Source organism: Pedobacter sp. BAL39 (assembly GCF_000170795.1).
Lineage (GTDB): Bacteria > Bacteroidota > Bacteroidia > Sphingobacteriales > Sphingobacteriaceae > Pedobacter.
In genome coordinates this window covers 288,358-346,028 of sequence record NZ_ABCM01000001.1, presented here as the reverse complement: position 1 = coordinate 346,028, position 57,671 = coordinate 288,358, and the positions used below count along the sequence as shown (strand labels likewise).

The window sequence follows — 57,671 nt, the reverse complement described above, 5'->3', positions numbered from 1 at the left end:
AACTTCTACTTTAAAAAATTAAAATAGTTTAATGTTTAAACGATTAAATTAATATTTTAGACGACCAAATGATTTGATATGAACGAACAATCAAGAAAAGAACCAGTAGCCATGGTATGTTATGGCGAAGTATTGTGGGACTGTTGGCCTGATGCCATCAAACCCGGAGGAGCGCCGATGAATGTGGCTTATCACCTGCGTAAGTTGGGCGTGGACGCAGCAATGATTTCGCGTGTTGGAAAAGATGAAGATGGTTTAAGGTTAAAACAGTTGCTGTTAGACTGGGGTTTTCCGGTGGAGCATGTAGGTATAGATGACGAACATCCGACCAGCAGAGTAGATCTGAGTGTTGGAGAAGACAATGAGGTGAGTTATGTCATCCATGAAGATGTAGCCTGGGACCATATCCCGCTGACGATTGCCAATACGGAGATGGTAGAAAATGCTGATGTATTGGTGTTTGGCAGCTTGGCAGCCAGGTCGGAAAAGTCGTGGCAAACACTGATGAGCTTGATTGAGGTGGCGAAGTTCCGCGTGATGGACATCAATATCCGGATGCCATTTTTCGCCATCGATAAATTGGAGGAGCTTCTGCATCAGGTGGATTTACTGAAGTTAAATAAAGCAGAGTTAAATCAGGTGGTAGATGCATTGGACGCGGGTGTTCCGGTAGAAGAGGACCTGCGTGTTCAATACCTTCAGCAGCGGTTTAACATTCCGGAGGTGCTGCTGACGAAGGGTAGCAAAGGCGCGATATATTACCGTGGTGCGGAGCGTTATTTTCAGTCGGCATTTGACATCGAGGTGAAGGATACTGTTGGTAGTGGCGACTCTTTCCTTGCTGGTTTTCTGGTCAGGAGGTTCGACGGACTAGAGCACAATCCTCAGGAGGTGATCCGTTTTGCAGCTGCTGTGGGTGCATTTAATACCACACAGGAAGGCGCCTGTCCGGAGTATACAATGCAGGAATTGGAGGCATTTTTCTCCGCGCGTTAGTGCTGCTTTTTGCTGTCTTTTTTGTGGAAGTGTGACGAGCATCAGGGTCAGTTTTTCAGCAAAAGTTCAGTATACTAAATTAATAATTATATATTTGCACGCTCAAAAGGATATCGATTGCCTGATTTTTTCAAGTAGTTAAAATGCTGGTTATGTTTGTATGATTTACGGGCAGCAAGCATCATTTGATAGAAATTCTTTGAGAAATAATTTTCAACTGGACGAAGCCGGACTTTAAAGAAAGGCTTTCTAATTTAAAGACAACCCAAATGCTAAATTTTGTTCTCTTTGGCCCACCGGGTGCAGGCAAAGGCACCCAATCTGAGAAATTAATTGAGAAATATCAATTGATTCATATTTCAACCGGTGACCTTTTCAGGGCACACATTAAAGATCAGTCAGCGTTAGGTCAGAGGGTAAGCGAGTTAATTGCAAACGGAAAGCTTGTTCCTGATGAGATTACGATAGCCATGCTGGAAGAAGAAGTAGATAAAAACCCGGATGCGAAAGGTTTCATCTTTGACGGTTTTCCTCGTACTGTTCCTCAGGCAGAGGCATTAGACAGCTTCCTGGAACGTAAAGGAACTTCCATTGCCGGTGTGATTGCGTTGGATGTAGACCAGGAGGAACTGACCAAGCGGATTGCACAGCGTCAGCTGGAGACAGGCCGCGTGGATGATCAGGCAGATAAGCTGCAGAAACGTATTGAGGAATATTTCAGCAAGACGATTCATGTATTGCCATACTACGAAGGGCAGCAGAAATTGAGTAAGGTGAATGGTATCGGCAAAATTGACGATATTTTTGCTGAGCTTTCTGCGGTAATAGATCAATATTAATATCAAATGATTATAGCCCTGCTGTAAGCAGCAGGGCAAACAAAAGACCGGCTTACAGTCGGCTTTTTTATTTTAAAAACTAGGTTATGTCACAGGGTTCGAATTTTGTAGATTATGTTAAAATATGCTGCCGTTCTGGTAAAGGGGGGGCAGGTTCTGCACACTTACACCGAGACATACGTACTTCAACAGGAGGTCCTGATGGTGGCGATGGAGGACGTGGCGGGCACATTATCCTACGTGGGAATGCCCAGTTCTGGACATTGTTGCACCTGAAGTATCGTAAACACATCATTGCCAAAGATGGAGAGCCTGGATCCAGCGGTACCTCTACCGGTAAACAGGGAAAGGATGAGATCCTGGATGTTCCTTTGGGAACGATCGCAAAAGACGCCGAAACCGGAGAGGTGATCTTTGAGATTACCGAAGACGGGGAGACCCGGGTGCTTACTCCCGGAGGACGTGGTGGTCTTGGTAACTGGCATTTCAAGACACCTACGCTGCAGACCCCGCGTTTTGCGCAACCCGGAGAGCCGGGGAAGGAAGAATGGATGGTGCTGGAGCTGAAGGTGCTGGCGGATGTCGGCCTTGTGGGTTTTCCAAATGCCGGGAAGTCGACTTTACTTTCTGTTCTTTCTGCAGCAAAGCCTGAAATTGCTGATTACCCTTTTACCACACTTGTTCCTAACCTGGGTATTGTTTCTTACCGTGGAGGGAAGTCGTTCGTGATGGCTGATATTCCGGGGATCATTGAAGGTGCATCTAAGGGAAAAGGACTGGGTTATCGTTTCCTGCGACATATCGAGCGCAACTCTGTGTTGTTGTTTATGGTGCCTGCGGATACGCAGCGCAGCATTAAGGAAGAATATGAGATCCTCAAGTCTGAATTGCAGGATTACAATCCGGAGCTGATGCAGAAACCACATATTCTGGCAGTGACCAAATCGGATATGCTGGACGAAGAGCTGACCGAGGAAATGAAAAAGGATCTTCCTGCTGGTATCCCATCGATCTTTATTTCTTCTGTTGCACAGAAGGGGCTTACTGAGCTCAAGGATATGCTTTGGGCAGCTATTAATGTGGAAGCCTAGGGTTTTTTAAGTTCCGATTAGTGCATGGGTATCATAATGTGCCTGAATTGCCGTTTTGAATAGGAGATTAGTGTAAAAACACTATCTTTCAAAAAAATAAAACGGTAAACGCAAAACACATTCAATGAAAAAATACCTTTTAACACTACTATTTATAGGCTTTTACAGTCTTACTTTTGCACAGGAACAGTACTGGCAGCAGTCGGTCAGCTACGATATAGATGTGGCGTTAAACGACAAGACGAATACGCTGAAAGGTGCCGAAAAGGTAGTTTATAAAAATAATTCTCCTACTACGCTGGATTTTATCTGGTTTCACATCTGGCCAAATGCCTACAAGCAGGAGTCTACTGCTTTATTTCAGCAATTAAAAAACGATACAGCGAGGGTTAAAAAGCTGGAGAAGTATACCTTTGGCAGTATTGACGGGTTGAATTTCAAGGTCAACGGCGTTAAGGCTCAAACTGAAGCACATTCAAATCCGCAGTATATTGACATCATCAAGGTAAAACTGAACACACCACTAAAACCGGGTGAGTCGGTTACGATTACGACCGACTTCAATGTGAAGTTACCTTCCTATTTCTCGAGGTCTGGTTTTGCTGACGGCGAGTTTATGGTGTGTCAATGGTATCCTAAGCCTGCGGTCTTTGATAAATCGGGCTGGCATGAATTTCCGTACCTGGACATGGGTGAGTTTTATGCAGATTACGCAGATTTTAAAGTGAACATTACCCTGCCTTCCGATTATATTGTCGGCGCAACAGGTACGTTGCAGAATACAGATGAGCTGGCCGCCTACAAAAGCCTGGGGGCGAAAAACGTAAAAAACAGGACCGGCAAACCCTCCTTATATACCCCTAAAAAAGGAAAAGCGACCAAGACACTTTCTTACGTGATGAACAATGTACCGGATTTCGCCTGGTTTGCGGATAAGAACTTTGTCATCCAATACGATACTGCAAAATTGGCCAGCAAAACAGTAGACGTATTTACCTACTATCATAATAAGGAAAAGTCACTTTGGGTAAACAGTGTTGACTATGCCAAGGACGCAGTAAAGCGGTACAGCGGGTGGATTGGTGAGTATGAATATCCTGTGGTGCAGGTGGTAGAGGGACCGGCGAACAATGCCAGTGGCGGTATGGAATATCCAACGATCACGCTGATTACAAGTCCCGATGCATCGGTTGAAAGGCTGGATGGCGTCATCACGCATGAGGTAGGACACAACTGGTTCATGAGCATGCTGGGCAGTAATGAAAGGATGCACACCTGGCTTGACGAAGGGCTGAATAGCTATTTTCAGTTTCGTTATGAAGCAGAGAAATACAAGAGCAATTCCATCTTTGGAGATGCGATTCCTGAAAATATAAGGGCTTTGCCTGTGCAACAGTTTCAGAATGCATTGTACAATGCGATGCTGAATATTCCGATGCAATCGCCGATAGAGACACCAGCTGCAGATTTTGCAAGTTCCGATGAATATGGATTGATTTCCTATGTAAAAGCAGCACTTTGGCTGCATATTCTGGAGTCGGAAGTCGGCCGTGAGAAGATGGATAAAGCTTTTCAGGATTATTTCAGCAAATGGAAAAATAAACACCCACAGCCTGAGGATCTGAAAGCCGCATTTGAGGCTTCCCTGGGGCTTAATCTAGATGGTTATTTCAATCTGCTAAATAAGCAGGGAGGCTTTGCGGAGTAGTTATTTTCTATTGATAAAGGCGTCTTTCTTCATTGTTTTTGCGGAGAGCCATGCGCTGAGCAGCATGAGTACCGCACCGGCGAGGAAAGGCGCTCCCGAAAATTGAAAGGGTGCTTTGGGGCCGGTGAACCAGGCGAAGAGGTTGGTCATCAGGAGTGGGCCGACAATGGAGGTGGCGCTCATCAGGCTGGTGAGTGCACCCTGTAGCTCCCCCTGTTCATTCTGAGGCACATTTCCGGAGATGATGGCCTGCAATGCAGGGCCTGCGATCCCACCCAGGCAGTACGGGACGAGGATGGCAAACATCATCCAGCTTTTATCGGCAAAAGCAAAGAGCACCAGTCCAAGTGCATACATGGCGAGTCCGATATAAATACTTTTTTCATTTCCCAGTTTTGGATTGATGTAGCGGATGAGTCCTCCCTGCACGATGGCGATCAGGATCCCTACCGTTGCCAGGGAGAATCCGATGAGTACGGTGCTCCATTGGAACCGCTCAATATTGATGAATGTCCAGGTGCTCTGCAGAGCATGTCCGGCAATATAAATAAAGATCATGGCAACAATCAGTCCACCTACACCCTTATATTTTTTGAGCTGCATTAATGAGCCCAGAGGATTGGCCCTGGACCAGTCGAACTCACGCCGGTGTTCTTTGGAAAGCGATTCCGGAAGAACGAAATAACCATAAATTACATTGATCAGGGTCAATACTGCTGCTGCGATGAAAGGGACTTTTGGCCCCCAATTGCCCAGAATACCCCCTAAAGCAGGGCCGATAACAAATCCCAGTCCGAATGCTGCGCCGATGAGGCCGAAATTCTGCGCGCGGTCTTCTTTTGTGCTGATGTCTGCAATGTAGGCTGTTGCGGTGGTGATGCTGGCACCGAAGATGCCGGCGATGATACGGCCCACAAACAACCACCATATCGTGGGGGCGAAGGCCAGAAAAATATAGTCGATTCCAAAACCGAATAGGGAAAGTAGCAATACTGGGCGGCGTCCATACTTGTCGCTAAGGTTGCCAATAACCGGGGCGAATATAAACTGCATTACAGCATAGGCGAAGGTGAGCAGTCCGCTCCACTGCGAAGCCTGGCTGATGGTACCGTGGATCAGGTTTTCTATCAGCTGAGGGAATACGGGGATGATGATGCCGATTCCAATTACATCCAGTAGCAGCGTGATGAAAATGAAACTGAGTGCAGCCTTTTTTGACGAAACCATAATTTGTTGTTGTTGAAATAATCCCACAAGATAAATGTTTTAATCTATACATTTCAGACATTCACCGATGGATTGGTAATTTCGGTATTTTTCAAATTGCGAGGTTTTGTAATTTTATATTTTCTGTTGGCAAAGGTTACCTGTACATTATAGAATATAGGTACTTTTGCCGCGTCAATAGAAATATAAATAAATGAGAATAGCGGTTAATGGATTTGGCAGGATCGGGCGGGTCTTTTTGCGCGCCGCATTGGAGCAAGGTCTTGATGTGGTGGCGATCAATGATTTGGGGGATCCTTCCACAATGGCACATTTATTCAAATATGATACCGTGCACAGGGGGTTTAAAGGCACGGTTGCTGTAGAGGATGGTGTCTTACTGATTGATGGGAAGCGCATTTTGGTGTTTTCAGAATCTAAACCTGAACTACTACCCTGGGCTGAACTGGGCATCGACGTTGTTGTAGAGTCTACAGGGAAGTTTGTGACCAGGAAAGGTGCTGAACTTCACCTTCAGGCCGGCGCCAAACAGGTGTTGATTTCGGCGCCCGCTGCCGACAAAGATATTCCGATGGTAGTGCTGGGTGTGAATGATGATCAGGTCGACCTGCATGCGGCAGTGCTCTCTAATGCTTCATGCACAACAAATAATGTAGCTCCGATGATCAAAATCCTGGAGGAAAAATGGGGAGTGGTGGAAGGATATATCACCACCGTACACTCCATGACTGGTGATCAGAACCTGCATGATGCTCCACACAAAGACCTGCGGAGGGCGAGAGCTGCGTCTGCATCGATCATTCCGACGAGTACAGGCGCTGCAAAGGCCATTACCCATATTTTTCCTCATTTGGATGGCAAGCTAGGCGGCGCGGGTATCCGGGTACCCGTTTTAAATGGGTCGCTGACAGATTTTACCTGTATCCTTAAAAAGCCGGCAACAATTGAAGAGATCAACGCGGCTTTCAAGGAAGCTGCAGAAAATGAGCTCAGCAGGTTGCTTGAATATACAGAAGACCCGATTGTGTCGGTTGACATCCTTGATAATCCGCATTCCTGTATTTTTGATGCAGGACTGACATCTATTGTAGGCGATCTGGTAAAGGTTGTGGGATGGTACGATAATGAGTCGGGGTATTCCCACCGATTGGTGGATCTGTTAAAGAGAATAGGGAATAGTTGATTAATTTTTCATAAAATGACATAAAGGCATAAAAATTGACGTTAAGGGAGCGAAAAGAACATTACAAAACTAACTGTTGAAATAAAGCTCCCGCATTGCATGGTCAATTATATTTTGCTACAAAATACCCTCGCGCTCAGAAGTACCGTATTGAGAAATGGACAACCCCCGGAGACCTGTATTCTTCCTACAGACAGGGAGGTAGGATGTTTTCATCTTGGTTATTTTGTTGATGAACAACTCGTTTCCATAGCCACTTTTTTTCCTGAAGATCATCCTGATTATGGGCCCGGAGGATACCGGCTCCGTGGAATGGCGTCGGACAGTTCCTTTTCCGGAAAAGGATATGGTGCAAGTGTGATAAAATTTGCAATTGATGAGCTGACATCCGTTAATGCTTCTTATATTTGGTGCAACACACGCAGTACTGCGGTGGGTTTTTATACCAGACTGGGTTTCAGTCTAATCTCAGATGTGTTTGAGGTGCCTGGCATAGGTCCTCATTATAATATGCTGAGAAAGATAAACGGGGGGACGCCGGGGGTAACTTTTGATCATAAGTTTCCTGATCAGGGTTGAACAGTATAATTTAGCAACCAGAATACTAAAATTAAATAGAATGAGAACAATAGATCAATGCAATTTCAAAGACAAGAAAGCTTTAATCCGGGTAGATTTTAACGTTCCTTTAGACAAGGAGTTTAACATTACTGATGATAAAAGGATGCGTGCAGCACTTCCTACCATCACCAAAATATTAAATGATGGTGGAGCGGTGATCCTGATGTCTCACCTGGGGCGGCCTAAAGGTGGTCCTGAGGATAAGTATTCCCTGAAACATATCCTTGGTGATCTTTCAAGAATGCTGGATATCGAGGTGAAGTTTGCGGATGATTGCATTGGTGAATCTGCTGTTGAGAAAGCGAAAAATCTGAGTCCCGGACAGGTATTGCTGTTGGAGAACCTTCGTTTCTATAAAGAGGAAGAAAAAGGAGACCGTGATTTTGCAGAGAAGCTGTCGAAGCTCGGTGATGTTTATGTGAATGATGCTTTTGGTACTGCTCACCGTGCACATGCTTCTACGGCGATTGTTGCTGAGTTCTTTCCTAATGATAAATACTTCGGCTACCTGATGGCTGAAGAGTTGAAAAATGCAGAAAAAGTAAACCATGGTGCTGTGAAGCCTTTCACTGCTATTATGGGTGGTGCGAAGGTTTCTGATAAAATTCTTTTGATTGAGAGTCTTCTTGATAAAGTAGATAATCTTATCATTGGCGGTGGTATGGCTTACACCTTTGCAAAGGCGCAGGGTGGTGAGATCGGTACTTCGCTTTTGGAAGAAGATAGAATGGCGCTTTGCCTGGAGCTGCTGGATAAAGCAAAAGCTAAAGGCGTAAACCTTTATCTACCGGTTGATACCGTGATTGCGGATAAATTTGATAATGATGCTGCTCAAAAATCTGTCGATTCAGGAGCTATTCCTGCAGACTGGATGGGGCTTGATATCGGTCCTAAAACTGTAGCGTTGTTTTCAGATGTGATCAAAGGATCAAAAACCTTGTTGTGGAATGGTCCTATGGGTGTTTTTGAGATGGCAAATTTTGAGCATGGTACACGTGCAGTTGCTGATGCGGTGGTAGCTGCGACCAAAGAAAACGGTGCTTTCTCACTGATTGGTGGTGGAGACTCTGCTGCGGCGATTGCCAAGTTCAACCTGGAAGATGAGGTGAGTTATGTTTCTACTGGTGGTGGTGCATTGCTTGAATATATGGAAGGAAAGGAACTGCCTGGTGTTAAGGCGATTAATGAATAATATACTGAGCTGATTTTAAGACAGGCGTTTCGTTTTGGCGAAACGCCTGTTTTTTTTACCACCATATTTTCGGCCTTTTCAGTGCTTTAAAGGACGAAAATTTGTGGTACGAAATATGTTGATAATTTTTTGTGGTAGATTGTGGTAAAAAGTGGTAGAAATATCTATTTTTACACTACATAAAAAGTGCACATATAAAAATGGTTCAACTGTTAGGAGAATTTGATTGTAAATTGGATGCGAAAGGCCGCTTGATGGTTCCTTCGTCTCTGAAAAAACAATTGCCCAACGTTGAGCAAGAGGGACTTGTGATTAACAGGGGTTTTGAGAAGCACCTGGTAATCTATCCTAAGAAAGTGTGGGAAGGGATAGTAGAAGAGTTGAGTAAGCTGAATCCATACGAACAAAAAACAAGAGAATTTATTAGATATTTTACCCGTGGCGCGACGGAATTGACGTTGGATGCTACTGGTCGGGTGAATTTACCGAAGTCTTTACTGGAGTCTGCCGGTATAGAAATTAATGCCGAGCTGATCCTGGCTTGTCAGTTTGATAAAATTGAGGTTTGGTCGAAAAAAGCTTACGATGCTTTATTTGATAAGGAACCTGAAGATTTTGCAATGCTTGCTGAGGAGGTGATGGGCAATAAAAACAGGAGGGAAGATGGAAAATAATTACCACGTTCCTGTCATGTTAAAAGAGTGCATTGACGGTTTGAATATCAAGCCGGACGGAGTGTATGTGGATGTGACCTTTGGTGGTGGCGGACATTCCCGTGAGATACTGAAGCACCTTGGTAAAGATGGTGTGCTCATTTCTTTCGATCAGGATCCGGATGCGCAATTGAATAAGATTGACGATCCCCGGTTTTATTTTGTAGATCAGAATTTTGCATTTCTAAAAAACAACCTGCGTTTGTTGGGTTACAAGACTGTAGATGGTATTCTTGCCGATCTGGGTGTTTCTTCTCATCAGTTCGATGTTCCTGAGCGTGGCTTTTCGACCCGTTTTGAGTCGTTGCTGGATATGAGAATGGATAAACAGGGGGCGCTGAAGGCCTCCGATGTTTTGAATACCTACACAGAGGATCAGCTGCATAAAATATTTGGGATTTATGGTGAAGTGAAAAACGCAAAGTCGCTGGCTAATGCAGTAGTGACCGGCCGTCTGGAGCGTCCTATAGCATCACTTGCAGATTTCAAGCGTGCTGCTGCGGCACACATTCCAAAAGGTAAAGAGCATAAGTATATGGCGCAGGTCTTTCAGGCGCTGCGTATAGAAGTGAATGCAGAGATTACAGTGTTGGAGAGTTTTCTGATGCAGACTGCTGATGTGCTGAAAGAAGGCGGTCGTTTGGTTGTCATGTCTTATCATTCTCTGGAAGACCGTCCGGTGAAAAGTTTTATTGCTAAGGGGAAGTTTAAAGGAGAAGTGGAAAAGGATTTTTTTGGTAATGAACTGAAGCCTTTTAAAGTAATTACACGCAAGGCGATTGTTGCTGAGCCTGATGAAGTAGAGCGGAACAGTCGCGCTAGGAGTGCGAAGCTCAGGATAGGAGAAAAGTTATGAATAACGAATTCAGAACGAGGATAGCGGAGGAAGAAGATCCGGAGCCGGAAGAAATTGTGGTGAAACGTCCACGCCGTAAGGAGCGGGAAGAAGAGCCTGAGGGAAGTAAAGCCTTTTTTAAGAAATTGTTTACCGAGGGAGTGGTGACCAAGGAAGCGGCGACAGACATGTTACCGTTTTTGATCTTTCTGTCCGTGTTGTGTATGCTTTACATTGCCAATAGTCATATGGCGGTGAAGAACATCAGGAGTATAGATAAATTGAATAAAGAAGTAAAGGAGCTGAGCTGGGAATATAAGTCGCTGAAAGCGGACCTGATGTTTAAAAGTAAGCTTACAGAGGTAGCAAAAAAAGTAGATACACTGGGAATTAGGGAACTAACCGAACCCCCGAAAAAAATAGTAGTCAACGCCAATGAATATTAGAGCTAACATATTATTGCGTGTTTATCTGTCTTTCGGACTGATAGTTCTGCTTGCCGTGGCAGTAATTATCAGGCTTTGTGATGTACAATTTGTAGAGGGGCATAAGTGGCGTGCCATGGCCGACAGCCTCTCTACTAAGTATATCAATGTGGAGGCAGCGCGCGGGAATATTTATTCTGTAGATGGGAGTCTGCTGGCGACCTCCATTCCGGAGTATGAGCTGAGGATGGACCTATATGCGGGTGGCATTGAAGACGACCATATTTTTAATAGTAAGGTAGATTCGCTGGCCATGAGCCTGTCGACATTTTTTAAAGACAAAACACCCAAAGAATATTCCAGGTACCTGCGGTCTGCAAGGGCTGATAGCGCACGTTACCTGCTGATCAAACGTAAAGTTGGGTACCAGGAGCTGAAGGTTATCCGTAGTTTTCCATTATTCAACATTGGAAAGTATTCCGGTGGTTTGATTGCGGTGCAGCAAAATAAAAGGATTAAGCCATTTAAATTTTTGGCTTCCAGGACCATTGGGTATAAAAATCCGAATGTTGACAATGGTGTAGGCCTGGAAGGTGCTTATGGAGGTTATATTGACGGAGAGAGTGGTAAACGTCTTGTTCAGCGTATTGCAGGCGGTGTGTGGATGCCGGTGAATGATGAAGCTGAAGTAGCACCAAAAGAGGGAGCAGATATTATTTCCACCATTGATATTAATATGCAGGATCTGGCGCAGTCGGCTCTTGAAAAGCAACTGAAGATCAGCGATGCAGATCATGGTACGGTTATTTTAATGGAAGTGAATACCGGTGAGGTGCGTGCGGTGGCTAACTATACCCGCGGCAAAGATGGTGAGTATACCGAGCAGTTCAACTATGCCATTGGAGGAAGTCAGGATCCGGGGTCGACCTTTAAGCTGGCTTCTTATATGGCGCTGCTCGAAGACGGTAAAGTAGATACAAATACTTATGTGGCCACAGGAGACGGTACATACCGGATTCCTGGACATACGATCAAGGACTCTCATGGTGGTATTGGTACGGTGACGGTAACGAAGGCATTTGAAGAATCTTCGAACACCGCTGTAGCGAAGCTGGTAAATGCACATTATCAGGATAACCCGTCACAATTTACAGACCACCTGTATGATATTCATATGAACAAACGATTGGGATTACAGATCCCCGGCGAGACAAAGCCGGTGATTAAGAATCCTTCGTTTAAAGACTGGAATAAGAATATGACATTGCCGCAGATGGCTTATGGTTATGAGATGCAGATTACACCGCTACAGATACTGGCCTTTTATAATGCGGTGGCAAATGATGGTAAATATATCGCTCCGATCTTTGTTAAGGAGATCCGGCGGTTAGGCAACCCTATTGAGCAGTTTCATGCAAGGGTGATCAGCGAAAGGATCTGTTCTGAAAAGACGGTGAAGAAATTACAGGCCATGCTGGAAAATGTGGTGGTCCGTGGCACCGGAAAGCAGATGGGTTCGCCATTTTATCGGGTGGCTGGAAAAACAGGGACGGCACAGGTGGCAGACCGGAATTTGGGATATCGTGCAAAGCGAAGCTATCAAGCTTCATTTTGCGGTTATTTCCCGGCTGATAAGCCAAAGTATTCGATTATGGTATCCATCAATGGGCCGAAGAACGGGTATTATGGTGCACAGGTTGCAGGACCGGTGTTCAAGGAGATTGCTGACCGTATTTATGCCAGTGATACGGAGATGTACCACAGTGTGAATGACCATCTGGTGGGTAATACCAAAAATCCGGAAGCAAAAGCGGGGCAGAGTAAACCAGTAAAAAAGGTGTACAATGCATTTGGTATCAAGGCGCTGTATGCGGCGCGTTCGACCTATTTCAATAGTGTGGACACCAGCAATGGCGTGGTATACGAAGAGTACAATTCCATCAAGGGGATTATGCCAAATGTGAACGGTATGGGACTCAAAGATGCCTTATACTTATTAGGGAATGCGGGTTTAAAGACAAGAATCAAGGGAAGTGGAAAAGTGATCAGTCAATCCATTCCTTCGGGGAATAAGATTGGTAAAGGTCTGCTTGTAGAATTAGAGTTAAAATAAGATGCAGTTACAGGATGTTTTATATGGAATTACGATAACCAGCCTTGTTGGAAATACCAGCAGGGAGGTAACTGCGCTCGTATTTGATTCCCGTAAAGTGGTAAAAGATTCCGTGTTTTTTGCCATCAGGGGCACAATGTCTGATGGGCATCAATATATCGATGATACGGTGGAGGCGGGAGCTTCTGTGGTGATATGCGAGGTGCTTCCTGAAATCCGCCGCGAACTGGCGACTTACATACAGGTTGAAAATAGTTCGGTCGCACTTGGACAAATGGCGGCGAATTTTTATGGACATCCCTCGTCGAAGCTGAAATTAATAGGTATTACAGGTACGAACGGCAAGACGACCATTGCAACCTTGTTGTTTAAGCTTTTTAGGGAACTTGGTTATGGGGTGGGCTTGATCTCGACAGTGCAGAACCATATCAATGATGTTGTTGTGCCTTCCACGCACACGACGCCAGACCCTATTGCGCTGAATGAGCTGTTGCAGTCGATGGTAGATGACGGTTGTGAATACTGTTTCATGGAGGTGAGCTCCCATGCGGTAAGTCAGCATAGAATTGAAGGTCTGACCTTCAGGGGTGGTGTGTTTTCAAACATCACACATGATCACCTCGACTTTCATCATACATTCGACAATTACATCAAAGCAAAAAAAGCATTTTTCGATGTCCTTCCTGCAAATGCCTTTGCGTTAACCAATCTGGACGACAGAAATGGAATGGTCATGCTGCAGAATACAAAAGCTACCAAAAAGACATATGCCTTAAAACAGCTGGCGGACTTCAAGGCGAAGATCATTGAAAATAGTTTCAGCGGATTACACCTGGATATTGATCAGGCTGACGTCTTTTTTAAGCTCGTTGGTTCCTTTAACGCATATAATCTGCTGGCCGTTTACGGTACGGCGATGATGTTGGGTGAGGAGCAGCTTGCAGTACTGACTGCACTAAGTAACCTGACCGGTGCTGAAGGACGGTTTGATTATGTGAGCTCTAAACAGCAGATCATAGGGATCGTAGATTATGCACATACACCGGATGCCGTTCAGAATGTGTTGAGTACCATTCAGGATATCCGCAAAGGCACTGAACAGGTGATTACCATTATTGGATGTGGCGGCGACAGGGATAAAACGAAACGTCCGGTGATGGCACAAGTGGCTTGTGACTGGAGTGATAAGGTGATTCTGACTTCCGATAATCCACGTACCGAAGATCCGCAAACCATACTCAGTGAGATGGAGGCTGGTGTTTCACCGACAAACAAACGCAAGACGTTGAGTATCCTGGATAGAAGGGAAGCGATAAAAACTGCGTGTCATCTGGCTAAACCAGGCGACATTATCGTCCTGGCGGGGAAAGGTCACGAAAAGTATCAGGATATCAATGGTGTGAAATATCACTTTGATGATAAAGAAATATTAACCGAACAACTAAACCTCATCAGCTAATGTTATATTTTTTATTTGAATATCTAAATCAGCATTATGACTTCCCGGGGTTGAGGTTGTTCTCCTACATTACTTTCCGGACGTCATTGGCTGTGATCATTTCGCTGATTATTACCACTGTTTTTGGACGACGCATCATCGATTACCTGCGAAAAATGCAGGTGGGAGAGACCGTAAGGAATCTAGGGCTCGAGGGGCAGATGCAAAAACAGGGAACGCCGACAATGGGCGGCTTGATGATCCTTATGGGGATCCTTGTGCCTACGTTGCTGCTGGCGAATCTTTCCAATGTTTATGTATTGCTGATGATCATCACTACAGTCTGGATGGGAGTGATTGGTTTTGTTGACGATTATATTAAGGTATTCAGGAAAAATAAGGAAGGGCTTGCAGGAAGATTTAAGATTGTAGGACAGGTTGGCTTAGCTTTGATCATTGGCTGGACGATGTATTTCAATCCAAACATTGTCGTCCGTCAGACGGTCGGAGAGCCTGGAGCAATCAAAAGCGAAGCGCCAATGGTACTCCGCAAGGGAACCAATAACTATTATTATAGCCAGGATGTAAAGTCAACAGTTACCAACGTCCCTTTTTATAAGAACAATGAGTTTGATTATGCTAAGGTCCTGAAGTTTTTAGGAGAAGGATATGAGCAATATGCTGTATTTGTATTTCTCTTTTTCGTAGTGACTATTGTAACTGCAGTTTCCAACGGGGCGAACATTACTGATGGGATTGATGGCCTGGCGACAGGCACGTCAGCAATCATTGGTGTGACGCTGGGCTTGCTCGCTTATGTATCTGGAAATACAGTTTTTGCTGATTACCTGAATATTGTATATATCCCAAATTCCGGGGAGCTGATGATCTTCGCAGGTGCTTTTGTAGGTGCGTGTGTTGGTTTTTTATGGTATAATTCCTATCCCGCACAGGTATTTATGGGAGATACCGGCAGTTTGGCTATAGGCGGTATTATTGCTGCCTTTGCAATCATGATCCGTAAGGAGTTATTAATTCCAATATTATGCGGAATATTTTTGTTGGAGAATTTGTCGGTCATCATCCAGGTCAGCTATTTTAAATATACAAAAAAACGTTTTGGTGAGGGGCGCAGGGTATTCCTGATGTCGCCATTACACCATCACTATCAGAAAAAAGGTTATCATGAGGCTAAGATCGTGACCCGTTTTTGGATTATCGGTATCCTGCTGGCAATTATTACCATCATCACCTTGAAATTACGATAATGAACAAGCAGCGCATCGTCATATTAGGAGCCGGTGAGAGCGGCGTAGGTGCAGCAATGCTGGCACAGAAGCATGGTTATGATGTTTTTGTTTCGGATTTTGGTGTGATCCCTTCGCAATATAAAGCGAGACTGAATGAGCTGAATATTGCCTTTGAGGAGCAGCAACATACCATGGAACGTATCCTTACTGCCGCGGAAATCATTAAGAGCCCGGGTATTCCTGAAAAAACTCCGGTGATTAAAGAAATTAAAAAGAATAAAATACCTGTGATTTCTGAGATTGAGTTTGCAAAAAGATATACACATGCGAAAACCATTTGTATTACAGGGTCTAACGGGAAAACGACGACCAGTTTGCTGACTTACCATATCCTGAAACATGCAGGCTTAAATGTGGGGCTGGCTGGGAATATAGGGAATAGCTTCGCTGCACAGGTTGCCACCGCGGAATATGACTGGTACGTGCTGGAGATATCAAGTTTTATGCTCGATGATATGTACGATTTCAGGGCGGATGTAGCAGTGCTGTTGAACATCACGCCAGACCATCTGGACCGGTACGATTATAAGCTGGGTAACTATGCCGCCTCAAAGATGCGCATCGCCCAAAACCAGTCGGAAGACGATAGTTTCATCTATTGCGCAGACGACGAAGAGACTCTGAAGGCAATGAAACAGCAGAAGGTAGAATCAAGAATGTATCCTTTTTCGATTAGAAAACACATTGAGCAAGGTGCTTATTTAGAGAGTAACAACATACACATCAATATAAACTTAAACGACCAACTAACCATGTCTATTACTGATTTAGCGCTGCAAGGCAAACACAATATCTACAACTCCATGGCTTCCGGCATTGTAGCTAAAGTACTGGATATACGAAATGCGACCATTCGTGAGAGTATGGGCGATTTCAAGAATGTGGAACACCGGCTGGAGCATGTGGCAAAAATTTCTGGTGTGGAGTACATCAACGACTCAAAGGCTACCAATGTCAACTCTACATGGTATGCGCTGGAAAGTGTGAATACGGACGTGATCCTCATTATGGGTGGTGTAGATAAAGGTAACGACTATGAGATGCTGAAAGATATGGTGCGTCAGAAAGTAAGGGCGATTGTATGTTTAGGTAAGGATAACAAGCGGATTCACGAAGCTTTTGAAGATGATGTGGAAGTGATTGTGAATACGTTCTCCGCACATGAGGCGGTGCAGGTGGCCTATCATCTGGCAAAAAAGGGCAATACTGTATTGTTGTCGCCAGCATGCGCAAGCTTTGATTTGTTTAAAAATTATGAAGACAGGGGCAACCAGTTTAAGGCCGCTGTCAAAGAACTATAAATTATGGTAGCGATAAGTAAGCTTCTGGATAAAACAAAAGGAGATCGCTGGATATGGCTGATCATTATCCTTTTGTCGCTGATCTCTATACTCACGGTATATAGTGCTACGGGAACTTATGCCTATAAAGTCAACAAGACGGTGGAAAAGGTATTACTGACCAAACACTTGATTTTTGTGATTATGGGGATAGGGATGATCTATATTGCTCACTTACTGGATTATAAATATTACGCAGGCATCTCTAAAATATTGATGATCATTACCATTCCATTGCTGTTTTATACGGCGATCTTTGGGGCGAACATCAACGAAGCTTCGAGGTGGGTCAAGATTCCGGTTATCGGTCTGACTTTTCAGACTTCGGATTTGGCAAAACTTGCACTGATTACCTTTTTGGCGAGGATGCTGACTAAAAAGCAGGAAAATATTAAAGATGTAAAAAAGGCATTCATCCCGATTATGGGCTCTGTGTGTGTTGTTTTCGCGCTGATTGCCTGGGCTAACCTTTCGACGGCGATCATGTTGTTTGGTGTAAGTATTCTGTTGCTGATTATCGGAAGAATTAGCATCAAGCAAATCCTCATGGTTTGTGCCGGTGGTTCTGTATTGTTGTTGTTTATTGTGTTTCTTGGACCTAGGGCCGGTACATATAAATCAAGGGTAAATTCATTTTTACATCCGGAGAAACAAAATTCAGATAAAACCTATCAGGCAGATCAGTCGAAGATTGCATTGGCAACTGGAGGGGTATTTGGAAAAGGGCCTGGTAACAGTACCCAGCGCAACTTTCTTCCGCATCCGTACTCAGATTTTATCTTCGCCATTATCGTGGAGGAGTATGGACTGACCGGTGCCTTAATGGTGATTGTCTTATACCTGGTATTGCTGTACCGTTGTGTGCGGATTGTGACGCAGAGTCCGAAGGCCTTCGGGGCATTGCTGGCAGCGGGCCTGAGTTTTAGTCTGACGATACAGGCATTTGCCAACATGGCGGTTGCTGTAGGTTTGGGCCCTGTAACAGGGGTGCCATTGCCATTGGTAAGTATGGGAGGGACATCGATGATCTTCACTAGTATTGCCTTTGGGATTATCCTTAGTGTGAGCAGGGATGTGGAGGAACAAAGTAATAAAAAAGTGATTGTCGGCGAGATTCCGGCGATGGCATAACATAGAAAAGATGAGTGCAACAAGAATAATTATTTCAGGTGGTGGTACCGGCGGACATATATTTCCGGCGATATCCATTGCGAATGCGTTGAGGCGTATGGAGCCCGGCTGCGAAATATTATTCGTCGGCGCAAATGGCAGGATGGAAATGGAAAAGGTTCCTGCTGCCGGATATCAGATTGTCGGTTTAAATATCAGCGGAATCCAGAGGGGCTCTATTTCCAAAAATTTAGGTCTGCCATTTAAGTTGATTGGAAGTATGCGCAAAGCCCTCAGGCTGATCGCTGATTTTAAACCCGATGTAGTTGTTGGAGTTGGAGGTTACGCATCAGGGCCAATCCTTTTTGCGGCGTCATTGAAAAAAGTGCCTTACCTGATTCAGGAGCAGAATTCCTATGCGGGCGTGACCAACAAGTGGCTGGGGAAAAATGCGTCTAAGGTTTGTGTAGCTTTTGATGGGATGGAGCAGTTTTTTCCTGCTGATAAATTGATGAAAACAGGTAATCCTGTACGCAAAGATGTAGTCGACATTGAGAACAAACGTTTTGCGGGAGCAGAAATGCTGAGCCTTGATCCCCTGAAGAAAACGATATTGGTGACAGGTGGAAGTCTGGGAGCTGGAACGCTGAACAAAAGTATAGAAAAGCACATCACTGCATTGCTTGAGGCGGATGTACAATTAATCTGGCAGACTGGGAAATATTATTATAAAGGCATTGTGGAGCGCATGGGTCTGAATTTTCATCCTAATGTACGAATCCTGGAGTTTTTGAATAAAATGGATATGGCTTATGCGGCAGCGGATGTGATCATCTCGCGTGCCGGTGCAGGAACTATTGCAGAGCTTTGCCTGATCCGCAAGCCGGTGATTCTGGTGCCTTCGCCAAATGTAGCTGAAGACCACCAGACTAAAAATGCAATGGCTTTGGTAAAAAACAATGCGGCCTTTTTAATTGCAGACCGGTCTGCTGAGGATATTCTTGTTGCTGAAGCATTGGCTTTATTGAAAGACAGTACGCGAATGGAAAATTTCGCTGAAAATATAGGCAGGATGGCATTGCCAAATGCAGATGACCTCATTGCAGATGAGGTCATGGACCTGGCAAAGAAAGGAGGTCATTCATGGAATTAAGCAGGATCAAAAATGTTTATTTCGTGGGAATCGGGGGGATTGGTATGAGTGCTATTGCCCGGTATTTTAAGAACCGTGGTGCGGCCGTATATGGGTATGATAAAACCCGGACCGCGCTGACAATTGCACTGGAACAGGAAGGTATAGATATTTCCTACGCTGATGTAGCGGCTTCTGTACCTGCGTTGTTTGACGTGCCTGCGGAAGATTTATTGGTCGTATACACGCCAGCCATTCCGAAGGATAGTCTGATTCTGAGCTATTTCAAAGCACAGGCTTTCGATCTTAAAAAGCGCTCTGAAGTCCTGGGTATCATTAGTAAAGGGCAGTTTTGCATTGCTGTTGCTGGTACACACGGAAAGACAACTACCTCTTCGATCATTGCACATGTGCTGACAGATACTGGTTTTGGCTGCACTGCTTTTCTCGGAGGAATTGCTTCAAACTACAACAGTAACTTTTTGCTGGGCAATAATGATGTAGTCGTGGTGGAGGCAGATGAGTATGATCGTTCTTTTTTAACCCTGCACCCGGATATTGCCGTGGTTACTTCAATGGACGCCGATCACCTTGATATCTACGGGGATGCATCGCAACTGGTAGAGTCGTTCGGTTTGTTTGCAGGTCAGTTAAAGAAGGAAGGTACATTGTATGTGAAAGCTGGTTTGCCTTTGCAACAGGGCATAAGTTATAGTGCAGTAGATGAAGGTAGGCTGATGGGAACAAACATTCGCGTGGAGGGTGCAAGATTTGTATTTGATTATGTGGATGGTGATTTCAGTATTGCTGATCTCCAGCTGATGGTTCCGGGAAGGCACAATGTGGAGAACGCGGTGGCAGCGATTGCCGTAGCATTGAGGTTGGGAATTGAGCCGGAATTGGTGAAAAAGGCAATTGGTAATTTTAAGGGAGTAAAACGAAGGTTTGAATATATTGTGAATACATCGGAGTATGTTTATATCGATGATTATGCACACCATCCGGAGGAGCTGAAAGCCTGTTTCGGTGCGATCAGGCAGTTGTATCCCGAGAAAAAACTTACTGCGGTATTCCAACCGCATTTGTTTACGAGGACACGTGACTTTGCCGATGATTTTGCAAAAGTACTCGGTACGGTAGATGATTTGTTGTTGCTAGACATTTATCCAGCAAGGGAGTTGCCTCTTGAGGGAATCGACGCGGAGTATCTACTGGAAAAAATTACCTTGGACAGGAAAGAAGTATGTGCCAAAGATGAAGTGCTGGAGAAAATAAGAATGAGAAAACCGGAGCTGCTGTTGACAGTTGGTGCCGGAGACATAGATACATTGATTGAACCACTTAAAGCGCTGTTGACAAATGCTTAAAAGAATCAATTGGAAATCGGTATTTAAATGTTTTGCCTGGATGGTTTGTCTGAGCGGAGTGGTGGTTCTGATGAGTTTTGTGGACCGCAAAAAGCATACAGTAACCTGCACGAATATCAAAATCCTGATTCCCGGTGCGGACAATTTTATTGAGCGTGAGGAGATTGATGCCATATTAAAGCAGAGTCAGGGGCAGTTGATCGGGCGACAACTGGAAGGAATCAATCTTCAGGAGATTGAGAAGAAGATGAAAGCCAATCCCTACATCGCGATGGCAACAGTGTATGCGGATATGGATGGAGTGATTCACGTGGAGGTGAAGCAGCGTCAACCGATCCTAAGGGTGATCAACTCCGGTGGGCAGGATTATTATATTGATAGTGACGGGCTTAAGATGCCGGTATCTCCAAATTTTACAGCGAATGTGCTGGCTGCGAATGGAAATATTCTGGAGCATTTCGGTGGAAAGGTAGATACACTCATTACTAAACTGGCAGTTGATTTATATACGACAGCAGCATTTATAAAGAAAGATACCCTTTGGGACGCCCAGATTGAACAGTTGTACGTGAATGAGAAAAAAGAAATAGAGTTGATACCAAGGGTGGGCAATCAAAGGATCATCCTGGGCTCTGCAGACTCTTTGGATGTGAAGATGAGAAATCTGCTTGCTTTTTATAAACAGGCAATGCCAAAAGTGGGGTGGGATACTTATAAGACCATTAATATTAAATATACGAACCAGGTGGTTTGTGAAAAGAGTAAAGCAGATTCAGTAAAAGTGAAGGTTGCGCCAAGACCGGTAGTGAAGGATACTGTTGCCGCAAATAAACCGGTGATTGATGCATTGGTGAGGCAGCAGATTGCACAGGAGATTAAAAATGATCAGCTTGATGATGAGGGGAGGCTGAAAGTTGGAGCAAAACCACGACCTGATCCTCCGAAGGCGGAGAAGAAGCAAGCAAAGCCAACGTCAGCTGCTAATAAACCTGTTGTGAGTTCGACAACAAAACCGGGGGCAGCACAGAAACCGGCATCAGCAAAGGAAAAAGTTAAGACAGATACCAGGAAAAACAAATAATATAAAACTCAACAAATCGATATAGTTATGGGCAAAGAAAAAGCTATCGTGCAATCTCCGATCGTAGTAGGATTGGATATTGGTACTACCAAAATCTGCGTGATCGTTGGTCGGCGTACGCAGCATGCAAAAATAGAAGTATTAGGCATCGGGAAGGCGGAATCAGCGGGCGTTACCCGCGGTGTGGTTTCGAATATCCAGAAAACAGTACAGGGCATCTCTCAGGCCGTGGAACTGGCCAGCGGACAGTCGAATGTGGAAATTCGGGTGGTGAACGTTGGTATTGCCGGTCAGCACATTAAAAGTTTACAACACCGCGGGATTCTGACGCGTAGGGAACTGAATAATGAGATCAGCAAGAAAGATATAGACAAATTAATTGATGATATGTTCAAACTGGTGATGCCCCCGGGAGAAGAGATCATTCATGTGTTGCCACAGGAGTTCACGATTGACAATGAGCCTGGAGTAAAAGATCCTATAGGGATGGCTGGAGTGCGTCTGGAGGCGAATTTCCACATCATTTCCGGTCAGGTGACGGCTGTAAAAAACATCATGAGGTGTGTGACCAATGCAGGTCTGCAGACTCAGGAGTTGATCCTGGAGCCGCTGGCTTCTTCTGAATCGGTGTTGAGCGAGGAAGAGAAGGAGGCGGGTATTGCGCTTGTTGATATTGGCGGTGGCACAACAGATATTGCCATTTTTCACGAAGGCATCATCCGTCATACTGCTGTGATCCCATTTGGAGGAAACAGCGTTACGGAGGACATCCGCGAGGGGTGCTCAGTGATGAGAAATCAGGCTGAATTGTTGAAAACACGTTTTGGTTCAGCATTGGCAGAAGAGAATAAAGAAAATGAGATCATTTGTGTTCCCGGGTTGAGAGGAAGGGAGCCTAAAGAGATTTCAGTGAAAAACCTTGCTTATGTCATCCAGGCCCGTATGGAAGAGATCATTGAGCATGTGTATTATGAAATCAAATCTTCAGGTTATGAGAAGAAGCTGATTGGTGGTGTCGTCATTACTGGTGGTGGAGCATTGTTGAAACACTTATCCCAGCTGGTGGAGTACGTGACTGGTCTGGACTGCCGTGTAGGTTATCCAAACGAGCATCTGTCAAAGTATGAAGACATGCCGAAAACGATTTATGACGATCTGAAAAGCCCAATGTATGCGACCAGCGTAGGCTTGCTGATTAAAGGAATTCAAAAAGCTGAGGAGCTGATTGAGGAAATGAAACAGCCAGGTGTGTATGTGGAGAAGGCAAAAGATGTGAAAGAAAAAACAAAACGTTCTGGAGGTGGTCTGTTTGATAAATTGCTGGCAAAAACTAAGGATTTCATCAAGGACGACATGAATGTGAGCGACGAAGATTATATCAAACCTTAATAGTTATCCACAATAAACGATTTTTCCACATTACCAACACTTGTGGAAAACGCCTGTTAAAAAAGTGTTAATATTACATGGTAAGATGAACAGGAAAACCCAATTTTTAAATCACTGATTCATAAAGATATGCAGTTTGAAATGTTAAAAGATAAGTCATCAATCATCAAGGTTATTGGTGTTGGTGGCGGTGGTGGTAATGCGGTAAACCATATGTACCGTCAAGGAATTACTGGAGTAGACTTTATAATTTGTAATACTGATGCCCAGGCATTGGAGTTTAGTCCTATTCCTAACAAGGTACAATTGGGTGCAAGCTTAACCGAAGGAATGGGTGCAGGCTCAATCCCGGAAGTAGGAAAAAATTCTGCGATAGAAAATATTGATGACATTAAGCAGATGCTGGGCAGCACGACAAAAATGTTGTTCATCACTGCGGGAATGGGTGGTGGTACCGGTACTGGTGCAAGCCCGATCATCGCGAAGGCAGCAAAGGAATTGGATATCCTGACTGTTGCCATTGTGACTACACCTTTCGCCTTTGAGGGGAAAAGGCGTAAGATGCAGGCAAATGACGGTCTGGATGAGCTTAAAAAATATGTAGATTCTTATCTGGTCATTTCCAATGACAGGTTGCGTGAGATTTTTGGTAACCTGACACTGGGTTCAGCCTTTGCGCAGGCGGATGATATTTTGACTACCGCAGCAAAAGGTATCGCAGAGATTATTACTGTTCCTGGTTACATCAACGTGGATTTCAAAGATGTCCGTACGGTGATGAAGGATAGTGGTGTTTCGATCATGGGTAGCTATGCCTGTGATGGAGAAAACCGTGCTTTAAATGCTGTTGAAGGAGCTTTGGCTTCGCCATTGCTTAAAGATAACGAGATTGAAGGAGCTAGGTATATCCTCCTTAACATCAGCTCCGGTTTACGTGAGGTGACGATGGATGAGGTGACAATCATCACAGATTATATCCAGGATAAAGCGGGTTTATCTGCAGACCTGATCTGGGGTAACTGTATTGATGAAAATCTGGAAGATAAGCTTTCGGTTACGATCATTGCTACCGGTTTCCAAACTACAGAGCAACGTGATGAGGAGAAAAAGAATGTGAAGAAGATCTCTTTGCTTACTCCTGAAGAGGCACCATTGGTGAAACCAGTAGAGCCTGTAAATTCTTTCATCGCCCCAAAAGCTGAGCCGGTATCAAATGAGCCAGTGTTGAAAGCTAAAGAAGAGATCAAACAATCTGATCTTTTCGGAGACATGTTCCAGGGCAATCAGCCGAGAAAGGTTGAAGAACAGGAAAGTGTGATTGTGAGACATACACTGGTAGAAGAGGAGCAGCCTGCAGTAGAAAAGCAACCTGAGCCTTCTTTCGAGTTTGAAATCAAAGTAGCGGAGACTGATTTTGTTTTTGAGAAACCTGAATCTGTTTTCAATAATGATGTAGCCCCACAAAGAGAAGAGGTGGTCATTCCGGGCGCTGACGACGACAAGAATGATGAATCTATCGAGGATCAGCTGAAAAAATCTAAAGAAAGGATTTTAAGGCTGAAAGACCTTAGTATGAAGTTAAGGACCAGCAATGGCTTACAGGAGCTGGAGAATGAGCCTGCTTATAAGCGCAAACAAATGCAGTTGCAACAGGTACAACACTCGTCGGAGTCACAGGTATCCAGATTTACGTTGAGTAATGATGAAGATGGATCAACAGAGATCAGACCTAATAACTCATTCCTTCACGATAACGTGGATTAATGTGAATGCATAAATACAAGAAGCCTTAGTATCTCCTACTAAGGCTTTTTTGATAAAATTGCATACTGTGTTGTGTCTGTGTAAGATCGGACAGGAAAATTGCGATTGAGGCATATTAACATTAAATTTGCAAAAAAAAGATATATAATTTAATACATAATACATTGGATATTTTTGATAAAGTAGCACAGCGCATGGGCCCTATTGGTCAACACCAAAAGTGGTCGCATGGTTATTTCTCTTTTCCTAAGCTGGAAGGAGAAATCGCACCTCACATGAATTTTCGTGGTAAAGAGCATCTGGTATGGAGCTTGAATAACTACCTCGGACTGGCAAATCATCCTGAAGTAAGAGAAGCGGACATGAAGGGTGCAACAGAATTCGGAATGGCTTACCCTATGGGGGCCAGAATGATGTCTGGAAACTCTAAGTATCATGAGCAACTAGAGCAGGAGCTGGCAGCATTTGTAGGTAAACCTGATGCTTTCCTGTTGAATTATGGTTATCAGGGGATGGTGTCTATTATTGATGCCCTGGTAGATAGAAATGATGTGATTGTATACGATGCGGAATCGCATGCCTGTATCATTGACGGTTTACGTCTGCATATGGGTAAACGTTTTGTATACCAGCATAACGATATTGACAGCGCACGCAAGCAGTTAGAGCGCGCTAGCAAACTGGTTGAACAGAGTGGTGGAGGAATCCTTTTGATTACTGAAGGTGTGTTTGGAATGTCTGGTGCACAAGGTAAATTAAAAGAACTGGTTGATCTTAAAAAGGAATTTAACTTCCGCCTGCTGATTGACGATGCACATGGATTCGGAACGATGGGTCCAACCGGAGCGGGTACACATGAAGAACAGGATTGTATCGACGGAGTGGATGTATACTTTGGTACTTTTGCCAAATCAATGGCTGGAATTGGTGCATTTGTAGCATCGACGGAAGAAATTACGAACTTCCTGCGTTACAATATGCGCTCTCAGACTTTTGCAAAGGCTCTTCCAATGCCAATGGTAATTGGTTTGTTGAAACGCCTGGAACTGCTTAAAAATAGTCCGGAGTTGAGGGCTAATCTCTGGAAGGTTGCTACCACACTTCAGAATGGCCTTAAAGAACGCGGTTTTGACCTTGGGGTTACGAACACAATGGTTACACCGGTATTTTTGAAGGGAGAGTTGCTTGAAGCTACTGCGCTGACAATGGACCTTCGTGAGAACTATGGTATCTTCTGTTCGATTGTGGTTTATCCTGTGATCCCTAAGGGATTGATTGAGCTTCGTCTGATCCCAACCGCGGTACATACAATGGAGGACGTACAGCGGACCCTGGACGCCTTTAGTGAGGTTTCCGAGAAATTGAAAAGTGGCTATTATAAAGAGAACCAGTTCTCCATGGCTTAACGGCAATTAAATAACTAAAAACGGCCTTGAAAGTGTATTCAAGGCCGTTTCTGTTTTGTAGGCTATTCTAATCATCTGAAAATGAGGAAAGCATAGTCATTTTCTGCTGTTTAAAACGCCCTATTGTGGAAAAAAAGAAGTTTTTGGCTTCTCAAATAATAGGACAACTATTTGTTTATTAAAATAAACATCTTACTTTAGTAACAGAGTATCAATCAAAACTTTAAAAAACTAAAAGGAGTAAATTAACGATGAAAAAATTTAACGAAGTAAAGGAACTTGTTGCCGCTTTAGAAGCAGATGCAGACAAATTCTACAATAAAGCTAACAGCGCAGCAGGAACCCGCTTACGTAAAGGGATGCAAGACCTTAAAAACCTGGCTCAGGCCATTCGTCTTGAGGTTCAGGACACCAAAAACAAAGCATCATAAAGAAAGGCTTTATTGCAAAGAAAAAGCGCCTTGGTTTTTACCAGGGCGCTTTTTTATTATATGAGATCAACGGGTATCTGATAGTTAACGAAGTAGGGTACTTGTTGTTACACAGCCAGTGTGGTTTTAGACACTATTTTTTCAGTTTCACTTATGATCGACCGGCGTAGGTCTGACGACACCGGAACCAGCGGCAGACGCAGGTAGTCTTCGCAGATACCGAAGTGTTTCAATGCCGCCTTCGCTCCCGCAGGGTTCCCCTCAGCAAACATCATTCTGGTAAACTCGATGAGATCCAGATGCAGATGGGCTGCACGGTTAAAGTCTCCGCTCAGGCAAAGCCTGATCATATCTGAAAGCTGCCTAGGCAGTGCATTTCCGATCACAGAGATGACACCCACGGCACCGAGCGCAATCATGGGAAGGGCTACAGGATCATCGCCGGAGATCAGCATGAAATCTGCTGGTTTGTCCCTCATGATCTGGTTGAACTGATCGAAGTTTCCGGATGCTTCCTTTGTGCCGATGATGTTCTTGAAATCACTGGCCAGTCTGCAGGTAGTTTCCGGGCTCACATTACTGGCGGTGCGGCCAGGTACATTGTACAGGAACAGCGGTAGTGCACTTGCTTCCGCCAATGCCTTGTAATGCTGGTAAATACCTTCCTGAGTTGGTTTGTTATAATAAGGGCTCGCAGATAAGATCGCATCGTATCCATTAGCCTCAAATGTTCTGATGTTATCGACAGTGGCTGCAGTATCATTCCCGCCTATCCCAGCTACCAGTGGTAGGCGGCCGTTGTTAATTTCAGCGGTAAATTCCCAGATTTTCTTCTTCTCGTCCTTATTTAGGGTTGATGCTTCTCCTGTAGTACCTAAAGATACCAGGTATTCAACTTTTCCTTCGATAAGGTAATTGATGAGGCCTTTCAGTCCTTCATAATCTACCGTTCCATCTGTATTAAAGGGGGTCACTACTGCGACGCCCGTTCCGTGAAATTTATTCATTTTTGTTTAGTTGTTCAATAATGCCAATAACTCATCCTGAGAAATCAGTGGGATATTTAATTTTTTTGCTTTTTCCAGTTTAGAGGGACCCATATTGTCGCCCGCGACAAGGAAATTTAGTTTGGCAGAAATGCTGCTCAGTATTTTACCTCCGTTGAGCTCAATGATTTCCTTGAGCTCTTCTCTGCTGTAGTTTTCAAAAACTCCCGAAATTACGAATGTTTTTCCAGTTAATTTGTCACTTTGCAGTTCAATTTCTTTTTCATCACTTTCAAACTGCAATCCGTAGCTTTTCAACAACTCAATTTGTTGGATATGTTCGGGCTTCGCAAAGTATTCTATGATACTTTCAGCGATGCGCTGGCCGATTTCATCTATGGCCGTCAGTGTCTCCAGGCTGGCAGTAGCTAAGGTGTCAATGTTTTTTGTAGCCACTGCGAGTTTTCTGGCTACAGTTTCACCAACATACCTGATTCCCAATCCGAAGAGCACTTTTGCAAAAGGCATCTGCTTGGAACTTTCGATGCCCTTGAGCATATTTTCAATAGAACGTTCGCCAAACCTGTCGATAGCCTTTAGTTCTTCAGTGCGTTGATGAAGTACATACAGATCGCTGATGTGTTTTAATAATCCATGCTGATAACATGTTTCAATAGTTTCATCTCCTAATCCGTCAATATCCATGGCCTTACGTCCGATGAAATGCTGTATTTTTCCAACGATTTGTGGAGGACAGGCTTCATCATTCGGACAATAGTAAGCAACCTCGCCTTCTTTTCGAATTAGTGTCGTTCCACATTCAGGACATTGGGTAGGATAGATGATCTTTACTGCTCCATTTTCCCGTTTATCTAAATTGACATTAATGATTTTAGGAATGATCTCTCCACCTTTTTCAACAAATACGCTGTCCCCTTCATGGAGGTCAAGGCGTTCGATTTCGTTGGCGTTATGTAATGTTGCCCTTTTTACGGTTGTTCCCGCCAACAGCACGGGTTTTAGGTTGGCTACCGGAGTGACAGCACCTGTTCGTCCTACCTGATAGGTTACCCTTTCCAGTATGGTTTCTACCTCCTGAGCCTTATATTTGTAGGATATGGCCCATCTGGGTGATTTTGCAGTGAATCCCAGTTCTGCCTGCTGAGCATAGCTGTTTACTTTGATGACGATGCCATCAATGTCATACGACAAGTTAAACCGTTCTTTTTCCCAGTAGCTAATGAATTCAAGGACCTCTTCAATCGTATTGCCCAATCGCGAATGCTCTGAGACATGAAATCCCCATGACTTTAAAGTTTCAAGACTTTCCCAATGAGTTTTAAATGGACTTTTATCTGTATTGAAGTAGTAAAGGAAACAATCAAGCGGACGTTTAGCGACTTCTCTCGAATCCTGCATTTTAACAGTCCCAGCGGCAAAATTTCTCGGATTTGCGTAAGTAACCTCACCAAGCTCCTCACGTTCTTTATTGAGGCGCTCAAAGGCTGCGCGGTGCATCAGGATCTCTCCCCGGATCTCAAATAAAGAAGGAATAGTACCGCTGCTGAGTTTGTGAGGGATATTTCTGATAGTTTTGACATTGGTCGTTACATCATCTCCTTTTGTACCATCGCCCCGCGTCACTGCCCGTAAAAGTTTTTGATCTTCATAGGTAAGACTAATGGATACACCGTCAAATTTGAGTTCACAGACATATTGGAACTGATCACCTATTGCCTTTCTCACCCGCTCATCAAAGTCGCGAAGGTCCTGCTCGTTATAAGTGTTCCCGAGGGAAAGCATGGGCCATTTGTGTGCAACAGTAGTGAAGTTTTTTGTGATGTCGCCGCCCACTTGCTGCGTAGGGGAGTTGGGATCTGCATATTCTGGATATTGTTGTTCCAGCTTGTTCAGCGCTGCGAGTTTCCGATCAAATTCATAATCGGCAATGGTGGGCATTGCCAGTACATAGTAATCATATGTGTGTTGGTTAAGCTCCTTAACCAATGCGTCCATCTTGTCCTTAACCTCGTTTTTTGACATATCGCGAAGATACAAAATCGGCAGGGCAGCTAATTCAGAATCGGTGAAATAATTTTTAAGCTGGATGCATTGCCAGCCGGGATGGTTATCGAAGATCTTTATGAGTTTAACCGCCTATTGTATTTTGAATATCCTCGAATATCGAAAGATAATCATGCTCAATCTGTTGCCTGAAAACTTCCAGCTGCGCATTCAACATCCCGATCTGATCTTCGGTGAAGGGATCTGCCCATATTCTTTTGCATATTTGTTGGAGTGCATAAGAGATGTTTTCGATCTTTTGATAACTGAGCAGGTATCGGCTGGAGATGAAGTTGTTCAGAAAGCGGAAAAAGAGATCGGTGTTGGTCATACCTGCATTTTTGAGGAAGCTGTCGATTGCATTTTTGTCGGCATTTTCCAGCTGTTCATAAAACCTGTTGATGTTGACCAGGTTGTGAGTGATGAGCAAGTGATCCAGCAAGAGTTCGAGGCCAATATGTGCCAGGAAGAACGGCTTTACAGGGCTCCCTTCGCAGGCTGGGAGGATGAGTAGCTTGAGCGCGTGACTTTGTGTGCTGAAGAATGTGGAGGTATGAAATAACTGGTCCACCCTGACGTGTCGTTCCCATCCACTGAGTATGGCACTCTGGATGGAGAAGGGCTTGAACAGTTCCGGTGTTTTCAGTGGATAGAGGTTACAATCTTTCTCTGCATTTTTAATAAAGTCGGGTAAGACAACGCCTATCACCATATTGTCATCGTGGTTGCGGCTATCGAAATAATAGTGGGATAGGAAGTTCATAAGCTTAAATGTAGAGATTTTTTAAACAAGCTTTTCCTATATTTGCCCCAAAAGGATATAATAATGACCAATTTCGTTGAAGAATTACGTTGGAGAGGCATGTTGCAGGACATGATGCCCGGTACCGAGGAAAAGTTAAATGAAGGCATGACATCAGGTTATATAGGTTTTGACCCTACTGCGGATTCGTTGCATGTTGGGCACCTAACACAAATCATGACTCTGATTCACTTTCAACGCGCCGGACATAAGCCTTATGCTCTGGTAGGTGGTGCAACGGGAATGGTTGGTGATCCTTCAGGAAAGTCTGACGAACGGAACCTGCAGACGGAGGAGATGGTAGCCCACAACCTTGCAGGAATGAAACGTCAGCTTTCTAAGTTTCTGACCTTTAATTCGGAGGAAAATGGGGCTGTTATGGTGAACAACGCCGACTGGTTTAAAGACATGAGCCTTTTCACATTTATCAGAGACGTAGGTAAGCACATTACGGTGAACTATATGATGGCCAAGGACAGTGTGAAGCGACGCCTGGAGGGTGACTCTGGTCTTTCGTTTACTGAGTTTTGCTACCAGCTCATTCAGGGGTATGATTTCTACTACCTTTGGAAAAACAATAATTGTCTGGTACAAATGGGTGGTTCTGATCAGTGGGGCAACATTGTGACCGGTACTGAGCTGATCAGACGTAAAGATGCTGGTACTGCATTTGCAATTACCACACAGCTGATCAAAAAGGCTGATGGTACAAAATTTGGAAAAACTGAGAGCGGCGCAGTATGGCTAGATCCGGAGAAGACCTCTCCATATAAATTTTACCAGTTTTGGCTGAATGCTTCCGATGACGACACAAAAAAATGGATCAGAATATTTACACTGAAAACTCAGGAAGAGATCGAGATACTGGAACAACAGCATAATGAAGCGCCTCATTTGAGAATTCTTCAGAAGGCGCTTGCTGAAGATATCACCGTGAGAACGCATTCTGCTGAAGCACTGGAAACGGCTATTAAAACTTCTGAGTTTTTGTTTGGGAATGGTTCACTTGAGTTTTTCAATACACTAACTGAAGCACAGGTGCTGGAGATTTTTGAAGGAATCCCACAATACCTCATTGCGAAAGAGGAGCTGACGGCAGGGATTGATGCCGCAACAATACTGGCGGAGAAAACGAGTGTTTTTCCATCAAAAGGAGAGGCTAAGAAAACCATACAGGGCGGAGGAGTTTCGCTGAATAAGGAGAAGATCAAAGAAGCATCTCAGCTAGTTTCGGTTGCTGACCTGCTGAATGACCAGTTTCTGATCGTGCAGAAGGGGAAAAAGAATTATTTTCTGCTGATTGCAAAGTAAATTACCGATATCCATTGTGGGTAATCGATTATTTAATATTTAAGAAAAGGCACCGTTTTTTATCGGTGCCTTTTCTTTTTAAGCTGTGAGCCGTCACGCTGTAGCTTTACAGAGATCGGATAGATGATGGCGTCAGTTTATCAATAAATTACAACCCCTGATATCGGCATTGTCAAAACGGCCAAGTACTTCAAAGGAGCCATCCGGCAACAATCGGCCGAGGTCTTGCGTGGCAATAAAAGCGCAGGAGTTGATGTTGGAGAGGTCGATCACATTGATGCCGCCTGACCTTCCTTCTCCGGCCACACTCAATGGGTCATTCGTATCCCTCAGGTTGATCTGTATCCATGGTGGGCATCGGAAAATACCCAAGCCATCGGAATAGGCTTGCCCGAGCAGTTCCGTCATTCCATATTCACTGTGTATCGCGTTAACGCCAAAGCCGTTCTCCAACTGTTCATGAAGCTCTTCCCTCACCATTTCTTTTCTTTTTCCTTTCATTCCGCCTGTTTCCATGACGACCAACTCCGGAAATGAAAGCTTATATTGCTCTATAAAATCCAATAACGCATAGGTAACTCCTATAAGAATGGTTTTTTGTCTTTCTGATTTAAGTTTCAACAACTTTTCATACAAATCCCGGTGATTATGCAGGTAATAGCCGCTCTCAGGATGTTTGCTATCCCTAATCAAGGCGTCAACCATATAAATCAGTGAGGAGCCCTCACGCTCCAAATAAGAAGGGAGCAGTGCGAGAAAACAGGTGCCATTGATTTTTCCGTAGAAGTGCTCAAAGGCCGTGCTAAAGCTTTGTTCGTATACTTTAAGGTCTGTAACCAAATGCTGGCTCTGACTTTGTCCGGTGGTACCGGAACTGCTGAATGTGATCTTTACGGGATCTTTACTGCTGAGTACCGGATGGCTTTTAAAGAAGCTAATAGGCAGATACGGGATCTGGGCGCTTGTTTCAATAGTTTCTATATCTATACCAAGATGAAAAATGTAGGACTGGTAGACCTGGCAGTTTAAGGCCTGATGTCTAAAAACCTGCATACAGGTCTGCTCAAACTGTTTGTTATTGCTGATCGAAAAGATTTGTGCGATGATGTCTTTCACGGTGCAAAAATACGGAACAAAGTTTATTCTGTTTCGGTTTTTTTCTGCAACACTGCTTTTCGGAAATGATAACCACAGAAACCACTTACAGCGGCGACAAATGCGCCCAGGATTGCACCTAAAGCGAGGATGATCCACCAGGCCTGTACGCCGAACATTACCGCAACTTTTTTGGCGAGCAAATGGTCATTAGGAATACTTTCGAATAGTGACATGCCAAGCCATAGCAACAGAATAGCAAAAAATGGGGACCACAAGGCGATCTTACCCGTTTTGCCTATAAGACCACAGGTTGCAAAAGATACAACTACCACGATCCACCATGGCATGACCATTTGCAGCAGGTACGAGGCGATGATAATGACAATAAAAACCATTTGTTTATTTTTTTGATATGGTTAACTGAGAAATAATTTTTGCTGAGGCATCATCCGCAGACTGCATAAAGTAAAGGTCGTAAAGCTGTCCGTTGGCCCAGGTATCGATCATGTTGTCATAGAACCGACTGCCGGGATTGCCTGATTGTCCACCGGGGTATACACCGTGTCCCTTTGGCTTTTTGCCAAGCTCAACCACCATCCTCCATGAAGGGCCATTGTGCTCACCTAGGGCATTAATAGTCATTTTACCGCCGCCAATCATCAGGGTGTTCGAACCGAGCCCGGGAATTCTTGCCAGGTGGCGGATGTTGGTGTTTTTTACATTTGCCCAGGCCCAGGATTTTCCTATGGCACCATACTTGCGCTCAAGACTGTCGCAGGTGTATTTAAAGGCTTCATTCACCAGGTCGCTTAAGCTTTCCTTTACAGGCGTCTTAATGTTGTCGATCCATTTGGATTGCTGCTCATGAAGGATCAGCTGGACGGTCCTGTCCCGTGAAGGATAACGCATGGGGATGCCGGCAACATCGAATTCGTCCTTCCAGATGTTGTCCGTGAGTCGTTTTGCCCACAGCTCAAAGATCGTAGCACCCAAAGCAGTAGCCTCATAAAATTTATTCCATTCTGAGGTGATCCTGAATGCTTCTTTTTGTGTGGCATTTAACCCGTTGATGTCGATCATGGAGCTGATAGTTGGCAGTATATTTTGCGCGAAAATGCTGTAAGAATCGGATTGCATCAGCCGGATGCTGTCTGCAGTAGCCTTGGTCATGACCGATAGCCGGTCATTGATCCGCTTTCCACGATCGTAAGCACTGAATTCCCAATTGATGTAGTACGGATAAGATGGATCCGTAGAGGATTGGTTTGCGGAACTTACAAAGTTCCTCGATGGGTTTTTTACCGTTGGGTTTTGCTCTGCAGGGATCCATCCACGCCAGTCATTTTTGGGGTCGGCACCATCAAGAACAAACTTGCCCTGATCCTTCCACTTCAGCGGGAACTTACCATTGGCAGTGATGGCAATGTCGTTGTCCTTTGAAGCAAAAACAAAGTTCTGTGCAGGAGCAGTATAGGAGATCAAAGCTTTCCTATAGTCAGCGTAGTTGTGGCTTCTGTTGAGCAGGTAAAAAGTCTTGAGCTCATTGGATTGTTCGTGTGCGATCCAGCGCAGGGCACTGCCTGTAGGGATGTTGTTGGCAGCGGTGTATTTTTCCGGTTTTTCCAGGTATACTACAGGTCCATGATGGGTGTAAAACACGGTGTCGAGCTCTGTGGAAGTCCCACGGATTTTTATCTTTTCAACTCTGGATCTAGTTTTGTTCCATTTGTTGTTATACCAATAGTTTTGGTGGCTATCGTCTTTGAACTTAATCTGGTAAAAATCGAGTACATCTGCGGCAACATTGGTTACTCCCCAGGCGATGTCATTGTTGAAGCCGATAATGATCCCTGGTGCGCCAGGTAGAGAAACGCCATAAGCATTCACCCCTGGGGCATGCAATTGAATCTGGTACCATATCGAAGGAAGACTGAGGTCCAGGTGCGGGTCGTTTGCCAGAATTGGATAACCTGAGCGTGTTTTTGCGCCTGACAATGCCCAGTTGTTGCTGCCTATACCGTCTTCTTTCTGCTTGGTACTGACGTCAGCGATTCCCGGTTTTTCAACAATAACCGGTGCTTCAGGGATGGCCAATGGCTTAAAATCCCATGATGTGCCTATGGGAATAATGGGGTCTTCTTTAAAAGGGTAGTCCGGAAAAAGGTCTTTAACGACGGCTGTGCCAAACTTCTTCCTGATGTTACTCATGTAAAATTCATCGGAACCCATGGCAAGTACGGCTGACATCTGCTTTAGCAACAGTGCGCATTTTATTGGCGTCCAGTCTTCCGGAGTGAAATCCAGTAATTTGTACTCCACTGGAAGCTTTGCGGGGCTGAGCCGATGAATGTAGGCATTAATGCCAGCAGTATAGGCAAGAATCATTTCCCTGGATTTAGGGTCTGCCATCATTCCTTTCAGCGATTGCTCAGCGCCATAAACCATACCCATCCGACGCTGATAACGGTCAACCTCAATCGCTTTTTTTCCGACCACCTCAGATAGCCTTCCGGCAGCATACCTGGTTTGGAAGTCCATTTGCCATAAACGGTGCATGGCTGTTACATATCCCTGTGCAAAATAGAGGTCGTGGTCATTTTTAGCAAAAATATGGGGGATCATGCGGTCGTCAAATGCGATAGATACCTTTTCTTTGGTTCCTTTCAGCACCAATGATTTTTTTGCCTTGATCGTATTACGCTCGGCATTCTGCCAGAAACCAGTAAAAGGGTTCAGGAATTTGACGATAGGTGGCAGGTCGCCGAACTTGGTATTTCCGGCATAAGCCAGCAGTATAGGAATCAGAAGGCAAATAAATGCTTTTATTTTGTTCATTAAGACGAAATTAAATCTGCTCGATATCAAATATATAGGTGATCAGTGTATTCATGTTGCGGCAATTTACTATAAAAACGTTATTCCTGCCGGATGAAAGTTAAATTTGTGGTGCAAAAGTTCCTTATGTTTTTTTACTTAAAAAATTAAAAAAATCTTATAAATTTAATAACGAAATAATCAATCTATAATCAGACTATATGGCAAAAACGGCTACAAAAGCAATTCTTAATTTAACAAAGGTAATCCAGGTAATTGCGCTTTGGTGCATGTTGAGTACTGGTGTGCAGGCACAGACGGTAATCATCAGTGGTAAGGTGATTGACAAACTCAGCAAAGCGGCGATACCTGGTGCCGGAGTCTCCCTTAAGGGGACTTCTATTGCTACTGTGACTGATAGAGACGGTAAGTTCTCCTTGAAGCCTACCGGACAGGCTCCTTATCAGGTGCAGGTTTCCTACATCGGCTATGGCAGCTCGCTTCAACAAATCATTGGCGGAATGAGGGAAATGATCTTTGAACTCGAGCAAACAGCGATACTTGGGCAGGAGGTGGTGATATCTGCATCCAGGACACCAGAACGGATTCTGGAGTCACCTGTGTCCATCGAACGGATGGGCGCGCAGGGGGTGAAAGAGCTGCCTGCTCCTTCCTTTTACGACGCACTGGTTAACATGAAGGGGGTGGAAGTCAGTACGCAGAGTCTGACTTTTAAATCTGTAAATACAAGAGGGTTTAACTCCAACGGGAATTATCGTTTCAACCAGTATACTGACGGTATGGATAACCAGGCACCCGGGCTGAACTTCTCAGTGGGAAATATTGTAGGGGTCAATGAGCTGGATCTTGACAATGTGGAGTTGCTTCCAGGCGCTTCTTCGGCCTTGTATGGGGCGGGAGGAATGAATGGAACAATGCTAATCACCAGTAAGAATCCATTTGACCATCAGGGGGTAAGCTTTCAATATAAAAATGGGATCAACCATGTGAATGACAACAATTCTGGTACCCAGCCTTACAGGCAGATGGATCTCCGCCTGGCCAAGGCGTGGAACGACAAGCTGGCTGTAAAAGCCACATTTTCCTTCCTGCAGGCGCAGGACTGGCAGGCAGACAACTACACAAACTTTGATCGTGCCTCGCAAACAGGAAAGTCGGGAGACAGAAGTTCCGATCCGAATTATGATGGTATCAATGTGTATGGTGATGAGGTAAGTCAGAATATGCGCAATGTGGCCCAGGCGGTGGTCAATGCAGGTACATCTGCATTTGTCCAGCAAGCCCTTGGATTACCATCCGCCCCGACAGCGGCACAGATCCAGGCGTTCAAAAGTAATCCGGCCGGACTGAACGCGCTAAATGGCTTTTTGGGTACTGACGCCCGCTTTCGTCCTTTTGTATTCGGACTGGCAACGCCAGGTTTGTTGCCTGATCAGAATGTTTCCAGAACTGGATATGATGAAAATTATCTGGTGGATTATAATACGGAGTCTTTGAAGGCCTCCGGGGCGATACATTACAAGTTTAGTCCTACGATAGAGAGTACCTTGCAAGCCAATTGGGGCTCAGGTACCTCTGTATATACGGGGGCAGACCGTTACTCATTGCGTAACTTTAGCATCGGCCAATATAAACTGGAACTTAAAGGGCGTGACTTCATGCTGAAGGGATATACAACACAAGAGCGCTCCGGTGATTCTTATATCTCTTCCATACTCGGTAGTTATATCAATGAGAAATCAAAATCATCTACGGCATGGTTTCCTGAATATGTGGGTAATTATATTGGTGCCAGAGCCGGTGGACTTGCGGATGCACAGGCACATGCAATGGCACGGACCTCGGCAAATCAGGGGAGGTTGGAGCCAGGTACGCCTGTATTTGAGAACGCAAAATATGAGATCATGAATACAACCATCGCGGGAACCGATTTTTCAAAGGGTATCTACGGTGCTAGGTTCAATGATAAAACAAATATGTATCATTATGAGGGAATGTATAACTTAACCAATGCATTGAACAACGTGGTGGAGCTGCAGCTGGGCTCTTCCTACCGATTGTATCAGCTGAGGTCTGCAGGGACAATTTTCAATGATCTGAATCAGGACATCAACATCCGTGAATATGGTGCCTTTGCGCAGCTGGGTAAAAGGGTTCTCAAGGATAAACTGAAATTGACAGTCTCCGGAAGGTATGATAAAAGCAAAAATTTTGATGGTCGTTTTACCCCTCGTGCTACGGCTGTGATGACGGTTGCGCCGAATAACAACATCCGTTTCTCTTATCAGACAGGTTATCGGAATCCAACAACGCAGGATCAGTACATCGACCTTTCCGTTGGAGGTGGTTCTCAGCGACTGATTGGTGGATTGACAGAAAGTCTGCAAGCCTATAACCTCTATGAGAATAGACCATTTACAGAAGATAGCTACCGTGCATACCTGTCCTCCGTGGCAAATGGAACTGCTAATCCCGCTTTGTTGCAGAATTATAACTTTGATGCTGGTGGCGTTCGTCCGGAGACGGTGCAGGCGTATGAGCTGGGCTACAAAGGTTTATTGGGTGAAAAGTTCCTGCTGGATGTATATGGATATTACAACCAGTACAAAAATTTCATCGCCATCACCAATGTTTATCAGAACAGGGAGGGCAATTTTATTAAATTTGGAGCTCCGGTAAATGCCAGAGGAGAGGTCACCGCCTATGGAGGCGCATTGGGACTTGACTATCTGCTTGCTGCGTTCACATTGACAGGAAATATATCTTATAATCAAATCGGAGACCTTCCATCGGATTATGTAAATGATTTCAATACACCCAAGGTTAGGTATAACCTGGGAATAGGAAATAAAGAATTGATCAAAAATGTAGGTTTTAACGTAGCTTATCGCTGGCAAGACCGCTTTTACTGGCGCTCTTCATTTGCCTCAGGCGAGGTGCCCGCATTCAGTACTTTTGACGCACAGGTCAACCTGAAAATCCCTTCAGTAAATTCCATGATTAAAATCGGAGGAACAAATATCCTGAATAAATATTACGTAACTTCTTATGGTAATCCTGCCATAGGAGCGCTATACTACGTTTCTTACGCCTTCAATCCGTAGGTTTTATAAAAAAATGAAACAGCTCCGACAGCAATGCCGGGGCTGTTTTTTTGAGATATATGTAGCGCGATTGGCTTTTATCCGAAGCAGCACGCATTTCCCCACCGAAAAATAATCCTTTGCTTTTCATATAAATTTTAACACCTTAGTTGTACAAATTACACGATCTGTAGATCCCCTATTTTTACTTAAACGATTTTCATGGAAGAACAAAACGAACACGGGAAAGAAATAAAGGATGATGACAAAATTCAGGAAATAGTTGAAGAGACCATACAGCATCTGAACAACCCTGTCACTGACCTCAAGCCCATTGTGAAAAAATACCTTTCTGCGGTTCAGAAGGTAAAAAAAGAGGGGAATAAGTTTTATTTTTCTGACGGCGATGCCAGGGTAGAGGTAAGGGTGGTAAGTGATGAGATCATTCGTGTTAGACTTGCTCCTCATGGGGTTTTTCTTGATGATTTTTCTTATGCTGTTCCCGTAGTGGATCAGAAGGTAACCACTTTTAAGCTCGAAGAATATGAAGATTATTATGCGATAGCCACAAATACCGTTACCTGTAAGGTTACGAAAGCAGATTTTCACATTTCCTTCACCGAGAACCTCACACAAATGGTCATGAGTGACGATGAGTCGCCGATGCACTGGGAGGAAAACGTAGAGTTCGGTGGCTATTATGTATATGCTACCAAAAAGTGCAGACCGGAAGAGAACTTCTTCGGCCTGGGAGATAAATCGGGAAATATGAACCTTCGGGGACGTCATTTTCAGAACTGGAATACCGATGCGTATTCTTTTGGTTGGGACCAGGATCCGCTGTACCGTACCATCCCTTTTTATCTGGGTGTTTACGAACAGGCCGCGTACGGTATCTTTTTCGACAATACATTCCGTTCTTACTTCGACTTCGGTAAGGAAGACAACCAAAAGACCAGTTTCTGGGCAGATGGTGGTGAACTCCAATACTATTACATCCATGGTCCACACATGATGGATGTAGTGAAAAGATATCAATCTCTGACTGGTACACATCCCATGCCTCCTAAATGGGCTTTAGGCTATCACCAATGTCGCTGGAGCTATTATCCCGAGCAAAAGGTAAAAGAGATCGCCGAAGGCTTCCGGTCGCGTCAGATCCCTTGTGATGCGATCTATCTCGATATTGATTATATGGATGGCTACCGGTGTTTTACCTGGAATAAGAACTACTTCCCGGATCCTAAACGCATGATCAAGGAGCTGGCAAATGATGGCTTTAAAACAGTAGTCATGATTGATCCTGGAATTAAGGTGGATGACAACTACTGGGTTTTCAAAGAGGGGAAAGAAAATAATTATTTTTGTAGACGCAGTGATGACTACTTCATGGAGGGGCACGTATGGCCGGGCCGTTGTCAGTTTCCTGATTTTACCAATCCTACGGTAAGAGAATGGTGGGGCAACTTGTACAAGGAGCTGGTGGACATAGGCGTTGCAGGTGTATGGAATGACATGAACGAACCTGCAGTTTTCGGGTCAGGCACATTTCCCAATGATGTAAGACATAACTATGACGGCTACAGGGGCTCACACCGTAAGGCGCACAATGTGTACGGCATGCAAATGGTTCGTTCTACGTATGATGGCCTGAAAAAGCTAATGCGCAATAAACGGCCATTCACGATTACCCGTGCAGGCTATTCCGGCATGCAACGTTACGGCTGCGTGTGGACTGGCGACAACGTGGCCACCTGGGAGCACCTGAAGATCGGAAACATCCAATGCCAGCGTATGTCTGTATCCGGAGTTCCTTTCTGTGGTACCGATATCGGTGGTTTCAGTGGAGAGCCTGATCCCGAATTGTTTACCCGCTGGATACAGCTGGGTACTTTCTCTCCTTTTATGCGCGCACACTCTGCGGGTGATACAGCTGAAAGGGAACCGTGGAGCTTTGGTGAACCTTATACATCCATCAACAGAACTTATATAGAGCTGAGATATAAGCTGATGCCATATCTTTATTCCGTGTTCTGGGAACACCACCGGTATGGTTTCCCGATCTTGCGTCCGCTGGTCATGCTGGAACAGGAAAAAATCAGTAACCATTACCGTCAGGACGAATTTACCTTCGGCGATAAACTACTGGTATGTCCGGTGCTTGAACAGGGCGCTACGTCAAGGACGGTATATCTTCCGAAAGGTAAGTGGTATAATTTTTGGACTCATGAAGTGCTTACGGGAGAAAGTGAGCACAATATCCTTGCACCACTTGACCACATGCCGATTTTTGTCAGAGCCGGCTCTGTAATACCTGAATATCCGGTGATGCAATATGTAGGTGAGAAAAATATTGAAGAAGTTTCTCTGAATATCTATTATGCAGATTATGAGGTTAATTCCTTCCTGTATGAAGACCACGGCGATACCTTTGCTTATGAGCAGGATATCTACTCGGAAAAGAAGTTCAGTGTTAAAGGTGATGCGGGGGCGATGGTCATTGAGCAGAGCGTAGATGGACTATACACGCCGAACTACGAACATTACGATTATACTGTAGCCGGCATTCCTTTCAAAGTAAACAAGATTACCGTGGATGAAAAGGATGTCACTGAGTTTTTTATGGATGAACGCGATTGCCTTCGCTTTAAGTCGAACAAAAACTTTCTGACTGTTAAAATATACGGTGAATAATGAATAAGAATTAAAAACCAAATTAAATGAGCGAAGCACCCAAAAAAAGTTCCAGTAAAAAAGTAGCCGTTAAAAAAGTAAATGCAGCATCTGTTTCTGTGAACGACAAAAGTGTTTGGGTGCACAGTTTGCTTACTGATTTTGATGTTTCCCTGTTTGTATCAGGGAAACATTTTCGTTTGTACGAAAAAATGGGGTCCCGGCTCATTAGCGTTGAAGGAACCGAGGGTACGTACTTTGCAATATGGGCGCCCAATGCTCAGTCTGTCAGTGTCATTGGCGACTTTAATTTCTGGGATGCCGACGCGCATCATCTCTACAAACGATGGGATGCTTCCGGAATATGGGAGGGCTTCATTCCAAACTTTGCAAAAGGCTCAATCTATAAATATGCAGTAACCGGGTTCGATGGGGTGCTCAGGCAAAAAGGAGACCCTTTTGCGATTCGCTGGGAGCACCCGCCACGTACAGCCTCCATGGTTTGGGATCTGGATTATAAATGGTCCGACCAGGCATGGATGAAAAAGCGGCCTAAGGTGAATGCGCTGAATCAACCCATGTCTGTTTATGAGCTGCATCTTGGCTCCTGGCAACGGGATCCCTCAGAACCCAAACGTGTCCTGACCTACCGCGAGATTGCAACCAGCCTTGTTCCCTATATCCTGGAAATGGGATTTACTCATGTGGAGCTGATGCCCATCATGGAGTATCCTTATTTTCCTTCCTGGGGTTATCAGATTACAGGATATTTTGCTGCGAGTTCAAGGCATGGTACAGCTCAGGAACTGATGCACTTGATTGATGAACTGCATAAAAATAACATCGGTGTAATCCTGGACTGGGTGCCTTCTCATTTTCCCGGAGATATGCATGGACTGTATCATTTTGATGGTACGCACCTCTATGAGCATGCAGACATGCGGAAAGGCTTTCATCCAGACTGGAAATCCTACATTTTTAATTATGACAGGAATGAAGTCCGTTCTTTTCTGATCAGCAATGCATTGTATTGGCTGGATAAGTTTCATATAGACGGATTGAGGGTAGATGCCGTTGCATCTATGTTGTATTTCAATTTCTCCAGAAAAGAAGGGGATGCCGCAACCAATGAACATGGGGGTAGCGAAAACCTGGGTGCCATTAAATTCCTTCAGGATATGAATGAAGCTGTTTACGGTAATTACGAAGGAGTGCATACCATTGCTGAAGAGAGCAGCACTTATGAAGGTGTAACAAGACCGGTATATGCAGGAGGTCTGGGCTTCGGGATGAAATGGATGATGGGCTGGATGAATGATACGCTCAAATATTTTAAAAATGATCCCCTCGGCCGTAAATATCACCATCATCAACTAACATTCAGCATCACTTATGCATTTAGTGAGAATTTTATGCTTCCTTTTTCTCACGATGAGGTGGTGCATGGCAAATCCTCAATGATCTACAAAATGCCCGGTGACGAATGGCAGAAGTTCGCCAATCTACGTTCGCTATATGCTTATATGTTCACACAGCCTGGAACAAAATTGTTGTTTATGGGCAATGAGTTCGCACAGACCCATGAATGGGACTTTAAGAGCTCGCTGGATTGGCATCTGCTGACGTATGCGCCACATTTAGGAATGCAGAAGACTGTTAAGGCCATCAATAAATTATACAGGTCAGAACCTGCGCTTTATGAGCATAGCTTTTCCTATGAAGGCTTTGAGTGGATCAATGCTGATGATGCGGACCATTCTATCTTCATTTACCTTCGCAAATCAACTAAAGCAAAGGATACCCTGATTGTAATACTTAACCTTACCCCGGTTTACAGGGAGAATTATAGAATCGGACTTCCGTTTAAAGCGAAGTGGGAAGAGATTTTCAACACAGATGCTGCGGAGTTTTATGGCAGTGGAAAATCAAATCCGGGAGTGCTCCTGCCAGAAGATGAAAATTGCTGTGGACGCGAATATTCTACTGTACTGGATGTTCCTCCTCTTGCAGCTATTGTGTTAAAACAGGTCAAATAATTCAGCGGCAAATAGTTGCCTAAAAAAAGAGCAAATTGTTATTAAAACAACTTGCTCTTTTAACAGATAGGGTTATTGATCGTTATTGAATGCTGTAAATAAACTTCGACCGTTGAACCTTTTTTTCTTTCAACCTTTCGATATGATCATTGATCGTTGCTTTTTCCTCTTTTATGAGTGCATTGATGAAGGCCAACTGAAAATACTGACCTGCTTCGAGCCACTGCATTGACTTTTCTGCGTAAAGGCCCATTCGTTCATAGATGCAGCTCTTGCATACACCTTTCACTTCAAGCGCCTTTTTGAAAGTCTGATCTATCATCTTATGTCGTTCCAGTGTAATCAGCAGACTGAGGTGATCGACGTAAACGTCAGGGAATTCAGGCTCCAGGGATATGCAGCTTTCATAATAATAGCCCGCGGTCTGATAATTCTTGAATCTATAATGATAGATATATCCAAGTTGGTAATGTGCCCTGGCAAAGTCAGGCTCTGTTTGTATAATCTCTTTGAGCAGATAATGGGCCTTTTGCGGCTGACCATAATCGAGCTCTTCCAGAGCTTCTAAATATTTTTCTTCAATAGTATATAAAATGTCCATTGGAATTTTGTCTTTTCCGGATTCCGGGTTTAAATTAATCGTAAACAAAAGAAATGCTGATGTTCAGCTTTGGGTTATATCCCGGACAGGAAGGAGAAATCCATGCACGCCAGGAAGCGGCAAACCATAGGGTTGCTGCGCTCGTTCTGGATATGTTGTAGTTTAAGCATGGTGTTTTTTTTACAAATCTAAGCAACAGTATATATATATCAAAATGTAAGCTGTATTTTAGAATTCAATCTAACCAAAAATACTAAATGAACAATGTTTCAAATGAAAAGCCGGCATGGACATATCTGTTAAGTGCACCGGTAATTGTAGCCTCTCTGGGCTACTTTGTGGATATCTACGATCTTTTGTTGTTCGGTATTGTCCGAATTCCAAGCCTGACAGATCTTGGCCTTGATGAGGCAGCAAGGTCTGTGGAAGGCGCAAGCATCTTAAACTGGCAAATGACAGGGCTGTTGCTTGGTGGCATTCTATGGGGAGTGTTAGGCGATAAAAAAGGACGTTTGTCTGTGCTTTTTGGCTCTATCATTACTTACTCCATTGCTAATTTTGCCTGTGGTTTTGTCCAGGATGTGTTTGTTTATAAGGTACTTCGGTTTGTTGCAGGAATTGGCCTCGCAGGTGAACTCGGTGCAGGGATCACCCTGGTTTCCGAAAGCCTTCCCCAGCGGTTACGTGCTATTGGTACTTCTGTTGTCGCAGGAGTGGGCCTGCTTGGTGCGGTGGTCGGCTACTTTACAGTCGAGCTTTTTAGCTGGAGAAATGCTTATTTTATTGGCGGTGGGATGGGGATACTGTTGCTGTTTTTAAGAATTGGTGTATTTGAATCTGGAATGTTTCACGCGATGAAAGATAAAAAAGAACTTAACAAAGGGAATTTCCTTTCTTTTTTTACCAAAAAAAGCAGACTGATTTTATACCTGAAGTGTATCGGAATAGGCCTGCCTACCTGGTTCGTAATAGGGATTCTTGCCACGTTCAGTAATGAGTTTGGGAAAGCACTGGGAATTTCTGAAGAGATCAAACCAGGGCTTTCAGTGATGTGGTGTTACGTAGGGCTTTCTGCCGGAGATCTGATGAGTGGTGTACTGAGTTACTGGTTGCAGTCCAGAAGAAAAGCAGTAGGGATCTTAATGGCATTTACGGCTGTGGGAAGTGTGATATATCTTTATGGTGGAATCCATTCCCCTGCTTCCCTTTACATGATGTGTCTCTGGATTGGCTTCGGAATTGGTTACTGGGCGATGTTCGTGACCATTGGAGCAGAACAGTTCGGTACAAATGTAAGGGCTACTGCTGCTACAACAATTCCGAATATGGTCAGGGGAACTGTGGTTCTGATGACTACCTTTTACACGTTTTTAAAGCCGCATGTAATGGTCCTTCATGCTGCAGGAATTTTAGGGTTGATCTGCTTTGCAATTGGCTTCTATTGCATCAAAACCATTCCTGAAACCCACCATAAAGACCTTAATTTTATTGAAGATTAATACAGTAAATAACCTTTGTGCCTTGATGGGATCAATGGTTGTTCGTTTTGACATCTTTTGGAAACAGGATGATCTCCAAAACATCCTACTTCTGATTTTGTGGATATAGCCGGAATTCGCTGTTGGATTTCCGGCTACATTGGCTCAGGCCGTTTTACTTATTTTCTGAAGTAGAAGGTCAGCGATGTTGTCAATTAAAATGGCTTTCGTTACAGGGTTGATTTCCTTCAGAACAACTGTTTCTTTGAATTCCCATATACTGGATATGGTGACGTCCAATGCTCTGGCAATCTTTTGCAACCGTCTGCTGCCGATATGCGGTGTCCGTTCCATACTTGAAACGGCTTGTTGAGTGATTCCTATTTGACGAGCCAGTGTCGCTTGCTTCATGTTTTTTATCCTTCTGATTGCCCTGATATTCTCCCCTAGATGTACTTCACTATCTTTCATTATGTTTAAGTTATTTGTTAACGAGTCGGATTGGTTTAATTGTGAAATACAACCTATCTATAGTTAATCACAACTATTACCATAGCAAAAGTATATTTTTTAAGTTAGATATTTGCCTTAGTATTAATAATATTATTATGACAAATGTTGGTATAAGTAATGGCTTAAAAATTAGTTCGGTAAGTTTTGACTTGATTTACCTTATTCAGGTAAAACGTATTGCTATGGGTTTTTCACAGTCAGAATTGTCTTTTTTAATTGGCCGTGGTAAGGGCTTTATCCATGAGCGTGAGGCCTTTAAGTTAAATAGGGAATTGTGGATGAGTGACCTCTTTACAATGACGAAGATTTTCAAATGTAACATCACGGACTTCGCTGGTCCGGAAAAGCAGAAGTCTGTTGTGATGAGGTTACTGGCAAATCAGAAAATTACGCGTAATAGGATTAGTTACGAGGTGTACAGAATCGGAGGTCAGGGAGCTCCGGAATTGGTCTATCGAATCAGCGAAATTGATCCTGCTAAAAAATTTACGGAAAAGACACAGCAGCATCTGCTGATTAAAACCAGGATGTTACTGCTTCTGGTGATTGATTCAGGTTTTTTTGACCATACGAGTAGGAGGCCGCTGGATATATTTCTGGAGTGCCAAACTCAGGGAGGAGCCTGGGTTAAACCACACTTTGTTGCTGAGGCATTGAATTACTGGACAATTTCGGCCAATCAGCCCTTGCTGAAAAAACGTAAGCATAAAATGCTTGGATTTATCTATGAAGGGATAAGCACATTAGAGTTTGTTAAAGATCAGCCTCTATAAGTTTATTCTTAAAAGCGAATACGACCAGTCCTGCGACATTTTTTGCTCCCGTTTTGACCAGTAGGTTATTTCGATGTCCATCAACTGTACGCAGGCTGATCGAAAGCGCTTCTGCGATCTCTGCTGTTGTGCATTCATCGCAGATTAATCGGAGAATCTCTTTTTCTCGTTGAGTAAGCGAAGAGGCGGCGTCAAAGCCCTTCACATTATTTTTATTAAGTAAACTGCCTGATTGGAGGGTCTTTAAAACCAGCTCGTTAAAATAAAAACCATTGTTATACGTGGCTTCAATGGCATTTTTTAACTCTGTCAGCTCGGAATTTTTCGCAATATAGCCATTTACCCCCTGTTGAATCATGCGACTGATGTGTTTTTCTTCGCCGTGAACCGATAGGACGATCACACGTACATCGGGATGATCGACCTTCAGCTTCCTGGTTGCTTCCATGCCATTCATCTCAGGCATATTCAAATCCATCAACACAATATCAGGTTTATCATCACCACAGGCATCCATCTGTTTGAGCAATTCTATTCCGTTTCCTGCTTCAAACATCACTTGCATATTGTCGAAGGTCTTGATGTTGTTTACCAGGCATTCCCGAAACATGACCTGATCATCTGTAACTGCAATTCTTATCATCTTATTTTCATCTAATTTTTTATAAAGAATATAGAAAGGCCAAAACCCCGCTCCATTTTATGGTATTCGATTTGCCCTCCATTCATCTGCACCCTATTGGTAATGTTGTGCATGCCTAAACCGCGATGTACACTTTCGATATCAAAGCCCTTTCCGTCGTCTGCATAAGAATAGGTGATCCCTTCAGGTTTGCAAAAAAGACTAATGTCAACGTGTTCAGCCTGCGCATGTTTGACGGTATTGCTGATCAGTTCCTGGGTGATCCGGTAGAGGGCGAGCTCTATCTCGCCATTGCCGCAGTTGTCTGGCACATCACTTTCGAAATTTACCTCCAGGCCGTCTGTTCCTTCAAATTGGAAGCACAATTCTTCAATGGCTGCCGCAATTCCAAACATTTCCAGCTCATTTGGAATCATGTTGTGAGAAATGCGTCGTACACTCATGATTCCCTTATCTACAAGAAGTTTACTTTCTTTGATTAGTTCTATTCCTCCATTGGATTCCTGATTTTTTTTCTCAAACTGGATTATTTTCATACCCAATGTCGAAAAGATACTGCCCACCTCATCATGGAGGTCTTTCGCTACACGCCTTCTTTCTTCTTCTATCTTCTCGATATTGTTGTGCAGCAGCTTGAGTTGATACTCTGCTTCCGCCTCTTTTAACTGTACCTGTTGCTTGAAAAATTTCTTCTGATACATAAAAAAAAGCGTAACTACCGCCGCACTGAGGACAAACATGGCCATCATTCCAGCAAATAAGAAAAAATAAACATCTATGTTTTTTTCGTCTGCCATAGGCCAACAGCAATTAAAGTATACATTAAGATGGACAAAAACGCATGGAACATCCATACGTTCATATTAAATGCACTGTTCATACGCAGTATATAATTGCTCAGCATGAATAAAAGGAAACTTCCGGAAAAATAGATAAAAAAGCCAGTATTGATCCAGAAGATGGGGCTTTTTTCAATCTGTATATATAATGTCTGATGCGTTATCTGATAATAATAATATAAACATGCACAAATGATCACGAAACTCTGTAATGCCCTGGGATAGGTATTGAAAACAAACCAGTTTTGAATATATTCAGCATTGATTAGGCAGAAGCTTATGAACCCTCCAATGATGGCGACGGTCCATTTTCTTTTGATCTTATCCTTGAATACCTCAGCATAGAACAACATAATTGTCGTAAATTCTACCATGGTATATATATGCAACACAGGCAGATTGTTTTTCTTTAAGGCCCAAAGATAAGCACTGTAACCTCCAATAAATGAAATCAACACAAGGTGTAAGGTTATAATTCTTAGCGCTGTCGTGTAAGATCTGAATTTAAAAATACTGACGAATAATGGGACCAATACAAATCCCATTGCAGTAACCATAATGATGGTGCTGAGGAAAAAATTCATTTTATTATTTGAGTGGGCTATTAGGCGCGCAGGTTGGAGGGCATGGTAAGGTAAAATCAAAGATATTACTTTCACTACTTCCGTCTGCAGCTACTTCAGATGATTCATTGATCATATCATTTCCATATTCGTCGGCCGGAACCATGATCAGCCGTTGTTCTCTTCCTTTTTCCATCTCGACGTCCCAGCCAAAATATACACGTACATAAGTGGCACCTTTTTCATCAATCATGTCCTTAAGCTCACTGGCATCAATCAGATACGATTTGATGAAGTTCCCCTCGTCAGCCCATGCTTTGGTAATTGTTTCTGCCTCAGAAAGCGGAATTTCAAAAATGCTGCTGTTGTGTTTTGATTTGTCTTGGTTCATGATGCTAATTTAGTTTGTTTGTGTTTATGAGTATTCTTATATAGAATAAACTAAAATAATGATTTTTCGTTAGAATGAATTCATAATTGATCATAAATATAGAATTATATTGGTGCGGAATGGCCGCCCGCATGAGGCCATAATTTTTATATAGGTATAAATACCTGTTTTTCATTTTAGGTATTGTTGCGCGTAAGCGGTGTCCACGAAATAATCATCTTTGAATGACACCATAATGATGTCTTAAACCCAGATGATATGAGAACACCGGACCCTCTTTTTGTTACCTATTGGTTAGGCTATGCCAATCAAAAGATGATCATTGAGGAGCTGCCGGACGGCATAGATGTGATTAATCTTTTTTTGATCAACCTGGATATCAACCAAACCCTGCAGCACCTTTACCTTACGAGTAACGGTATGACCTGGCCGACCATCCTGGCGGGCGTAAGGATTCAGCAGAGTCGCGGGGTAAAAGTACTTGCGTCTATTGTCAGTAATCCTCATGGTAACCTTTCCTGGAACAACATTAAGGATCCGGCATTATTTGCTTCACAGGTATATGACCTTGTTGTTCATAAGTGGGGCCTGGACGGAATCGATATTGATCCCGAGATGGGAGGAGAGATGCCGGACGATAATTTTATTGAAGTGGTATGGCACCTTTCGCGATACTTTGGTCCCAGATCTACGACAGGAAAAATGATGAGTTATGTAACTTATCAGTATTATGCGGATGAGCAGTTATTGAAACAGTGTAATTCACTGTTCAACTATGTGGCACTGATGGGTTACCGATGGGATTTGCAGACCATGGTAGACCAGTTTAAATTGTATGCCGGATTGGTTACGAGTAAAAAATTATTGTTTGGTGTTAAACCGGGGAATGATGAATCGACCTCTCTGCTGCAGGCTTTACAACTGACTCAATGGCAACCCGGACATGGACTGAAAGGGGGAATGATGTTATTCAATATCAACATTGATAAAGATTTTCAATATACAAACAGATTGATAAAGACACTTAAAAATAAGAAACTAATAGCTTAGTCCTTCCTCATCAAAGACTGCCTGAAAGATGTAGAGCTCTCGAGTGCGTGAACGGGGTAAACCGAATGGTTTATCACCGTTCTTTTTTTATCAGAAATCTGAAATTGTTTTTCCAAAATACCAGCACAACCAGCTGAAGAACGGGGCCGCAATCACGTCAGCGGTATAATGAACATGTTGTATGAGTAACAGTATGGCAATAATCCCTGCAGCTGTAAACGCGATGATCTTTTCTTTTTTATTTTGGAGGCAGAGAGCGCCCAGAAATACTGTTGCGGTATGTCCGGAAAAAAAGAGGTCTTTGGTAATCACATTTGAACCATAGAAGACGATAGAGCACGGATCTAAGAGATCTACCATATTTTTGGGAGGCAGCAGCGGAACTGTCATAATTGTAAACATCCGCAATACACAAAGCAGTATATATGCCCAAAGTGCGGTCATGCAAATCGCAGAATTTCTCGACATTCTGAATAAAAAGAATATCGACATCCCGTATAAGGTTATGAAAATGTATAGGGAAACATCTGCCGGAGGAAGTTTAGCCAGAAGCCAGTCATTAAGTACATATCCAAGATCCCGGTCCTCAATGTAACCAAAAAAATGAGGAATGAAAACCAAAATCAACACAAGGAAAAAGAGCCCCAAAAAGAATTTAAGTCTGAATAAAGGATAATCCCAGGCGATTTGCCAAGAGAATGGTTTAAGCTGCATTAGGACGTCTGTTGATCTTCTAAAAATAAATTGAGCAAAGAACGCAATTAATACATTATAAAAAAATAACGGCAGCTATATTTTTTTGTAGGCGGTGTAAGTCAGTTATTTAGAAAAGTTTAAGCTGTTGTCCTTGGCTAGGCTTGGCGTCTCCAAAAATGGTACGGCCTCCGTATTTCCATGAGTTATGCCTTTCTTCTCCAATTACCGCTTCAAAATAGTTGTCATCAGGTGTGAAATTTTCTTCTGCCATCCGGGAAAGTATACTTAGTTTTTGTATCGCTTGTTGTTTATCTGTATGGCCAATTTTGGCGCGTTCCACCGCATGGCTGAGTATACTGATAGTCTCATCGTAAACCTTCAGAGGAACAGGAAAAGGATGCCCATCTTTACCACCATGGGCGAAAGAAAATCTTGCTGGATCCGAAAATCTGGAAGGGGTACCATAAACGATTTCGCTAACTAAGGCCATCGATTGCAGCGTACGTGGCCCCATACCCTTCAGCAGCAGGAGTTCTTCGAAATCTGTAGGTTGCTTTTCCCGGCTGAGCCATAACATTGCTCCGAGCCTCTTCAAATCGATATCCTTTGAACGGACATCGTGATGGTCAGGCATGACCAGGTGTTTTGCCTCCGCCAGGATGCGTTCCGGATGCTCAGCGGTGATGGCCAGCATTGATGCCCTTGAGGGAGCTGCTGCTGCCGCTGTCAGATTCAGGATCTTTCCCTGGTTTATACCGCATACCCCAGTGTGTGGCTCCTCAATAAAAGAGCGCATCGCCGAAGAATGCCAGTGATACCGGCGTGCCGTGTTGCTGCGGTCACTCATGCCTTGTTGGACAACAGTCCACAGTCCTGTGTTGCTGATAATGAAGCTGTGCGCATAAAGTTGAAATCCGTCTAGTATAGCAGTGTTATCAACCTTTGCACTGAGTTTGCTACAGCGGACCAGCTCCGTGCCGTTTAGTCCGTTTTGGTCGCTAAACATAAGGAGTTCTTCTGGCGTATTTCTTGATTTTTTGCCTTTTCCTCCACACACGTATAGTCCAAGAGCTTTACTTCTTGGATTAATTGCCCTTTTCAGTGCCCCCATTACAGCAGTAGTAATCCCAGAGGAATGCCAGTCCATTCCCATCACTGCACCGAAACTCTGGAACCAGAATGGGTCACTTAACCTGCGGAGTACTTCTTCTGTTCCATGTTCTGAAATGATGGCCTCAACAATAGCGAGCCCAAGTTTTTCCATACGCTCCGCCAACCACGCAGGGATCTGTCCATAATGTAAGGGAAGGTCTGCACTACCGGATCTTTTCATTGCTAACAAAATTAGTAAAAATATCAGGAACTTTGTATTCATTACAAATGCATTTACCGGCAAATTGTTGCTGTTCACCTACCTTTTTGTCCTGTTCAGCCGGTCGCGGCTTTATAATGCTTTACAAATTCTCAACTTAGTATCGTCAGCATCGGATATTGATCAAACATCAATCCGGAAGGCTTAAAAAATGAAAGGTTATGAATATTATAATTTTTAGGACATCAGTTAACAGTCGTAAGGAGCTGACTTACATCAGACCTATTTTTAATACCCTGTTTGGGGAAAACAACTGGTCATTCGACTTCGATGACGTGGATAAGGTATTGAGAATAGTGAGTGCAATCCCCTGTGCCACTGCTGTAAGACAAATCTTGTCTTCATTTGGCTTTTTGTGTGAAGAGATGCCGTATTCACTTGATGAAGTTGGCTTTTTATAAAAAAAGGGATGTATCATGTAGAAACATCCCTTTTTTTGACAAAAGGTACTATTGTACCTCTTACCTTATTTAAGGTTACCGTAGTATTCAACGAATTTAGCCAGTGCGGAAGAATAACCCCACTCATTGTCATACCATGATACGACTTTCACGAAGTTATCATTTAATGAAATACCAGCTTTTGCGTCAAAAATAGAAGCATGGTCATCACCGATAAAGTCAGAAGAAACAACTTCATCTTCAGTGTAAGCAAGTACACCTTTAAGGTCACCTTCAGAAGCGGCTTTCATTGCAGCTTTAATTTGCTCATAAGTAGCCGGTTTTTCCAGACGTGCAGTTAAATCCACTACAGATACGTCAGCCACAGGAACGCGGAACGACATGCCAGTCAATTTACCTTTTAATTCAGGAATTACCATTGCTACTGCTTTTGCAGCACCTGTAGAAGAAGGGATGATGTTAGAGAAACCACCACGTCCACCTCTCCAGTCTTTAGCAGAAGGACCATCAACTGTTTTCTGAGTTGCAGTTACAGCGTGGATGGTGCTCATCAGACCTTCAACGATACCAAAGTTGTCGTGTAAAACCTTAGCGATAGGGGCTAAACAGTTGGTAGTACAAGATGCGTTAGAAACGATAGTCTGGTCCGCAGTTAATTTATCATGGTTAACACCCATTACGTACGTAGGGATATCTGCATCTTTAGCAGGAGCAGAGAATACTACTTTTTTAGCGCCGGCAGCGATGTGTTTCTCTGCGTCAACGCGGGTTAGGAAAAGACCTGTTGATTCGATAACTACCTCTACACCAACTTCATCCCATTTCAGGTTTGCCGGATCTCTCTCCGCAGTAATGCGGATTGTTTTTCCGTTAACCACAAGGTTTCCGTTTTCTACAGCGATAGTACCGTCAAAACGACCGTGAGTAGAATCATATTTTAACATATAAGCCATGTAATCTGGCTCAACCAAGTCATTGATCGCAACAATGTCTAATCCTCTTTTTAATGCAGCTCTAAAAACCAGTCTGCCGATACGGCCAAAGCCGTTTATTCCAATTTTGCTCATTTTGTTAATTTGAATAGTAGTTAAGTAAATTATATATCGGTTCTTTAGTAATGGAAGTGATGGTCAGTCCGTGCCTCTTTGCTACTGCGTGGAGTTCTTCCTGGTAGTTTCCCGCCACAAGACCTACGAAATGAATGTCTTTATGGGGATGTGCTTTTACAGTAGGCAGGAGGTAGGTCTGAAAATAACGTTCAAAACCTGTATCGATCATGTCAATAATGAATTTGTGAGTACTGTTTTCCAGAAAAAAATCGAAAAAAGAACTCAGAAATTGTTGGGCGAGTGGCTTTTTATATACCCGCTCCAGAATCTGGGGTTTGTCCAGGTTGTATTTAACTTCAAATTTTTTATGCAGGTCTGCAGGTAGTTTATGCTGCACAAAAGCTTTCAGGAGGGTTTTTCCAAGATAATTGGCTGATCCCTCATCTCCGATGATGTAACCAAGGCCGAAGTTGTTTTTGTGCGGCTTTTTGCCGTCAAAGTAAGCGCAGTTCGAGCCACTTCCCAATAAACCTACAATGCCGCTGTTGTTATAGCAGGCCGAAAGCGCTGCCCCATAAAGATCATCCTTCACAGAAATTTTGCTGTACCTGAAAAACTGTCCAAGCGCTTCAGAAAGTTCTTTTTTTCTTTCATCGGATGAAGCGCCAGCAGAGAATACATAGATCTTCCGGATGCTTTCCGCATTGTTGACCAGAATAGATTTCTTGTTTAAAAACTGAAGAATAGATTTCTGGTCGTTGAAACAGGGGTTAATCCCCGGCATGGTGCATTCTGCAATAGTCTTTCCATCTTTTGAAATTTTCCAAAAGGCTGTTTTTGATCCACTGTAAACTACTGCTACCATATTTATATTGATAATACTTTAGTCATTTCCAATAAGTCACTTTCCAGTTTGAAATTGTGACCTGTCAGTGCTTCATCTATGCTTGTAGCTTTAATCTCGTTGCCGAACAAACCAACCATCTGCATGCTGTTGCCACTCAGCAATTCATTGACAGCGGCATAGCCTAGCCTGCTTCCAAGAATCCGGTCAAAGCTACTCGGGCTTCCCCCACGTTGAAGGTGGCCTAATATAGTGACTTTTGTGTCATAATGGTTAAAACGTTCCTTAACCTTTTTCGCTACATCATAAGCCCCACCGGCTTTATGGCCCTCAGAAACAATCACGATACTGGATGATTTCTTGGTCTTTGCACCGATCTCAAGCTGGTTGATCAGTTCATCCAGGCTCGTTTCGCGCTCCGGAAGTAATACCGCCTCAGCTCCACTGGAGATGGCACTACGCAGTGCAATACACCCCGAATCCCTGCCCATTACTTCTATGAAGAAAAGCCGGTCATGCGAATCGGCGGTATCTCTGATTTTATCTATAGCTTCAATCACCGTATTGATGGCCGTATCATATCCCAGGGTGAAATCTGATCCGTAAAGGTCATTGTCGATCGTGCCGGGTACACCCATTACACGGATTCCAAACTTCTTTCCAAAGCGCTGTGCCCCGGTAAAAGTACCGTCCCCACCGATCACCACAAGTCCGTCGATTTCCCTTTCTTTCAAATGGTTAAAGGCAATTTCCATTCCCTCTTCTGTCTTGAATTCCAGACAGCGTGCGGTTTTTAAAATGGTTCCCCCCAAATGAATGATGTTACTGACAGACCTCGCATCCATAGGAATAATGTTGTTGTTTATCAATCCCTGATAGCCCTGCATTACACCAAACATATTGACACCATTGTAAATGCCCGTGCGTACTACTGCTCTGATACATGCATTCATTCCTGGTGCGTCTCCACCGGAAGTCAATACTGCGATATTTTTGATATTTGGTTTCATCTTTATACTACGAATATAGCGTGTATTATTTACACTAAGTAATTTATTTTATATTTTCCCCTTTAATTCGGTAACAAGTATATTTATTTGACATTGTAATTAAAAATTAAATTTCAATCAGTTCCCCACATTGATTGCTCAGACCCATTTTTACTATAAAAGGTTTTAGCAAATTTAAAATGACGTCTCCTTATGTAAAATGATCTCACTCACTTTTATGCTGCTCAAATAATCTGAAGAATTTCAGTGTGAAAAATACACTATGTTAAGTATTCTCTCTATATTGGTTAATTCGTGACAACCTGGGTATATTTGTCTCAATTGATCTGATGAAATCAGGGACAGATCAATCCCGGACGTACGTACATCAATTTACTTAGAAAATAACGTTAAATATTTTGAAAGAAGTTTTACCACATTTTAATTCCACTTTCTCAATTGATTGTGTGCTTTTTGGATTTGATGAAGGAGAATTGAAGATCCTTTTGATCGAAAGGAATGAGGAGCCTTTTAAAGACTGGTGGGCACTGCCCGGAAACCTTGTGGCGATGGATGAAAGCCTCGATCAGTCTGCAGCCAGGATTCTGCACGAGCTGACCAGTCTCAGCAATGTCTATATGGAACAGTATTACACCTTTGGTGATGTCAACAGGCACCCACAGGGAAGAGTGGTAAGTATTGCCTACTATGCACTCCTCAGACTGGGAGGCGATAAGTCGCCAAAGCCATTAAGCACTTATGCGAAACAGGCACACTGGATCAATGTGAAAGAGCTTCCTAAACTTGCATTTGACCACCAGCAGATTTTCGACAAAGGCCTCGAGAAAATTAAAAGACGCATCAAACACCAGCCCATTGCCTTCGAGCTGCTACCGGAGAAATTTACCCTCACCCAGCTGCAGAATGTCTATGAGATTATCCTCAACAAAAAGCTGGACAAAAGGAATTTCAGGAAAAAGATGCTCAGTTTTGGTGTCCTGAAAGACCTCGAAGAAAAACAAAAAGGAGTTTCTTTCAGGGCCGCAACACTTTACAAATTTGATAAACGCAGGTATGCCAAGTTGTTTGGCAAGGAGATTTCTTTCTAGCCCGATTACCCAGGGAGCACGGGATTTACCATTCTGTTCTTAAGAAAAAAGCCATCTCATTCAATGGGATGGCTTTATGATGATTACCAGGTAATCGCTTATGTGGTATAAATTCTAGTCTTAGGCTTTTTTTGCCGCTTCGATGTGGTAATTTACCAGGTCATCTATAGGTGAACGGATAATTTTACCGATACCCATTTCATAACGATCAGCAACAATACTCAGAATATCCCTGAAACTGTAGCCAACAGAACCTACACAGTTCAGCTTATAATCTTTATAGTTCGGGTAATGGATAACAAGGTTCTCAAAGAATGCAGTGAACGCATAATCTATCGTTGCAAAGGTATAATCCTCATAATTGTCCTTGTAATCGTATAAGAACTTACTGAAGCTTGCACAAAACCTGTTTGGCAGGGGCTTGTTGTAAATGTTATCAAAAATGTCTTCATTGGTCAAGGCATAGTTGTCATAAAAACTTTCCCGCAGTCCTTTAGGCATATAGCCTTTCATGTAGTCGCTCAGAATTCTTTTTCCAATGAAACATCCACTGCCTTCGTCACCCAGGAAATAGCCCAGTGAGTCGATGTTGAGTGTGATGTCACTTCCGTCATACAGGCAGGAGTTGGTCCCTGTACCCAGAATCGCGGCAAAACCCGCATTATCACCCAGCAATGCACGGCATGATGCCAGTAAATCGTGACCAATGTTGACCTCCGCATTCACAAAAACCTGTTGCATGGCATCAGCTACAATCTTAC

At 43.7% G+C, this 57,671-nt stretch carries 50 protein-coding genes (1 of these 50 running past the window's edge); 31 read left to right on the top strand and 19 right to left on the bottom strand.

Going from position 1 to position 57,671, the window contains the following annotated elements; genetic code table 11:
- The first annotated feature begins 78 nt into the window (after positions 1-78).
- From PBAL39_RS01585 to PBAL39_RS01570, 4 genes are all read left to right on the top strand, one after another.
- On the top strand, positions 79-996 hold the full coding sequence (locus PBAL39_RS01585; RefSeq protein ID WP_008237537.1) for a carbohydrate kinase: 918 nt from the start codon (positions 79-81) through the stop codon (positions 994-996).
- A 269-nt stretch (positions 997-1,265) separates the two neighbouring features.
- The gene (locus PBAL39_RS01580; protein ID WP_008237535.1) at positions 1,266-1,835 is read left to right on the top strand and encodes an adenylate kinase; all 570 of its coding nucleotides are present in this window, start codon (positions 1,266-1,268) and stop codon (positions 1,833-1,835) included.
- 86 nt (positions 1,836-1,921) lie between these two features.
- Complete coding sequence (gene obgE / locus PBAL39_RS01575; protein ID WP_008237532.1) at positions 1,922-2,926, top strand: GTPase ObgE; 1,005 nt, start codon at positions 1,922-1,924, stop codon at positions 2,924-2,926.
- Positions 2,927-3,050: 124 nt separating this feature from the next.
- Positions 3,051-4,634, top strand: coding sequence for a M1 family metallopeptidase (locus PBAL39_RS01570; protein ID WP_008237530.1), 1,584 nt, complete (start codon positions 3,051-3,053; stop codon positions 4,632-4,634).
- Here the strand turns inward: PBAL39_RS01570 and PBAL39_RS01565 are convergent, their stop codons facing one another.
- Positions 4,635-5,861: a tetracycline resistance MFS efflux pump gene (locus PBAL39_RS01565; protein ID WP_008237529.1), complete on the bottom strand. Its 1,227-nt coding sequence runs from the start codon at positions 5,859-5,861 to the stop codon at positions 4,635-4,637. It abuts the gene before it with no gap.
- A gap of 193 nt (positions 5,862-6,054) precedes the next feature.
- On the opposite strand from PBAL39_RS01565, the gene gap (PBAL39_RS01560) reads away from it, so the two are divergent.
- From gap (PBAL39_RS01560) to PBAL39_RS01475, 18 genes are all read left to right on the top strand, one after another.
- Positions 6,055-7,044 (top strand): type I glyceraldehyde-3-phosphate dehydrogenase, encoded by a 990-nt coding sequence (gene gap / locus PBAL39_RS01560; protein WP_008237527.1) that lies wholly within the window; start codon positions 6,055-6,057, stop codon positions 7,042-7,044.
- 99 nt (positions 7,045-7,143) lie between these two features.
- Positions 7,144-7,623 carry a GNAT family N-acetyltransferase gene (locus PBAL39_RS01555; RefSeq protein WP_008237525.1) on the top strand — a complete coding sequence of 160 codons (480 nt, stop codon included), beginning with the start codon at positions 7,144-7,146 and terminating at the stop codon, positions 7,621-7,623.
- A 40-nt stretch (positions 7,624-7,663) separates the two neighbouring features.
- Positions 7,664-8,857: a phosphoglycerate kinase gene (gene pgk / locus PBAL39_RS01550; protein WP_008237523.1), complete on the top strand. Its 1,194-nt coding sequence runs from the start codon at positions 7,664-7,666 to the stop codon at positions 8,855-8,857.
- A gap of 200 nt (positions 8,858-9,057) precedes the next feature.
- On the top strand, positions 9,058-9,531 hold the full coding sequence (gene mraZ / locus PBAL39_RS01545) for a division/cell wall cluster transcriptional repressor MraZ (protein ID WP_008237521.1): 474 nt from the start codon (positions 9,058-9,060) through the stop codon (positions 9,529-9,531).
- Positions 9,521-10,426, top strand: coding sequence for a 16S rRNA (cytosine(1402)-N(4))-methyltransferase RsmH (gene rsmH, locus PBAL39_RS01540; RefSeq protein ID WP_008237519.1), 906 nt, complete (start codon positions 9,521-9,523; stop codon positions 10,424-10,426). Before mraZ ends, rsmH begins: the two co-directional genes overlap by 11 nt.
- The gene (locus PBAL39_RS01535; protein ID WP_008237518.1) at positions 10,423-10,851 is read left to right on the top strand and encodes an FtsL-like putative cell division protein; all 429 of its coding nucleotides are present in this window, start codon (positions 10,423-10,425) and stop codon (positions 10,849-10,851) included. The genes rsmH and PBAL39_RS01535 overlap by 4 nt, the downstream gene beginning before the upstream one ends.
- Positions 10,841-12,943 carry a penicillin-binding protein gene (locus tag PBAL39_RS01530; RefSeq protein ID WP_008237517.1) on the top strand — a complete coding sequence of 701 codons (2,103 nt, stop codon included), beginning with the start codon at positions 10,841-10,843 and terminating at the stop codon, positions 12,941-12,943. The genes PBAL39_RS01535 and PBAL39_RS01530 overlap by 11 nt, the downstream gene beginning before the upstream one ends.
- Before the next feature lies 1 nt (position 12,944).
- A complete protein-coding gene (locus PBAL39_RS01525) occupies positions 12,945-14,402 on the top strand; it encodes a UDP-N-acetylmuramoyl-L-alanyl-D-glutamate--2,6-diaminopimelate ligase (protein ID WP_008237516.1) in 1,458 nt (485 codons plus the stop codon).
- Positions 14,402-15,649, top strand: a complete 1,248-nt coding sequence (mraY, locus tag PBAL39_RS01520; RefSeq protein ID WP_008237515.1) for a phospho-N-acetylmuramoyl-pentapeptide-transferase — start codon at positions 14,402-14,404, stop codon at positions 15,647-15,649. Before PBAL39_RS01525 ends, mraY begins: the two co-directional genes overlap by 1 nt.
- Positions 15,649-16,992 carry a UDP-N-acetylmuramoyl-L-alanine--D-glutamate ligase gene (gene murD / locus PBAL39_RS01515; RefSeq protein WP_008237514.1) on the top strand — a complete coding sequence of 448 codons (1,344 nt, stop codon included), beginning with the start codon at positions 15,649-15,651 and terminating at the stop codon, positions 16,990-16,992. The genes mraY and murD overlap by 1 nt, the downstream gene beginning before the upstream one ends.
- A gap of 3 nt (positions 16,993-16,995) precedes the next feature.
- Positions 16,996-18,162: an FtsW/RodA/SpoVE family cell cycle protein gene (locus PBAL39_RS01510; RefSeq protein WP_008237513.1), complete on the top strand. Its 1,167-nt coding sequence runs from the start codon at positions 16,996-16,998 to the stop codon at positions 18,160-18,162.
- A 10-nt stretch (positions 18,163-18,172) separates the two neighbouring features.
- The gene (murG, locus tag PBAL39_RS01505) at positions 18,173-19,294 is read left to right on the top strand and encodes an undecaprenyldiphospho-muramoylpentapeptide beta-N-acetylglucosaminyltransferase (RefSeq protein WP_008237512.1); all 1,122 of its coding nucleotides are present in this window, start codon (positions 18,173-18,175) and stop codon (positions 19,292-19,294) included.
- Positions 19,285-20,640 (top strand): UDP-N-acetylmuramate--L-alanine ligase, encoded by a 1,356-nt coding sequence (gene murC, locus PBAL39_RS01500; RefSeq protein ID WP_008237510.1) that lies wholly within the window; start codon positions 19,285-19,287, stop codon positions 20,638-20,640. Before murG ends, murC begins: the two co-directional genes overlap by 10 nt.
- Positions 20,633-21,721, top strand: coding sequence for a cell division protein FtsQ/DivIB (locus PBAL39_RS01495; RefSeq protein ID WP_008237508.1), 1,089 nt, complete (start codon positions 20,633-20,635; stop codon positions 21,719-21,721). The genes murC and PBAL39_RS01495 overlap by 8 nt, the downstream gene beginning before the upstream one ends.
- 27 nt (positions 21,722-21,748) lie before the next feature.
- Positions 21,749-23,110 carry a cell division protein FtsA gene (gene ftsA / locus PBAL39_RS01490; RefSeq protein WP_008237505.1) on the top strand — a complete coding sequence of 454 codons (1,362 nt, stop codon included), beginning with the start codon at positions 21,749-21,751 and terminating at the stop codon, positions 23,108-23,110.
- Between the two features lie 129 nt (positions 23,111-23,239).
- Positions 23,240-24,874, top strand: coding sequence for a cell division protein FtsZ (gene ftsZ / locus PBAL39_RS01485; protein WP_008237504.1), 1,635 nt, complete (start codon positions 23,240-23,242; stop codon positions 24,872-24,874).
- 164 nt (positions 24,875-25,038) lie between these two features.
- Positions 25,039-26,280 (top strand): aminotransferase class I/II-fold pyridoxal phosphate-dependent enzyme, encoded by a 1,242-nt coding sequence (locus PBAL39_RS01480; RefSeq protein ID WP_008237503.1) that lies wholly within the window; start codon positions 25,039-25,041, stop codon positions 26,278-26,280.
- Between the two features lie 251 nt (positions 26,281-26,531).
- Positions 26,532-26,711, top strand: coding sequence for a hypothetical protein (locus PBAL39_RS01475; protein ID WP_008237502.1), 180 nt, complete (start codon positions 26,532-26,534; stop codon positions 26,709-26,711).
- A gap of 107 nt (positions 26,712-26,818) precedes the next feature.
- Here the strand turns inward: PBAL39_RS01475 and dapA are convergent, their stop codons facing one another.
- From dapA to PBAL39_RS01460, 3 genes are all read right to left on the bottom strand, one after another.
- Entirely contained in the window at positions 26,819-27,718 is a 900-nt protein-coding gene (gene dapA, locus PBAL39_RS01470) for a 4-hydroxy-tetrahydrodipicolinate synthase (RefSeq protein WP_008237501.1), read from the bottom strand.
- Positions 27,719-27,724: 6 nt separating this feature from the next.
- Positions 27,725-29,740: an NAD-dependent DNA ligase LigA gene (gene ligA, locus PBAL39_RS01465; RefSeq protein WP_008237500.1), complete on the bottom strand. Its 2,016-nt coding sequence runs from the start codon at positions 29,738-29,740 to the stop codon at positions 27,725-27,727.
- A 106-nt stretch (positions 29,741-29,846) separates the two neighbouring features.
- Positions 29,847-30,524 (bottom strand): ACP phosphodiesterase, encoded by a 678-nt coding sequence (locus PBAL39_RS01460; protein WP_039865922.1) that lies wholly within the window; start codon positions 30,522-30,524, stop codon positions 29,847-29,849.
- 63 nt (positions 30,525-30,587) lie between these two features.
- On the opposite strand from PBAL39_RS01460, the gene tyrS reads away from it, so the two are divergent.
- Positions 30,588-31,874: a tyrosine--tRNA ligase gene (gene tyrS, locus PBAL39_RS01455; RefSeq protein WP_008237490.1), complete on the top strand. Its 1,287-nt coding sequence runs from the start codon at positions 30,588-30,590 to the stop codon at positions 31,872-31,874.
- Positions 31,875-32,006: 132 nt separating this feature from the next.
- On the opposite strand, the gene PBAL39_RS01450 is transcribed toward tyrS, so the two are convergent.
- Genes PBAL39_RS01450 through PBAL39_RS01440 form a run of 3 tightly spaced genes read right to left on the bottom strand, consistent with a single transcriptional unit; the run spans position 32,007 to position 35,807 of the window.
- Entirely contained in the window at positions 32,007-32,990 is a 984-nt protein-coding gene (locus tag PBAL39_RS01450) for an acyltransferase (protein ID WP_008237489.1), read from the bottom strand.
- Between the two features lie 23 nt (positions 32,991-33,013).
- Positions 33,014-33,367, bottom strand: coding sequence for a hypothetical protein (locus tag PBAL39_RS01445; RefSeq protein ID WP_008237488.1), 354 nt, complete (start codon positions 33,365-33,367; stop codon positions 33,014-33,016).
- A gap of 4 nt (positions 33,368-33,371) precedes the next feature.
- On the bottom strand, positions 33,372-35,807 hold the full coding sequence (locus PBAL39_RS01440; RefSeq protein WP_008237487.1) for a penicillin acylase family protein: 2,436 nt from the start codon (positions 35,805-35,807) through the stop codon (positions 33,372-33,374).
- 200 nt (positions 35,808-36,007) lie between these two features.
- On the opposite strand from PBAL39_RS01440, the gene PBAL39_RS01435 reads away from it, so the two are divergent.
- From PBAL39_RS01435 to glgB, 3 genes are all read left to right on the top strand, one after another.
- Positions 36,008-38,911 (top strand): TonB-dependent receptor, encoded by a 2,904-nt coding sequence (locus tag PBAL39_RS01435; RefSeq protein ID WP_008237486.1) that lies wholly within the window; start codon positions 36,008-36,010, stop codon positions 38,909-38,911.
- A 201-nt stretch (positions 38,912-39,112) separates the two neighbouring features.
- Positions 39,113-41,584 carry a glycoside hydrolase family 31 protein gene (locus PBAL39_RS01430; protein ID WP_008237482.1) on the top strand — a complete coding sequence of 824 codons (2,472 nt, stop codon included), beginning with the start codon at positions 39,113-39,115 and terminating at the stop codon, positions 41,582-41,584.
- 26 nt (positions 41,585-41,610) lie between these two features.
- The gene (gene glgB / locus PBAL39_RS01425) at positions 41,611-43,599 is read left to right on the top strand and encodes a 1,4-alpha-glucan branching protein GlgB (protein ID WP_008237481.1); all 1,989 of its coding nucleotides are present in this window, start codon (positions 41,611-41,613) and stop codon (positions 43,597-43,599) included.
- Positions 43,600-43,681: 82 nt separating this feature from the next.
- On the opposite strand, the gene PBAL39_RS01420 is transcribed toward glgB, so the two are convergent.
- Positions 43,682-44,200 carry a hypothetical protein gene (locus PBAL39_RS01420; protein WP_157273847.1) on the bottom strand — a complete coding sequence of 173 codons (519 nt, stop codon included), beginning with the start codon at positions 44,198-44,200 and terminating at the stop codon, positions 43,682-43,684.
- 257 nt (positions 44,201-44,457) lie between these two features.
- On the opposite strand from PBAL39_RS01420, the gene PBAL39_RS01415 reads away from it, so the two are divergent.
- Positions 44,458-45,699, top strand: a complete 1,242-nt coding sequence (locus PBAL39_RS01415) for an MFS transporter (protein ID WP_008237475.1) — start codon at positions 44,458-44,460, stop codon at positions 45,697-45,699.
- A 144-nt stretch (positions 45,700-45,843) separates the two neighbouring features.
- Here the strand turns inward: PBAL39_RS01415 and PBAL39_RS01410 are convergent, their stop codons facing one another.
- The gene (locus PBAL39_RS01410; protein WP_008237473.1) at positions 45,844-46,149 is read right to left on the bottom strand and encodes a helix-turn-helix domain-containing protein; all 306 of its coding nucleotides are present in this window, start codon (positions 46,147-46,149) and stop codon (positions 45,844-45,846) included.
- A gap of 224 nt (positions 46,150-46,373) precedes the next feature.
- Between PBAL39_RS01410 and PBAL39_RS01405 the strand changes: the two genes are divergently transcribed.
- Positions 46,374-46,964 (top strand): hypothetical protein, encoded by a 591-nt coding sequence (locus tag PBAL39_RS01405; protein ID WP_198139726.1) that lies wholly within the window; start codon positions 46,374-46,376, stop codon positions 46,962-46,964.
- Here PBAL39_RS01405 and PBAL39_RS01400 read toward each other — a convergent pair.
- From PBAL39_RS01400 to PBAL39_RS01385, 4 genes are read right to left on the bottom strand one after another with little or no spacing between them, the layout of a single operon-like run.
- On the bottom strand, positions 46,945-47,607 hold the full coding sequence (locus PBAL39_RS01400) for a response regulator transcription factor (RefSeq protein WP_008237460.1): 663 nt from the start codon (positions 47,605-47,607) through the stop codon (positions 46,945-46,947). The genes PBAL39_RS01405 and PBAL39_RS01400 overlap by 20 nt on opposite strands.
- Positions 47,608-47,618: 11 nt before the next feature.
- Positions 47,619-48,404 carry a sensor histidine kinase gene (locus PBAL39_RS01395; RefSeq protein WP_008237459.1) on the bottom strand — a complete coding sequence of 262 codons (786 nt, stop codon included), beginning with the start codon at positions 48,402-48,404 and terminating at the stop codon, positions 47,619-47,621.
- The gene (locus tag PBAL39_RS01390; RefSeq protein ID WP_008237458.1) at positions 48,383-49,030 is read right to left on the bottom strand and encodes a hypothetical protein; all 648 of its coding nucleotides are present in this window, start codon (positions 49,028-49,030) and stop codon (positions 48,383-48,385) included. The genes PBAL39_RS01395 and PBAL39_RS01390 overlap by 22 nt, the downstream gene beginning before the upstream one ends.
- 4 nt (positions 49,031-49,034) lie before the next feature.
- Positions 49,035-49,400 (bottom strand): hypothetical protein, encoded by a 366-nt coding sequence (locus PBAL39_RS01385; protein ID WP_008237457.1) that lies wholly within the window; start codon positions 49,398-49,400, stop codon positions 49,035-49,037.
- A gap of 258 nt (positions 49,401-49,658) precedes the next feature.
- Between PBAL39_RS01385 and PBAL39_RS01380 the strand changes: the two genes are divergently transcribed.
- Positions 49,659-50,450: a glycosyl hydrolase family 18 protein gene (locus tag PBAL39_RS01380; RefSeq protein WP_008237456.1), complete on the top strand. Its 792-nt coding sequence runs from the start codon at positions 49,659-49,661 to the stop codon at positions 50,448-50,450.
- Positions 50,451-50,540: 90 nt separating this feature from the next.
- On the opposite strand, the gene PBAL39_RS25655 is transcribed toward PBAL39_RS01380, so the two are convergent.
- Complete coding sequence (locus tag PBAL39_RS25655) at positions 50,541-50,810, bottom strand: sphingomyelin synthase family protein (RefSeq protein ID WP_232282879.1); 270 nt, start codon at positions 50,808-50,810, stop codon at positions 50,541-50,543.
- 463 nt (positions 50,811-51,273) lie between these two features.
- Positions 51,274-52,479 (bottom strand): DUF763 domain-containing protein, encoded by a 1,206-nt coding sequence (locus PBAL39_RS01370; RefSeq protein ID WP_039865901.1) that lies wholly within the window; start codon positions 52,477-52,479, stop codon positions 51,274-51,276.
- Between the two features lie 200 nt (positions 52,480-52,679).
- Between PBAL39_RS01370 and PBAL39_RS25210 the strand changes: the two genes are divergently transcribed.
- Positions 52,680-52,919, top strand: coding sequence for a hypothetical protein (locus PBAL39_RS25210; protein ID WP_157273845.1), 240 nt, complete (start codon positions 52,680-52,682; stop codon positions 52,917-52,919).
- A 65-nt stretch (positions 52,920-52,984) separates the two neighbouring features.
- Here the strand turns inward: PBAL39_RS25210 and gap (PBAL39_RS01365) are convergent, their stop codons facing one another.
- Genes gap (PBAL39_RS01365) through pfkA form a run of 3 tightly spaced genes read right to left on the bottom strand, consistent with a single transcriptional unit; the run spans position 52,985 to position 55,822 of the window.
- Positions 52,985-53,986: a type I glyceraldehyde-3-phosphate dehydrogenase gene (gap, locus tag PBAL39_RS01365; RefSeq protein WP_008237452.1), complete on the bottom strand. Its 1,002-nt coding sequence runs from the start codon at positions 53,984-53,986 to the stop codon at positions 52,985-52,987.
- 4 nt (positions 53,987-53,990) lie between these two features.
- Positions 53,991-54,833: a hypothetical protein gene (locus PBAL39_RS01360; RefSeq protein ID WP_008237451.1), complete on the bottom strand. Its 843-nt coding sequence runs from the start codon at positions 54,831-54,833 to the stop codon at positions 53,991-53,993.
- A gap of 2 nt (positions 54,834-54,835) precedes the next feature.
- Positions 54,836-55,822 (bottom strand): 6-phosphofructokinase, encoded by a 987-nt coding sequence (pfkA, locus tag PBAL39_RS01355; protein WP_008237450.1) that lies wholly within the window; start codon positions 55,820-55,822, stop codon positions 54,836-54,838.
- 398 nt (positions 55,823-56,220) lie between these two features.
- Here pfkA and PBAL39_RS01350 point away from each other — a divergent pair, with 398 nt between their 5' ends.
- A complete protein-coding gene (locus tag PBAL39_RS01350) occupies positions 56,221-56,910 on the top strand; it encodes an NUDIX domain-containing protein (RefSeq protein WP_039865899.1) in 690 nt (229 codons plus the stop codon).
- 120 nt (positions 56,911-57,030) lie between these two features.
- Here PBAL39_RS01350 and PBAL39_RS01345 read toward each other — a convergent pair whose 3' ends face one another.
- Positions 57,031-57,671, bottom strand: partial view of a hypothetical protein gene (locus tag PBAL39_RS01345; RefSeq protein WP_008237447.1) — the 3' portion only. It continues 220 nt past the right edge of the window; 641 of the gene's 861 nt are visible here — the last part of the coding sequence; its start codon lies beyond the right edge, outside the window — the gene reads right to left on this strand; its stop codon occupies positions 57,031-57,033.

Bases quoted from the DNA above. Each gene is read 5' to 3' on its own strand.
- PBAL39_RS01435 (WP_008237486.1), top strand. From the start codon at position 36,008: ATGGCAAAAACGGCTACAAAAGCAATTCTTAATTTAACAAAGGTAATC.
- murG (WP_008237512.1), top strand. From the start codon at position 18,173: ATGAGTGCAACAAGAATAATTATTTCAGGTGGTGGTACCGGCGGACAT.
- PBAL39_RS01385 (WP_008237457.1), bottom strand. From the start codon at position 49,400: ATGAACCAAGACAAATCAAAACACAACAGCAGCATTTTTGAAATTCCG.
- PBAL39_RS01585 (WP_008237537.1), top strand. From the start codon at position 79: ATGAACGAACAATCAAGAAAAGAACCAGTAGCCATGGTATGTTATGGC.
- PBAL39_RS01460 (WP_039865922.1), bottom strand. From the start codon at position 30,524: ATGAACTTCCTATCCCACTATTATTTCGATAGCCGCAACCACGATGAC.
- glgB (WP_008237481.1), top strand. From the start codon at position 41,611: ATGAGCGAAGCACCCAAAAAAAGTTCCAGTAAAAAAGTAGCCGTTAAA.
- ftsZ (WP_008237504.1), top strand. From the start codon at position 23,240: ATGCAGTTTGAAATGTTAAAAGATAAGTCATCAATCATCAAGGTTATT.
- mraY (WP_008237515.1), top strand. From the start codon at position 14,402: ATGTTATATTTTTTATTTGAATATCTAAATCAGCATTATGACTTCCCG.
- PBAL39_RS01395 (WP_008237459.1), bottom strand. From the start codon at position 48,404: ATGGCAGACGAAAAAAACATAGATGTTTATTTTTTCTTATTTGCTGGA.
- PBAL39_RS01510 (WP_008237513.1), top strand. From the start codon at position 16,996: ATGGTAGCGATAAGTAAGCTTCTGGATAAAACAAAAGGAGATCGCTGG.
- PBAL39_RS01400 (WP_008237460.1), bottom strand. From the start codon at position 47,607: ATGATAAGAATTGCAGTTACAGATGATCAGGTCATGTTTCGGGAATGC.
- tyrS (WP_008237490.1), top strand. From the start codon at position 30,588: ATGACCAATTTCGTTGAAGAATTACGTTGGAGAGGCATGTTGCAGGAC.
- rsmH (WP_008237519.1), top strand. From the start codon at position 9,521: ATGGAAAATAATTACCACGTTCCTGTCATGTTAAAAGAGTGCATTGAC.
- gap (WP_008237452.1), bottom strand. From the start codon at position 53,986: ATGAGCAAAATTGGAATAAACGGCTTTGGCCGTATCGGCAGACTGGTT.
- PBAL39_RS25655 (WP_232282879.1), bottom strand. From the start codon at position 50,810: ATGGTAGATCTCTTAGATCCGTGCTCTATCGTCTTCTATGGTTCAAAT.
- PBAL39_RS01535 (WP_008237518.1), top strand. From the start codon at position 10,423: ATGAATAACGAATTCAGAACGAGGATAGCGGAGGAAGAAGATCCGGAG.
- PBAL39_RS01440 (WP_008237487.1), bottom strand. From the start codon at position 35,807: ATGAACAAAATAAAAGCATTTATTTGCCTTCTGATTCCTATACTGCTG.
- pfkA (WP_008237450.1), bottom strand. From the start codon at position 55,822: ATGAAACCAAATATCAAAAATATCGCAGTATTGACTTCCGGTGGAGAC.
- PBAL39_RS01370 (WP_039865901.1), bottom strand. From the start codon at position 52,479: ATGAAAAGATCCGGTAGTGCAGACCTTCCCTTACATTATGGACAGATC.
- PBAL39_RS01580 (WP_008237535.1), top strand. From the start codon at position 1,266: ATGCTAAATTTTGTTCTCTTTGGCCCACCGGGTGCAGGCAAAGGCACC.
- pgk (WP_008237523.1), top strand. From the start codon at position 7,664: ATGAGAACAATAGATCAATGCAATTTCAAAGACAAGAAAGCTTTAATC.
- dapA (WP_008237501.1), bottom strand. From the start codon at position 27,718: ATGAATAAATTTCACGGAACGGGCGTCGCAGTAGTGACCCCCTTTAAT.
- PBAL39_RS01360 (WP_008237451.1), bottom strand. From the start codon at position 54,833: ATGGTAGCAGTAGTTTACAGTGGATCAAAAACAGCCTTTTGGAAAATT.
- PBAL39_RS01415 (WP_008237475.1), top strand. From the start codon at position 44,458: ATGAACAATGTTTCAAATGAAAAGCCGGCATGGACATATCTGTTAAGT.
- PBAL39_RS01555 (WP_008237525.1), top strand. From the start codon at position 7,144: ATGGTCAATTATATTTTGCTACAAAATACCCTCGCGCTCAGAAGTACC.
- PBAL39_RS01430 (WP_008237482.1), top strand. From the start codon at position 39,113: ATGGAAGAACAAAACGAACACGGGAAAGAAATAAAGGATGATGACAAA.
- PBAL39_RS01495 (WP_008237508.1), top strand. From the start codon at position 20,633: ATGCTTAAAAGAATCAATTGGAAATCGGTATTTAAATGTTTTGCCTGG.
- PBAL39_RS01410 (WP_008237473.1), bottom strand. From the start codon at position 46,149: ATGAAAGATAGTGAAGTACATCTAGGGGAGAATATCAGGGCAATCAGA.
- PBAL39_RS25210 (WP_157273845.1), top strand. From the start codon at position 52,680: ATGAATATTATAATTTTTAGGACATCAGTTAACAGTCGTAAGGAGCTG.
- PBAL39_RS01570 (WP_008237530.1), top strand. From the start codon at position 3,051: ATGAAAAAATACCTTTTAACACTACTATTTATAGGCTTTTACAGTCTT.
- PBAL39_RS01475 (WP_008237502.1), top strand. From the start codon at position 26,532: ATGAAAAAATTTAACGAAGTAAAGGAACTTGTTGCCGCTTTAGAAGCA.
- murC (WP_008237510.1), top strand. From the start codon at position 19,285: ATGGAATTAAGCAGGATCAAAAATGTTTATTTCGTGGGAATCGGGGGG.
- mraZ (WP_008237521.1), top strand. From the start codon at position 9,058: ATGGTTCAACTGTTAGGAGAATTTGATTGTAAATTGGATGCGAAAGGC.
- PBAL39_RS01380 (WP_008237456.1), top strand. From the start codon at position 49,659: ATGAGAACACCGGACCCTCTTTTTGTTACCTATTGGTTAGGCTATGCC.
- ftsA (WP_008237505.1), top strand. From the start codon at position 21,749: ATGGGCAAAGAAAAAGCTATCGTGCAATCTCCGATCGTAGTAGGATTG.
- PBAL39_RS01530 (WP_008237517.1), top strand. From the start codon at position 10,841: ATGAATATTAGAGCTAACATATTATTGCGTGTTTATCTGTCTTTCGGA.
- PBAL39_RS01525 (WP_008237516.1), top strand. From the start codon at position 12,945: ATGCAGTTACAGGATGTTTTATATGGAATTACGATAACCAGCCTTGTT.
- murD (WP_008237514.1), top strand. From the start codon at position 15,649: ATGAACAAGCAGCGCATCGTCATATTAGGAGCCGGTGAGAGCGGCGTA.
- obgE (WP_008237532.1), top strand. From the start codon at position 1,922: ATGTCACAGGGTTCGAATTTTGTAGATTATGTTAAAATATGCTGCCGT.
- PBAL39_RS01420 (WP_157273847.1), bottom strand. From the start codon at position 44,200: ATGGACATTTTATATACTATTGAAGAAAAATATTTAGAAGCTCTGGAA.
- PBAL39_RS01405 (WP_198139726.1), top strand. From the start codon at position 46,374: ATGGGTTTTTCACAGTCAGAATTGTCTTTTTTAATTGGCCGTGGTAAG.
- PBAL39_RS01445 (WP_008237488.1), bottom strand. From the start codon at position 33,367: ATGGTTTTTATTGTCATTATCATCGCCTCGTACCTGCTGCAAATGGTC.
- ligA (WP_008237500.1), bottom strand. From the start codon at position 29,740: ATGTCAAAAAACGAGGTTAAGGACAAGATGGACGCATTGGTTAAGGAG.
- PBAL39_RS01565 (WP_008237529.1), bottom strand. From the start codon at position 5,861: ATGGTTTCGTCAAAAAAGGCTGCACTCAGTTTCATTTTCATCACGCTG.
- gap (WP_008237527.1), top strand. From the start codon at position 6,055: ATGAGAATAGCGGTTAATGGATTTGGCAGGATCGGGCGGGTCTTTTTG.
- PBAL39_RS01390 (WP_008237458.1), bottom strand. From the start codon at position 49,030: ATGAATTTTTTCCTCAGCACCATCATTATGGTTACTGCAATGGGATTT.